General features: G+C 70.8%; 65 protein-coding genes, 3 tRNA genes, 3 pseudogenes and 1 riboswitch (1 of these 72 only partly in view). Of the genes and pseudogenes, 67 read left to right on the forward strand and 4 right to left on the reverse strand.

The features are described 5' to 3' along the window. A pseudogene (locus ACTMS2_RS12185) lies at positions 1–79 on the reverse strand (endonuclease/exonuclease/phosphatase family protein); the annotation flags it as partial. A 463-nt stretch (positions 80–542) separates the two neighbouring features. Here ACTMS2_RS12185 and ACTMS2_RS12190 point away from each other — a divergent pair. The 59 genes and pseudogenes from ACTMS2_RS12190 (at position 543) to ACTMS2_RS12480 (ending at position 45124) form a co-directional block, all read left to right on the forward strand. After that, a complete protein-coding gene (locus ACTMS2_RS12190) occupies positions 543–668 on the forward strand; it encodes a hypothetical protein (RefSeq protein WP_357972642.1) in 126 nt (41 codons plus the stop codon). Between the two features lie 51 nt (positions 669–719). Then, a complete protein-coding gene (locus ACTMS2_RS12195; protein WP_441175498.1) occupies positions 720–3248 on the forward strand; it encodes a putative bifunctional diguanylate cyclase/phosphodiesterase in 2529 nt (842 codons plus the stop codon). Between the two features lie 96 nt (positions 3249–3344). Beyond that, positions 3345–3417, forward strand: a tRNA-Thr gene (locus ACTMS2_RS12200). A 25-nt stretch (positions 3418–3442) separates the two neighbouring features. Continuing rightward, positions 3443–3515 (forward strand) — tRNA-Met (locus tag ACTMS2_RS12205). Between the two features lie 132 nt (positions 3516–3647). Beyond that, a complete protein-coding gene (gene rpmG, locus ACTMS2_RS12210) occupies positions 3648–3815 on the forward strand; it encodes a 50S ribosomal protein L33 (protein WP_013288652.1) in 168 nt (55 codons plus the stop codon). 127 nt (positions 3816–3942) lie between these two features. Further along, positions 3943–4389 (forward strand): MaoC family dehydratase N-terminal domain-containing protein, encoded by a 447-nt coding sequence (locus tag ACTMS2_RS12215; RefSeq protein WP_101412807.1) that lies wholly within the window; start codon positions 3943–3945, stop codon positions 4387–4389. A gap of 1 nt (position 4390) precedes the next feature. Then, the gene (locus ACTMS2_RS12220) at positions 4391–4783 is read left to right on the forward strand and encodes a MaoC family dehydratase (protein WP_088998336.1); all 393 of its coding nucleotides are present in this window, start codon (positions 4391–4393) and stop codon (positions 4781–4783) included. A gap of 128 nt (positions 4784–4911) precedes the next feature. Beyond that, positions 4912–4984 (forward strand) — tRNA-Trp (locus ACTMS2_RS12225). A 214-nt stretch (positions 4985–5198) separates the two neighbouring features. Next, a complete protein-coding gene (gene secE / locus ACTMS2_RS12230) occupies positions 5199–5591 on the forward strand; it encodes a preprotein translocase subunit SecE (protein ID WP_441175499.1) in 393 nt (130 codons plus the stop codon). A gap of 38 nt (positions 5592–5629) precedes the next feature. Beyond that, positions 5630–6352 (forward strand): transcription termination/antitermination protein NusG, encoded by a 723-nt coding sequence (gene nusG / locus ACTMS2_RS12235; protein WP_088998338.1) that lies wholly within the window; start codon positions 5630–5632, stop codon positions 6350–6352. A gap of 184 nt (positions 6353–6536) precedes the next feature. After that, positions 6537–6968: a 50S ribosomal protein L11 gene (rplK, locus tag ACTMS2_RS12240; protein WP_088998339.1), complete on the forward strand. Its 432-nt coding sequence runs from the start codon at positions 6537–6539 to the stop codon at positions 6966–6968. An 80-nt stretch (positions 6969–7048) separates the two neighbouring features. Continuing rightward, positions 7049–7765: a 50S ribosomal protein L1 gene (rplA, locus tag ACTMS2_RS12245; protein ID WP_088998340.1), complete on the forward strand. Its 717-nt coding sequence runs from the start codon at positions 7049–7051 to the stop codon at positions 7763–7765. 77 nt (positions 7766–7842) lie between these two features. After that, on the forward strand, positions 7843–8664 hold the full coding sequence (locus tag ACTMS2_RS12250; RefSeq protein WP_441175500.1) for an ATP-binding cassette domain-containing protein: 822 nt from the start codon (positions 7843–7845) through the stop codon (positions 8662–8664). Continuing rightward, positions 8661–9350: a hypothetical protein gene (locus tag ACTMS2_RS12255; protein WP_441175501.1), complete on the forward strand. Its 690-nt coding sequence runs from the start codon at positions 8661–8663 to the stop codon at positions 9348–9350. Before ACTMS2_RS12250 ends, ACTMS2_RS12255 begins: the two co-directional genes overlap by 4 nt. A 2-nt stretch (positions 9351–9352) precedes the next feature. Then, positions 9353–9490: a hypothetical protein gene (locus tag ACTMS2_RS12260; protein WP_441175502.1), complete on the forward strand. Its 138-nt coding sequence runs from the start codon at positions 9353–9355 to the stop codon at positions 9488–9490. A 369-nt stretch (positions 9491–9859) separates the two neighbouring features. Further along, positions 9860–10405, forward strand: coding sequence for a 50S ribosomal protein L10 (gene rplJ, locus ACTMS2_RS12265; protein WP_088998343.1), 546 nt, complete (start codon positions 9860–9862; stop codon positions 10403–10405). 54 nt (positions 10406–10459) lie between these two features. Further along, positions 10460–10843, forward strand: a complete 384-nt coding sequence (gene rplL / locus ACTMS2_RS12270) for a 50S ribosomal protein L7/L12 (RefSeq protein ID WP_132230897.1) — start codon at positions 10460–10462, stop codon at positions 10841–10843. A 571-nt stretch (positions 10844–11414) separates the two neighbouring features. Continuing rightward, positions 11415–14846, forward strand: coding sequence for a DNA-directed RNA polymerase subunit beta (gene rpoB / locus ACTMS2_RS12275; RefSeq protein WP_088998345.1), 3432 nt, complete (start codon positions 11415–11417; stop codon positions 14844–14846). Positions 14847–14926: 80 nt separating this feature from the next. Then, positions 14927–18814: a DNA-directed RNA polymerase subunit beta' gene (locus tag ACTMS2_RS12280; protein WP_151453324.1), complete on the forward strand. Its 3888-nt coding sequence runs from the start codon at positions 14927–14929 to the stop codon at positions 18812–18814. Between the two features lie 109 nt (positions 18815–18923). Then, the gene (locus ACTMS2_RS12285; RefSeq protein WP_101412802.1) at positions 18924–19295 is read left to right on the forward strand and encodes a hypothetical protein; all 372 of its coding nucleotides are present in this window, start codon (positions 18924–18926) and stop codon (positions 19293–19295) included. 530 nt (positions 19296–19825) lie between these two features. After that, entirely contained in the window at positions 19826–20173 is a 348-nt protein-coding gene (locus ACTMS2_RS12290) for a hypothetical protein (RefSeq protein WP_441175774.1), read from the forward strand. A 492-nt stretch (positions 20174–20665) separates the two neighbouring features. Next, a complete protein-coding gene (locus ACTMS2_RS12295; protein ID WP_441175503.1) occupies positions 20666–20854 on the forward strand; it encodes a hypothetical protein in 189 nt (62 codons plus the stop codon). 1 nt (position 20855) lies between these two features. After that, the gene (gene rpsG / locus ACTMS2_RS12300; RefSeq protein ID WP_077938296.1) at positions 20856–21326 is read left to right on the forward strand and encodes a 30S ribosomal protein S7; all 471 of its coding nucleotides are present in this window, start codon (positions 20856–20858) and stop codon (positions 21324–21326) included. A 74-nt stretch (positions 21327–21400) separates the two neighbouring features. Beyond that, entirely contained in the window at positions 21401–23497 is a 2097-nt protein-coding gene (gene fusA / locus ACTMS2_RS12305) for an elongation factor G (RefSeq protein ID WP_088998348.1), read from the forward strand. A gap of 219 nt (positions 23498–23716) precedes the next feature. After that, a complete protein-coding gene (tuf, locus tag ACTMS2_RS12310; RefSeq protein WP_088998349.1) occupies positions 23717–24910 on the forward strand; it encodes an elongation factor Tu in 1194 nt (397 codons plus the stop codon). A 350-nt stretch (positions 24911–25260) separates the two neighbouring features. Continuing rightward, positions 25261–25569 carry a 30S ribosomal protein S10 gene (gene rpsJ, locus ACTMS2_RS12315; RefSeq protein WP_007073037.1) on the forward strand — a complete coding sequence of 103 codons (309 nt, stop codon included), beginning with the start codon at positions 25261–25263 and terminating at the stop codon, positions 25567–25569. Positions 25570–25580: 11 nt separating this feature from the next. Further along, entirely contained in the window at positions 25581–26246 is a 666-nt protein-coding gene (gene rplC / locus ACTMS2_RS12320) for a 50S ribosomal protein L3 (RefSeq protein ID WP_441175504.1), read from the forward strand. Then, positions 26243–26893, forward strand: a complete 651-nt coding sequence (gene rplD / locus ACTMS2_RS12325; protein ID WP_101412800.1) for a 50S ribosomal protein L4 — start codon at positions 26243–26245, stop codon at positions 26891–26893. The genes rplC and rplD overlap by 4 nt, the downstream gene beginning before the upstream one ends. After that, positions 26890–27192: a 50S ribosomal protein L23 gene (gene rplW / locus ACTMS2_RS12330; RefSeq protein ID WP_357562406.1), complete on the forward strand. Its 303-nt coding sequence runs from the start codon at positions 26890–26892 to the stop codon at positions 27190–27192. The genes rplD and rplW overlap by 4 nt, the downstream gene beginning before the upstream one ends. Before the next feature lie 12 nt (positions 27193–27204). Further along, positions 27205–28044 (forward strand): 50S ribosomal protein L2, encoded by an 840-nt coding sequence (gene rplB / locus ACTMS2_RS12335; RefSeq protein WP_088998353.1) that lies wholly within the window; start codon positions 27205–27207, stop codon positions 28042–28044. Between the two features lie 12 nt (positions 28045–28056). Next, positions 28057–28338, forward strand: a complete 282-nt coding sequence (gene rpsS / locus ACTMS2_RS12340) for a 30S ribosomal protein S19 (RefSeq protein WP_013735950.1) — start codon at positions 28057–28059, stop codon at positions 28336–28338. 40 nt (positions 28339–28378) lie between these two features. Then, the gene (gene rplV / locus ACTMS2_RS12345; RefSeq protein WP_088998354.1) at positions 28379–28846 is read left to right on the forward strand and encodes a 50S ribosomal protein L22; all 468 of its coding nucleotides are present in this window, start codon (positions 28379–28381) and stop codon (positions 28844–28846) included. Continuing rightward, complete coding sequence (rpsC, locus tag ACTMS2_RS12350; RefSeq protein ID WP_088998355.1) at positions 28846–29703, forward strand: 30S ribosomal protein S3; 858 nt, start codon at positions 28846–28848, stop codon at positions 29701–29703. The genes rplV and rpsC overlap by 1 nt, the downstream gene beginning before the upstream one ends. 3 nt (positions 29704–29706) lie before the next feature. After that, on the forward strand, positions 29707–30132 hold the full coding sequence (rplP, locus tag ACTMS2_RS12355) for a 50S ribosomal protein L16 (protein WP_007465292.1): 426 nt from the start codon (positions 29707–29709) through the stop codon (positions 30130–30132). After that, on the forward strand, positions 30132–30368 hold the full coding sequence (gene rpmC / locus ACTMS2_RS12360; protein WP_007073028.1) for a 50S ribosomal protein L29: 237 nt from the start codon (positions 30132–30134) through the stop codon (positions 30366–30368). Before rplP ends, rpmC begins: the two co-directional genes overlap by 1 nt. Then, complete coding sequence (gene rpsQ / locus ACTMS2_RS12365) at positions 30365–30643, forward strand: 30S ribosomal protein S17 (RefSeq protein ID WP_210832540.1); 279 nt, start codon at positions 30365–30367, stop codon at positions 30641–30643. Before rpmC ends, rpsQ begins: the two co-directional genes overlap by 4 nt. Before the next feature lie 97 nt (positions 30644–30740). Next, positions 30741–31109, forward strand: a complete 369-nt coding sequence (gene rplN / locus ACTMS2_RS12370) for a 50S ribosomal protein L14 (RefSeq protein ID WP_007465279.1) — start codon at positions 30741–30743, stop codon at positions 31107–31109. Continuing rightward, complete coding sequence (gene rplX, locus ACTMS2_RS12375) at positions 31106–31426, forward strand: 50S ribosomal protein L24 (RefSeq protein ID WP_007465276.1); 321 nt, start codon at positions 31106–31108, stop codon at positions 31424–31426. The genes rplN and rplX overlap by 4 nt, the downstream gene beginning before the upstream one ends. Then, positions 31426–31995, forward strand: a complete 570-nt coding sequence (rplE, locus tag ACTMS2_RS12380) for a 50S ribosomal protein L5 (RefSeq protein ID WP_132230905.1) — start codon at positions 31426–31428, stop codon at positions 31993–31995. Before rplX ends, rplE begins: the two co-directional genes overlap by 1 nt. Before the next feature lies 1 nt (position 31996). Next, positions 31997–32182, forward strand: a complete 186-nt coding sequence (locus ACTMS2_RS12385; RefSeq protein WP_007465272.1) for a type Z 30S ribosomal protein S14 — start codon at positions 31997–31999, stop codon at positions 32180–32182. Between the two features lie 117 nt (positions 32183–32299). After that, a complete protein-coding gene (rpsH, locus tag ACTMS2_RS12390; RefSeq protein ID WP_013288624.1) occupies positions 32300–32707 on the forward strand; it encodes a 30S ribosomal protein S8 in 408 nt (135 codons plus the stop codon). Between the two features lie 16 nt (positions 32708–32723). After that, entirely contained in the window at positions 32724–33266 is a 543-nt protein-coding gene (gene rplF / locus ACTMS2_RS12395; RefSeq protein WP_101412799.1) for a 50S ribosomal protein L6, read from the forward strand. Continuing rightward, a complete protein-coding gene (rplR, locus tag ACTMS2_RS12400) occupies positions 33263–33652 on the forward strand; it encodes a 50S ribosomal protein L18 (protein WP_088998360.1) in 390 nt (129 codons plus the stop codon). Before rplF ends, rplR begins: the two co-directional genes overlap by 4 nt. A gap of 33 nt (positions 33653–33685) precedes the next feature. Next, the gene (gene rpsE / locus ACTMS2_RS12405) at positions 33686–34300 is read left to right on the forward strand and encodes a 30S ribosomal protein S5 (protein WP_007073019.1); all 615 of its coding nucleotides are present in this window, start codon (positions 33686–33688) and stop codon (positions 34298–34300) included. Further along, a complete protein-coding gene (gene rpmD, locus ACTMS2_RS12410; RefSeq protein WP_012015110.1) occupies positions 34300–34482 on the forward strand; it encodes a 50S ribosomal protein L30 in 183 nt (60 codons plus the stop codon). The genes rpsE and rpmD overlap by 1 nt, the downstream gene beginning before the upstream one ends. Next, positions 34482–34925, forward strand: coding sequence for a 50S ribosomal protein L15 (gene rplO, locus ACTMS2_RS12415; protein WP_101412798.1), 444 nt, complete (start codon positions 34482–34484; stop codon positions 34923–34925). Before rpmD ends, rplO begins: the two co-directional genes overlap by 1 nt. Positions 34926–35159: 234 nt before the next feature. After that, entirely contained in the window at positions 35160–36488 is a 1329-nt protein-coding gene (secY, locus tag ACTMS2_RS12420) for a preprotein translocase subunit SecY (RefSeq protein ID WP_441175505.1), read from the forward strand. Then, entirely contained in the window at positions 36489–37142 is a 654-nt protein-coding gene (locus tag ACTMS2_RS12425; RefSeq protein ID WP_441175506.1) for an adenylate kinase, read from the forward strand. It begins immediately after the preceding gene. 93 nt (positions 37143–37235) lie between these two features. Then, positions 37236–38087 carry a type I methionyl aminopeptidase gene (map, locus tag ACTMS2_RS12430; RefSeq protein WP_101412797.1) on the forward strand — a complete coding sequence of 284 codons (852 nt, stop codon included), beginning with the start codon at positions 37236–37238 and terminating at the stop codon, positions 38085–38087. 114 nt (positions 38088–38201) lie between these two features. Continuing rightward, a pseudogene (locus ACTMS2_RS12435) lies at positions 38202–38771 on the forward strand (DUF1707 SHOCT-like domain-containing protein); the annotation flags it as partial. A gap of 439 nt (positions 38772–39210) precedes the next feature. Next, positions 39211–39432: a translation initiation factor IF-1 gene (gene infA / locus ACTMS2_RS12440; protein ID WP_007073013.1), complete on the forward strand. Its 222-nt coding sequence runs from the start codon at positions 39211–39213 to the stop codon at positions 39430–39432. Positions 39433–39525: 93 nt separating this feature from the next. Beyond that, positions 39526–39639, forward strand: a complete 114-nt coding sequence (rpmJ, locus tag ACTMS2_RS12445) for a 50S ribosomal protein L36 (RefSeq protein ID WP_012184307.1) — start codon at positions 39526–39528, stop codon at positions 39637–39639. A 263-nt stretch (positions 39640–39902) separates the two neighbouring features. Then, a complete protein-coding gene (gene rpsM / locus ACTMS2_RS12450; protein ID WP_088998365.1) occupies positions 39903–40283 on the forward strand; it encodes a 30S ribosomal protein S13 in 381 nt (126 codons plus the stop codon). Positions 40284–40300: 17 nt separating this feature from the next. Further along, complete coding sequence (gene rpsK, locus ACTMS2_RS12455; RefSeq protein ID WP_014440747.1) at positions 40301–40708, forward strand: 30S ribosomal protein S11; 408 nt, start codon at positions 40301–40303, stop codon at positions 40706–40708. A 13-nt stretch (positions 40709–40721) separates the two neighbouring features. Further along, positions 40722–41348, forward strand: coding sequence for a 30S ribosomal protein S4 (rpsD, locus tag ACTMS2_RS12460; RefSeq protein WP_088998366.1), 627 nt, complete (start codon positions 40722–40724; stop codon positions 41346–41348). 98 nt (positions 41349–41446) lie between these two features. Beyond that, positions 41447–42469: a DNA-directed RNA polymerase subunit alpha gene (locus ACTMS2_RS12465; RefSeq protein ID WP_013735931.1), complete on the forward strand. Its 1023-nt coding sequence runs from the start codon at positions 41447–41449 to the stop codon at positions 42467–42469. Between the two features lie 34 nt (positions 42470–42503). Further along, positions 42504–43064, forward strand: coding sequence for a 50S ribosomal protein L17 (gene rplQ / locus ACTMS2_RS12470; protein ID WP_441175507.1), 561 nt, complete (start codon positions 42504–42506; stop codon positions 43062–43064). A gap of 70 nt (positions 43065–43134) precedes the next feature. Further along, on the forward strand, positions 43135–43965 hold the full coding sequence (gene truA / locus ACTMS2_RS12475; protein ID WP_441175508.1) for a tRNA pseudouridine(38-40) synthase TruA: 831 nt from the start codon (positions 43135–43137) through the stop codon (positions 43963–43965). A gap of 106 nt (positions 43966–44071) precedes the next feature. Beyond that, positions 44072–45124, forward strand: a complete 1053-nt coding sequence (locus ACTMS2_RS12480) for a P1 family peptidase (RefSeq protein ID WP_441175509.1) — start codon at positions 44072–44074, stop codon at positions 45122–45124. Between the two features lie 100 nt (positions 45125–45224). On the opposite strand, the gene ACTMS2_RS12485 is transcribed toward ACTMS2_RS12480, so the two are convergent. Further along, on the reverse strand, positions 45225–46313 hold the full coding sequence (locus ACTMS2_RS12485) for a hypothetical protein (RefSeq protein WP_441175510.1): 1089 nt from the start codon (positions 46311–46313) through the stop codon (positions 45225–45227). A gap of 160 nt (positions 46314–46473) precedes the next feature. Here ACTMS2_RS12485 and ACTMS2_RS12490 point away from each other — a divergent pair, with 160 nt between their 5' ends. The 3 genes from ACTMS2_RS12490 (at position 46474) to ACTMS2_RS12500 (ending at position 49902) form a co-directional block, all read left to right on the forward strand. Further along, entirely contained in the window at positions 46474–47079 is a 606-nt protein-coding gene (locus ACTMS2_RS12490; protein WP_441175511.1) for a class I SAM-dependent methyltransferase, read from the forward strand. A 41-nt stretch (positions 47080–47120) separates the two neighbouring features. Beyond that, positions 47121–48800, forward strand: a complete 1680-nt coding sequence (locus ACTMS2_RS12495) for an ABC-F family ATP-binding cassette domain-containing protein (protein ID WP_441175512.1) — start codon at positions 47121–47123, stop codon at positions 48798–48800. A 139-nt stretch (positions 48801–48939) separates the two neighbouring features. Next, complete coding sequence (locus ACTMS2_RS12500; protein WP_441175513.1) at positions 48940–49902, forward strand: aldo/keto reductase; 963 nt, start codon at positions 48940–48942, stop codon at positions 49900–49902. Positions 49903–50175: 273 nt separating this feature from the next. Here the strand turns inward: ACTMS2_RS12500 and ACTMS2_RS12505 are convergent, their stop codons facing one another. Continuing rightward, complete coding sequence (locus tag ACTMS2_RS12505) at positions 50176–50547, reverse strand: endonuclease domain-containing protein (RefSeq protein ID WP_441175514.1); 372 nt, start codon at positions 50545–50547, stop codon at positions 50176–50178. Next, a complete protein-coding gene (locus tag ACTMS2_RS12510) occupies positions 50456–50788 on the reverse strand; it encodes a hypothetical protein (RefSeq protein WP_441175796.1) in 333 nt (110 codons plus the stop codon). Before ACTMS2_RS12510 ends, ACTMS2_RS12505 begins: the two co-directional genes overlap by 92 nt. Positions 50789–50910: 122 nt before the next feature. After that, positions 50911–51019, forward strand: a riboswitch (TPP riboswitch). On the opposite strand from ACTMS2_RS12510, the gene thiE reads away from it, so the two are divergent. The 5 genes and pseudogenes from thiE to ACTMS2_RS12535 form a co-directional block, all read left to right on the forward strand. Beyond that, complete coding sequence (gene thiE, locus ACTMS2_RS12515) at positions 51014–51640, forward strand: thiamine phosphate synthase (RefSeq protein WP_441175515.1); 627 nt, start codon at positions 51014–51016, stop codon at positions 51638–51640. (Overlaps the previous riboswitch by 6 nt.) Next, on the forward strand, positions 51634–52869 hold the full coding sequence (gene thiO / locus ACTMS2_RS12520) for a glycine oxidase ThiO (RefSeq protein ID WP_441175516.1): 1236 nt from the start codon (positions 51634–51636) through the stop codon (positions 52867–52869). Before thiE ends, thiO begins: the two co-directional genes overlap by 7 nt. After that, positions 52860–53060, forward strand: a complete 201-nt coding sequence (gene thiS / locus ACTMS2_RS12525; protein ID WP_441175517.1) for a sulfur carrier protein ThiS — start codon at positions 52860–52862, stop codon at positions 53058–53060. Before thiO ends, thiS begins: the two co-directional genes overlap by 10 nt. Positions 53061–53064: 4 nt before the next feature. Next, positions 53065–53835 (forward strand): thiazole synthase, encoded by a 771-nt coding sequence (locus ACTMS2_RS12530; protein ID WP_088998377.1) that lies wholly within the window; start codon positions 53065–53067, stop codon positions 53833–53835. A 71-nt stretch (positions 53836–53906) separates the two neighbouring features. After that, a pseudogene (locus ACTMS2_RS12535) lies at positions 53907–54408 on the forward strand (thiamine phosphate synthase) (its annotated part continues 92 nt past the right edge of the window); the annotation flags it as partial.

Consider the following 54408-nt stretch of genomic DNA (forward strand, 5'->3'; position numbering starts at 1 on the left):
TCGCCACGGCGGCGTCGGTCAGCCCGCGCGCCACGGTCGCCCAGGCCGGCCCGTCCGGGCCCTCGTTCAGGTCGGCGACGGCGCCACCGGGGCGGCCTGCGGCGATGCCCGCGACGCGATCGACAGCACCGTGCACACCGGCTCCCGCGGCCAGGCCGGGCGGCCGGTGCCTGTCCCGTCCGCGCACGAGGTCTGTCGGGCCGCCGGCAGAAGCTGTGGCATGCTGGCGCAGAACGAGTATGGTGGTCGATGTCCGGTCAAGTTTCCCTCGGCGGGGGGTCGCCGACGGTGGTGGTGGGTACGTCTGGACTCCCGGGCCTTCCCCCAATTGCGTGGAAGGTCGCAATCCGCAATGTGCGAAGTGCACGGTGGCCGCTCAGCCCCGTGATCAGGGCTCGGTCGGGGCGGCCCGGTGGCCGAACGGCGCAACGTCGTCGACGCTCGGTCCGGCGGTACGCGCACCGCTTTTCTGGGTACCTGCCTTGTGGCACGATCGTGGAACCTCCACCATCCCCGTGAGACTTCCCCCGACAGGAGCAAACATGTCTGGTCGAAGGCTGGGCCGGCTGCTTGGCTCGCTTTTCGCACTCGCCGCCCTCGCGAGCGGCGTGATGATTGGTGACTTCCAGACCGCCGACATCATCTGGAACATGCCCGCACCTCGCTGAGCAACCACCGCTCGATGACGTGAGACCGGCGGGCCGGTAAGGGGGCACGGGATGGCGGGTCGTGGCCCCACCGGCCCCCGCTCGACTGAATACGCGTGGCTGATCACCGGGCCGTTGGCCCTGATCGCCATCGTCTGCACGACGGCGGTCGGCCTCGTGGCACCGCAGCCGTTCGGCGGGTGGTCGCTCGCGCTGCCACTCCTCGTGGCCATGGTGGCCGCCGGGCTTCCGGTGCTGAACTTCACCGTCCGGCGGCAGTCCCTCGGCGTGACTCTGACCGAGATCCCGCTGGTCCTCGCGTTCTACCTCGTCGAACCGCTGACGGTCGTCGTGATCTACACGGTCGCGTCGGCGGCGACCCACCTGCGGCACCGGTTCGGCGCGACGAAGTTCTGGTTCAACGTGGGCCGGGCGGCCGCGGGTTCGTCGCTGGCCGTCCTCGTGCTCGAGGCGTTGCCGCCCGTCGAGGGCGTCGGCCCGGCAACCTGGCTCAAGCTGTCCCTCGCGGCCAGCATGGTCAACCTGTTGAGCCTCGCCTCGGTCGCCGGCGTGCACACGCTGTTGCAGGGCTGGCAGGCGGGTCGGGGCACGCTCCGGCAGTCGCCGCCCGCGCTCCTGGCCGCGATGATCAACATTGCCAGCGGCATGATCGTCGTCATCCTCATCGCGGCCACCTGGTGGTCGCTGCTGCTGCTCGGGGCCCTCCTCGTCGCGCTGGCCCTCGTCTACCGGGCGTACGCGCAGTTCTTCCGGCAGCACCGCACCCTCACCGACATGTACGAGCTGAGCCGCGCGGTCAGCGAGAGCGGCGAGTACGGCACCCTGCCCGACGCCCTCCTGGGCCGCGTGCGCGCGCTGATGCAGGCGGAGTACGCGACGCTCTGGCTACCCGCTCAGGGCAGGCACCCCGAGGTGCTGCTGACCGCCCGCAACGACGCCCCCGGTCTGCTCGACTTCGCCAAGACCCCGGTCGTCCTGCGGGAGCGGGCCCGGGACGCGGGCCGCACCGTGGCCGTCGGCCGGGGGCTCACGACCGACGGCGACCTGCGCGCCCCGCTGTCGGCGCACCGGGTCAAGGACGTCATCGTCCTTCCCCTGCGCTCCGGTCAGGCCGTCATCGGGACGCTGGAGGTGGCCAACCGGCTGGGGGACAGCAACTACTTCGTCCGCACCGACGTGCCGCTCTTCGAGACGGTGGCGGCGCACGCGGCGGTGGCACTGGAGAATTCGCGGCTGGTCGACCGGCTCCGGCACGACGCCAGCCACGACACGCTCACCCGGCTGCCCAACCGGCGGCGGATCACGGGCGCGCTGGAGGAGGCCGTCAAGATCCGGGCACCCGGCGAGGTCGTGGCCCTGCTGCTGTTCGACGTCGACCGGCTGCGCCAGGTCAACGAGTCGCTCGGGCACGCCGCCGGCGACAAGGTCCTGGTGGAGGTCGCCAACCGGCTGCGTGCCTGCGTACCCTCGTCGGCCCTGGTCGGACGGGCCGGCGGGGACGAGTTCCTGGTCACGCTGCGGCTGGAGAGCGCGGAGGCGGCGGTGGAGTTGGCCGCGCAGCTGCGCGAGCAGATCCGCGACGAGATGGTCTTCGACGCGCTCACCCTCGACGTGGACACGGCCGTCGGTGTCGCCGTGCATCCCGACCACGGCAGCGACGCGGCGTCCCTCCTGCAACGGGTGGACCTGGCGGCGACGGCGGCCAAGTCCGTGCCGGGCAGCGTGCAGCTGTTCAGCCCGGCGCTGGAGTCGCGGTCGCTGCGGCGGCTCGGCCTCGCCGGCGACCTGCGGCGGGCCCTGGACGACGGCGAGCTGGAGGTCTACTTCCAGCCCAAGGTGACGCTGCGCGACCGTCGGCTGGTCGGCGTGGAGTGCCTCGCCCGCTGGGAGCACCCGGCGCACGGCACGGTCGCGCCGGAGGACTTCGTGGCGGTGGCCGAGCACACCGGCCAGCTCGGCCGGTTCACCGAGCTCGTGCTCCGGGAGGGGCTGCGGCGCAGCCGGGACTGGACGCACGCCGGCCAGCCGCTCGCCGTCGCGGTCAACCTCTCCGCCCGTACGCTCACCGACCAGCACTTCCCGGCCCGCGTCAAGGAGCTGCTCGACGAGTACGGCGTGCCGCCGCAGCTGCTCACGCTGGAGATCAAGGAGGCCGGGGTGCTGGACGGCACCGACCGGCCCATCCCGACCCTGCGGCGGCTGCGGGACCTCGGCGTACGGCTGTCGGTGGACGACTTCGGCACCGGCGACTCGTCCCTGGCCCACCTGCGCCGGCTGCCGGTGCACGAGGTGAAGGTCGACCGCTCGTTCGTGCAGGGCATGGCGACGGACCCGGGCGACCTGGCGATCGTCAACGCGGTGGTCACGCTATCCCAGCAGTTCGGCCTGGCCGTGGTCGCCGAGGGCGTGGAGAGCGAGCTGACGCTGGAACTGCTCCAGGACATCGGCTGCGAGATCGGCCAGGGATTCCTGTTCAGCCGCCCGCTGCCGTACGAGCGGCTGGAGGCCTGGTTCGGCGCCCAGGTGGACCCGGAGACGATCTCACCGGGGGAGCTGCCCCGGCTGCGGGCCGTGCCCTGATCTGCGGAAACGCCCTGGTAGGGGATCCGATTTCATCTCCGCCGCGCGGCCGTGTAATGTATCCCCTGCGCGTCACCCCCCGGGGAGATCGCGCAGGCCCCCTTAGCTCAGTCGGCAGAGCGTCTCCATGGTAAGGAGAAGGTCTACGGTTCGATTCCGTAAGGGGGCTCAGAGGGTCCGGCTGGACCCGCCACGGCGGTGTAGCTCAGATGGCAGAGCAAGCGGCTCATAATCGCTGTGTCGCCGGTTCAAGTCCGGCCACCGCTACTCTCGTCCACCGGGCCAGCTCCCGGCGGTCGGTGGGATGGGCGCCACAGGCGCCCACTTTGCATGTCCGCGCCGTCAGCGCGTAGGCTGATGCGCCGTAGTTGTTACCCGTAGCGAGGAAGGCACTCCGCCGTGGCGAAGGCGACCGATGTCCGGCCGAAGATCACTTTGGCGTGTGTGGAGTGCAAGGAGCGCAACTACATCACGCGCAAGAACCGTCGTAACGACCCCGACCGCATCGAGCTGAAGAAGTTCTGCCCGCGGGACGGCAAGCACACGGTCCACCGCGAGACCCGCTGACCCACGGCCGGCTCCGCCGGCCCGGTCCTCAGGCACTTCCCGATCGCCGGTCCGTAGGGACGGCGCGGCTCTGGCCGCCGCCGACCGTACGGACCGGCGATCGGCGTATGCGTGTAGGTTCGCGGGCATGTCCCTGGACCCGTCCTTCGTCGGCCGGACGTATCCGCCGACCGCCCCCTACCAGGTGGGCAGAGAAAAGATCCGCGAGTTCGCCACGGCGATCGGCGCCGCCGATCCGGCCCACCACGACCCGGCGGCCGCCCGTGCGCTGGGCCACCCGGACGTGGTCGCCCCGCCGACCTTCCCCATCGTGTTGACCCTGGCGGCCAACCAGCAGATCATCGACGACCCGGATCTCGGCGTCGACTACAGCCGTGTCGTCCACGGCGACCAGCGCTTCGCCTACACCCGTCCCGTGGTGGCGGGCGACGAGCTGGTCTGCGTCAGCGTCATCGACGACGTCAGCAGCCGTGGCGGGCACGGCTTCCTGACCACCCGCACCGAGGTCGCCACCGCGGCCGGTGAGCCGGTGGTCACGGTCTGGTCGAAGCTCGTCGTACGTGGGGAGGGCTGAGATGGAGCTGCCAACCAGGACGTTCCGGGTGACGCGCGCGGACCTGGTCCGCTACGCCGGCGCCTCCGGGGACTTCAACCCGATCCACTGGAGCGACCGGACCGCGACGAAGGTGGGTCTGCCGGGGGTGATCGCCCACGGCATGTTCACCATGGCGCTGGTGGGCCGCGCGGTGGCGGAGTGGGCCGGGGCGCCCGACGCGATCGTCGACTACAACGTGCGTTTCACCCGGCCGGTGGTCGTCCCCGACGACGACGAGGGCACCGAGATCGAGGTCTCGGCAAAGGTCCGGGAGGTCACCGAGGACGGCCTGACCAGGCTCGACGTGACCGCCGTGTGCGGTGGCGAGAAGGTGCTGTCGCAGGCGCGGGCGACCGTCCGGACGGCCCGCTGACCAGGCTCCCGACGCGCGAGGGGCAGACCGGTTGGGAAAGTCGTGCCGCTACCCGTACACTGGTCCGCCGTGGGGCAAGTAACCCCTGCACGGTCGTGCGTGACCGGGTGGGGAGAGCATTGCCGCACAGGGGTGTAGCTCAATTGGCAGAGCAGCGGTCTCCAAAACCGCAGGCTGCAGGTTCAAGTCCTGTCACCCCTGCGCCTCAGGCCTGACCGTTCCCGTGGGTCGCGCCGCCGTTTGGCGGCGTCCGGCCCGTGGTGGTGGCATCGGCGGGGTGGCTCCGAGGCATTCGGGCCCTCCCGGCTGATCCGCCGGCCGCGGCCCGTCGCGGGACGGTTGGTCCGGCCGGCGTGACCAAGCGCCGCGCACGCCCGACAGCGTGCGACCCCGACATCCCGCGACGGAGGGCGAAGTGGCCGACAAGAAGCGGCGCGGCGAGGACGCCGGCGACGACCGTCTGCACGACGAGGTCGTCGACGACGTGGCCGACGACGACGCCACCGACGCGGAGGAGCCGGTTTCCCGCGGCGGCACCGTGACGCGGTCGCGGGCGAAGGCGGATTCGGCGGACAGCAAGCCGAAGACCAAGGCGGAAACCGACCGGGTCGGTCTGTTCGGCCGCATCGCCCGATTCATCCGCGAGGTCGTGGCGGAACTGCGTAAGGTCATCTGGCCGACCCGCAAGGAGCTGCTGACCTACACGGCCGTGGTGGTCGCCTTCGTCGCGGTGATGCTGACGATCGTGGCCGGCCTTGACTTCGCCTTCGCGAAGGGCGTGCTGTGGGTCTTCGGCAACCCCAGCTGACCGGCCGACTGAGCCGATAGTGACGGAAGTGAGCGAGCGTGCCTGAGTACGACGAGACCGCCGAGACCACGGACGAGCAGTCCACGGTGGCGACGGCGGCTGGTGACGAGTCGGTCGAGGCCGCCAGCGAGCCGGAGTTCCCCACCACCGAGCCCGCGCCGGACGAGGACTACGACCCGGTCGCCGAGCTGCGGCAGAAGCTGCGCTACGCGCCGGGCGACTGGTACGTGGTGCACTCGTACGCCGGCTACGAGAACAAGGTCAAGACCAACCTCGAGACCCGGATCACGAGCCTCGACATGGAGGACTACATCTACCAGGTCGAGGTGCCGACCCGGGAAGAGGTGGAGGTCAAGAACGGGAAGCGGTCGCAGATCCAGGCCAAGGTCTTCCCGGGCTACATCCTCGTCCGGATGGAGCTGACCGCCGAGTCCTACTCCTGCGTTCGCAACACGCCGGGCGTCACCGGCTTCGTGGGCGCCACGGACCGGGCCGACCGGCCGGCCCCGCTCTCCCTCGACGAGGTGCTGAAGTGGCTGGCGCCGGCGGTCGAGACCGAGCAGAAGAAGGCCAAGCCCGAGATCAAGGTCCTCGACTTCGAGGTCGGCGACTCGGTCACCGTCACCGACGGCGCCTTCGCCTCGCTGCCGGCGACGATCAGTGAGATCAACGCCGACCAGCAGAAGCTCAAGGTGCTGGTGTCGATCTTCGGCCGCGAGACGCCGGTGGAGCTGAACTTCAACCAGGTCGCCAAGATCTGACGTCCGGAGCGCCGGCGGTGGGCAGCGGCCCGCCGCCGGCGCACCCGTTCCGCCCTCCCGCCCGACCTCGGCGCAGGCGACGGCGGGACGCTGCGCTACTCTAGAACGTCGCCGCTGTCGCATCGCGCTGACCGTGCGCGCCCGCGGCCGGCACCTTTCCCAGTTTCAAGCCCCAGGAAGAGACATGCCTCCGAAGAAGAAGCTCGTCAAGACGTTCACGCTTCAGCTGCCGGCGGGCCAGGCCACTCCGGCGCCGCCGGTCGGCCCCGCGCTCGGCCAGCACGGCGTGAACATCATGGAGTTCTGCAAGTCCTACAACGCGCAGACCGAGTCCCAGCGGGGCGACATCGTCCCCGCCGAGATCAGCGTCTACGAGGACCGCAGCTTCACCTTCGTGCTGAAGACCCCGCCCGCCGCCCGGCTGCTGATCAAGGCCGCCGGTGTGCAGAAGGGCTCGGGCGTCCCGCACAAGGAGAAGGTCGGCTCGGTCAGCCGCGCCCAGCTGCGTGAGATCGCCGAGAAGAAGATGGCCGACCTCAACGCCAACGACATCGACCAGGCTGAGAAGATCATCGCCGGCACCGCCCGGTCGATGGGCCTCAACGTCACCGACTGACCTCGGTAACCACCAGATCCAGTTCGTGGGAGGGCGCGCGGACCCCGCGGCCCGCCATAGACCACAGGAGTACGCAGAAAATGCAGCGCAGCAAGAGCTACCGCAAGGCCGCCGAGGTCATCGACCGGTCGAAGCTCTACACCCCCGCCGAGGCCGTGAAGCTGGCCAAGGACACCACCACCGCCAAGTTCGACGCCACGGTCGAGGTCGCCATGCGCCTCGGCGTCGACCCCCGCAAGGCGGACCAGATGGTCCGTGGCGTGGTCAACCTGCCGCACGGCACCGGTAAGACCGCCCGCGTGATCGTCTTCGCCGCCGGCGCGAAGGCCGAGGAGGCCGTCGCCGCCGGTGCGGACGAGGTGGGCACCGACGAGTTGGTCGCCCGCATCCAGGGCGGTTGGCTCGACTTCGACGCGGCGATCGCCACGCCGGACCAGATGGCCAAGATCGGTCGGATCGCGCGGATCCTGGGCCCGCGCGGTCTCATGCCGAACCCGAAGACCGGCACGGTGACCATGGACGTCACCAAGGCCGTCTCGGACATCAAGGGCGGTAAGATCACCTTCCGGGTGGACAAGCACTCCAACCTGCACCTGATCATCGGCAAGGCCTCGTTCTCCGAGTCCCAGCTGATCGACAACTACGCGGCGGTCCTCGACGAGGTCCTGCGGGCCAAGCCGTCCGCCGCGAAGGGCAAGTACCTCAAGAAGGTCACCCTCACCACCACCATGGGCCCGGGCGTCCCGGTCGACCCCAACGTGGTGAAGAACCTGCAGGAGGCCTCGGCCGAGGGCTGATCCTCAAGCACCCGTGACGGGGCGTCGCCACATCGTGGCGGCGCCCCGTTCCGTGTCCGTTGTGGCATGCTCGGCCGGTGCGCCTGGAGAACGTCTGGCTGCGCTACCGGCGGCGGGGACCGTGGGTGCTGCGGGAAGCCGCGGTGCGGGTCGGCCCCGGTGAGGTCGTGGTCGTGCTCGGTCGCAACGGCGTGGGCAAGTCGACCCTGCTCCAGGTGGCGGCCGGGGTGCTGCGGCCGAGCCGGGGGCGGGTGACCGGTCGACCCCGGCAGGTCGGGTGGGTGCCGGAGCGCTTCCCGGCCGACCAGCCGTTCACCGTCGCGCACTACCTGACCGCCATGGGCCGGGTCGCCGGCCTCGACCCGGCCGCCACCGCCCACGCGGTCGACCACTGGACGTCCCGGCTGGGCCTGGCCGGGTTCCACCGCGTCCGGCTGCCGGAGCTGTCCAAGGGCACCGCCCAGAAGGTCGGCCTGGCCCAGGCGATGCTGCGTACGCCCGGCCTGCTGGTGCTCGACGAACCGTGGGAGGGCCTCGACGCCGCGACCCGGGACCTGGTCCCCGCGCTGATCGACGAGGTGGCCACGGCGGGCGGTTCGGTGCTGGTCAGCGACCACCGTGGCGAGATCGCCCGGCTGCCCGGCGCCCGCCGCTGGACGGTGGCGGACGGCACGGTCACCGAGGCCGCGCCGTCGGCGGACGCGCCGCTCGCTGTGGTCGAGGTCGCGGTCCCGGCCGCGCGGGTCGAGGGCACCGTCGCCCGGTTGCGCGCCGAGGGCCACCGGATCGTCGGCGTACGCCGGCCCGCCGCGCCCGCCCCCGACGGGCCGTTGCCGGGGGCCGTGGACGCCGTGGGGGCCCCGGAGGCCACGGGCGGGACCACCGGAGGGTCGTCGTGACCGCGCTGCTCCGGCTGCGGCTGGCGGGCTTCCTGCGTACGGGACGCGCGTTGGCCCCGGTGCTGGCCGGCCTGGTGGCGCTCGGCGTCCTCTACGGCGGCGGGCGGGCACAGCCGGGGGAGGCGTACGGCGTCTCGGCGGTGGTGCTCTTCCCGGTGCTCGCGTGGCAGACCAAGGTGCTGCTGGACGTCGAGCCGGACGTGCAGCGCCGGCTGGCCCAGGCACTCGTCGGGGTACGCCGGGAGCGGCTGGCGGGGCTGCTGGCGGCCGGCGTGGCCGGGCTCGGCACGGTGGCCGTCGCGCTGGTCTTCCCGTGGCTCGTCGGCGGGGTCGCCGGCCCGGTCGAGCCGGGCGACCGGTCGGTGCCGGTGGGCGTCGCCGTCGGGCTGTGGGCGCACCTGCTGGCCGTACCCGCGGCGGTGGCGCTCGGGGCGCTGGCCAGCCGCGCGTCGACGGGCAGCGCCGGCTACGGCGTCGCGGTGCTCGCGCTCGGCGGGGTCGGCGCGGTCGTGCTCGGCCTGGGCGGGTCCGTGGCGCCGTGGCTGGCGCCGCCGGTGATGGCGACCGCGCGGGCCGCCGCCGACGGGCTGGCCGCGTCGACCGTGGTGCTGCACACCGCCTGGGCGGCGGCCTGGAGCGCGGCGGCCGGCGCCGCCTACCTGTGGCGGCGGCGCTTCCGGCCCTGACGGTGCCGGCCCTGACGGTGCCGGCCCTGACGGTGCCGGCCCTGACGGTGCCGGCCCTGACGGTGCCGGCCCTGACCGTGCCGGCCCTGACACCGATGCCGGCCCTGACCGAGGCCGGCGCGTCCGGTTCGTGGGCGTGACCGGCGTGGGCCCGCCGCCGCTCGGGGAAGCCGGGGTGGCCGCTCCGGGGCGGGTCGGGTGACCAGGGCCACGTCGGGGGCGATTTGGTGGTCGTGGGGGTCCTCGCGTAACCTGGGCCGCGAAGTTCCACCCAGAGACCGCTGGTCACCGTGCCCCGGCACGGTCGAAGGTCCCGCGACTACGGGCGACCCGCGCAGGGCGGTAAGCGAAAATCGGTGCTGAGCATGGTCCGCCGACCGTGTCCTTGTGCCGGCCCTCGCCCCGTGCGCCCTGCGCCGGGGCTTTTCTCGTTGTCGTGGCGCCTGCGCCCCCGTCGAAAGCTCCGGCCGACGACGGTGACCGGCCTCGAGTAACGAGAGAGGAGGGACATGGCGGACAAGCCGATCCGGGCCGACAAGGCCACGGCCGTCGCTGAGCTGACCGAGAGCTTCCGCAACGCGGGTGCCACGGTGCTGACCGAGTACCGCGGTCTGACGGTTTCCCAGCTCACGCAGCTGCGGCGCTCGTTGGGTCAGGAGACCAGCTACACGGTCGCGAAGAACACGCTCGCGAAGCGTGCCGCGACTGACGCTGGCATTTCCGGCCTCGACGAGATGTTCACCGGTCCTACCGCGCTGACTTTCGTTTCGGGCGACGTCGTCGAGGCGGCGAAGGGGCTTCGCGACTTCGCGAAGGCCAACCCGAAGCTCGTCATCAAGGGCGGTGTCTTCGAGGGCAGGGCCATCACCGCGGCCGAGGTCACGAAGCTCGCCGACCTGGAGTCCCGCGAGGTGCTGCTGGCCAAGCTGGCCGGCGCGATGAAGGGCAACCTGAGCAAGGCCGCGGCCCTGTTCCAGGCCCCGCTGTCGAAGACCGCCCGCCTGGCGGCCGCCCTGCAGGACAAGCGCGAGAAGGAGGGCGCCGAGGCGGCCTGAGGCCCCGCGGCGCACCCAGTTCTTACCTAACAGATTCAGGAAAGGACGCCAGACATGGCGAAGCTCAGCACCGACGAGCTGCTCGACGCGTTCAAGGAGATGACGCTGATCGAGCTCTCCGAGTTCGTGAAGCAGTTCGAGGAGACCTTCGAGGTCACCGCCGCGGCTCCGGTCGCCGTCGCCGGCCCGGCCGGCCCGGCCGCCGCCGCCCCGGTCGAGGAGGAGAAGGACGAGTTCGACGTCATCCTCGAGGCCGACGGTGGCAAGAAGATCCAGGTCATCAAGGTCGTGCGCGAGCTGACCGGCCTGGGCCTCAAGGAGGCCAAGGACCTGGTCGAGGCCGCTCCGAAGGCCGTCCTGGAGAAGGCCAACAAGGAGACCGCCGAGAAGGCGAAGACCAAGCTCGAGGGCGAGGGCGCCAAGGTCACCCTCAAGTGACCTGACGCACCACCAGGCGCGCGTCCGGCTCGGGTGAGCCGGGGCACACGCGTCACGGCGGGCGGTGATCCGACACTGGATCGCCGCCCGCCGTCTTGGTGGATCCGGCGGCAGGCGCGGTGAGCAGGGCGTGGGCACTCCGAAGCGGTCGGTTGCCGCGCCCCGGCGGTAGCCCGTGGGTGGGAAAGAAGCAGCGACCCGGATGCCGGGCCTTGACGCGGCCCCGGGCTGACAGGCACGCTGACACAGCAAGACCTTCCGCGCTTGCAACGGCCACCACTTGGGTAATGGCAGCGGCGACACCGTCGGCTGCGACACCTGAGCGGCCCGGCAGGAACGTCGCGTTCCGAGCGGCCCGGTGAGACCCTGTTCGAGGGGTCCCGAGGCACGTTCCGCGACGACCTGCGGGGTGGGCTGGACAGCGGTTAGCCTCTCGGCTACACTGCTAGTTTGCGCTGCCTTCCGACTTGACCCCTGCTCGGAAATGTCCGTTTACGGATATTTCTGGTGGGGTCATTGGAGTGCACGCGTACCAGCCGTTATGCAGCACCGGTCCTCGGAAGGACGCATCTTGGCAGCTTCCCGCCCTGCGAAGACCAGTCGTACGTCGAGCGCATTCGCTCCCCGCCGAGTTTCATTCGGCAGGATCACCGAACACCTCGAGGTCCCCAACCTCCTCGCCATTCAGAACGAGTCCTTCGACTGGCTCGTCGGCAACGAGGCTTGGCAGGGCCGGTCGGCGGACGACCCGCACGCACGCTCGGGTCTCGCGGAGATCCTCGACGAGATCAGTCCCATTGAGGACTTCTCCGGCACCATGTCGCTCTCCTTCTCGGCTCCGCGCTTCGACGAGGTCAAGGCCTCGATCGAGGAGTGCAAGGAGAAGGACCTGACCTACTGCGCCCCGCTGTTCGTGACCGCGGAGTTCACCAACAACACCACCGGCGAGATCAAGAGCCAGACGGTGTTCATGGGTGACTTCCCGATGATGACGCCGAAGGGCACCTTCATCATCAACGGCACCGAGCGCGTCGTGGTCAGCCAGCTCGTCCGTTCGCCGGGCGTCTACTTCGACAAGCAGCCGGACAAGACCTCCGACCGCGACCTCACCAGCGTCAAGGTCATCCCCAGCCGGGGTGCCTGGCTCGAGTTCGACATCGACAAGCGCGACACGGTCGGCGTCCGCATCGACCGCAAGCGCCGGCAGGCCGTCACGGTCCTGCTCAAGGCCGTCGGTTGGTCGGCCGAGCGGATCCGCGAGCGGTTCGGCTGGTCCGAGCTGATGATGACCACGCTCGAGAAGGACCACATCGCCGGCGCGGACGAGGCGTTGCTCGACATCTACCGGAAGCTCCGCCCTGGCGAGCCGCCGACGCGCGAGAACGCCCAGACCCTGCTCGACAACCTCTTCTTCAACCCGAAGCGGTACGACGTCGCCAAGGTCGGTCGTTACAAGTTCAACAAGAAGCTCGAGCTGGAGGTGCCGATCACGACCGGCACCCTGACCGAGGACGACATCGTCGCCACCGTGGAGTACCTCTGCCGGCTGCACGCCGGTGAGGACGGCTACGAGGCCGACGACATCGACCACTTCGGCAACCGGCGCCTGCGTACCGTGGGCGAGCTGATCCAGAACCAGGTCCGGGTCGGTCTGTCCCGGATGGAGCGCGTCGTCCGCGAGCGGATGACGACCCAGGACGTCGAGGCGATCACGCCGCAGACCCTGATCAACATCCGTCCCGTGGTGGCGGCGATCAAGGAGTTCTTCGGCACGTCGCAGCTGTCCCAGTTCATGGACCAGACCAACCCGCTGGCGGGTCTGACCCACCGGCGCCGGCTGAGCGCGCTCGGCCCGGGTGGTCTGTCCCGGGAGCGGGCCGGCTTCGAGGTCCGCGACGTACACCCGTCCCACTACGGCCGGATGTGCCCGATCGAGACGCCCGAAGGCCCGAACATCGGTCTGATCGGCGCGCTGTCCACCTTCGCCCGGGTCAACCCGTTCGGCTTCATCGAGACGCCGTACCGGAAGGTCGTCGACGGTCGGGTCACCGACCAGATCGACTACCTGACCGCGGACGAGGAGGACCGGTTCGTCAAGGCGCAGGCGAACGCGCCGCTGAAGGCGGACGGCACGTTCGCCGAGGACCGCGTCCTGGTGCGTCGTAAGGGCGGCGAGACCGAGGACGTCGCGCCGTCGGCCGTGGACTACATGGACGTCTCGCCGCGGCAGATGACCTCGGTCGCGACCGCGATGATCCCGTTCCTCGAGCACGACGACGCCAACCGCGCGCTGATGGGCGCGAACATGCAGCGCCAGGCGGTGCCGCTGGTCAAGGCCGAGTCCCCGCTCGTCGGCACCGGCATGGAATACCGTGCCGCGGTCGACGCCGGTGACGTGGTCGTCGCCGAGGTCGGTGGCGTCATCGAGGACCTCTGCGCCGACTACATCACGATCCACCAGGACGACGGCCACCGCCGCACGTACCTGCTGCACAAGTTCCGCCGCTCCAACGCCGGCTCCTGCGTCAACCAGAAGCCGGTCGTCTTCGAGGGCGACCGCGTCGAGGCCGGCCAGGTCATCGCCGACGGTCCCTGCACCGACGAGGGCGAGATGGCGCTCGGGCGCAACCTGCTCGTGGCGTTCATGTGCTGGGAGGGCCACAACTACGAGGACGCGATCATCCTGTCGCAGCGCCTCGTGCAGCAGGACGTCCTCACCTCGATCCACATCGAGGAGCACGAGGTCGACGCGCGGGACACCAAGCTCGGCCCGGAGGAGATCACCCGCGACATCCCGAACGTCAGCGAGGAGATGCTCGCCGACCTCGACGAGCGAGGCATCATCCGGATCGGCGCCGAGGTCGTCCCCGGCGACATCCTGGTCGGCAAGGTCACGCCCAAGGGTGAGACCGAGCTGACCCCGGAGGAGCGGCTGCTCCGCGCGATCTTCGGTGAGAAGGCGCGCGAGGTCCGGGACACCTCGCTGAAGGTGCCGCACGGCGAGACCGGCACGGTCATCGGTGTGCGTACCTTCTCCCGCGAGGACGGCGACGAGCTGCCCCCGGGCGTCAACGAGCTGGTCCGGGTCTACGTCGCCCAGAAGCGGAAGATCCAGGACGGCGACAAGCTCGCCGGCCGGCACGGCAACAAGGGCGTCATCTCCAAGATCCTGCCGATCGAGGACATGCCGTTCCTGGAGGACGGCACCCCCGTCGACATCGTGCTCAACCCGCTGGGTGTGCCGTCCCGGATGAACATCGGCCAGGTGCTGGAGACGCACCTCGGCTGGGTGGCGAAGACGGGCTGGAGCGTCGACGGCGACGACGCCGAGTGGAAGCGCCAGCTGCGCTCCATCGAGGCGCACGAGTCCGAGCCGGACACCAACGTGGCCACGCCGGTCTTCGACGGTGCCCGCGAGGAGGAGATCTCCGGCCTGCTGTCGTCGACCCTGCCCAACCGGGACGGCAAGCAGCTGATCGGTTCCACCGGCAAGGCGCAGCTGTTCGACGGCCGCTCCGGCGAGCCGCTGCCGGACCCGATCGCGGTCGGCTACATCTACATCCTGAAGCTCAACCACCTGGTCGACGACAAGATCCACGCCCGGTCGACCGGTCCGTACTCGATGATCACGCAGCAGCCGCTGGGTGGTAAGGCGCAGTTCGGTGGCCAGCGCTTCGGCGAGATGGAGTGCTGGGCGATGCAGGCGTACGGCGCCGCCTACGCCCTGCAGGAGCTGTTGACGATCAAGTCCGACGACGTCCTCGGCCGGGTGAAGGTCTACGAGGCCATCGTCAAGGGCGAGAACATCCCGGAGCCGGGCATCCCGGAGTCGTTCAAGGTGCTGCTCAAGGAGCTCCAGTCGCTGTGCCTCAACGTCGAGGTGCTCTCCAGCGACGGTGTGGCCCTGGAGATGCGCGAGACCGACGACGAGGTGTTCCGCGCTGCGGAGGAGCTGGGCATCGACCTGTCCCGGCGCGAGCCGAGCTCGGTCGAAGAGGTCTGAGGTGGTGGTTCGGGGCAGGGTCACCCTGCCCCGGACCCCGCCGGTTAGCTAGCAGTACAGACGACGACATAGGGGACATAGTGCTCGACGTCAACTTCTTCGACGAGCTGCGCATCGGCCTCGCCACCGCTGACGACATCCGTCAGTGGTCGCACGGTGAGGTCAAGAAGCCTGAGACGATCAACTACCGCACCCTGAAGCCGGAAAAGGACGGGCTCTTCTGCGAGAAGATCTTCGGTCCGCAGCGGGACTGGGAGTGCTACTGCGGTAAGTACAAGCGGGTCCGGTTCAAGGGCATCATCTGCGAGCGCTGCGGCGTCGAGGTGACCCGGTCGAAGGTCCGCCGTGAGCGGATGGGGCACATCGAGCTCGCCGCTCCGGTGACCCACATCTGGTACTTCAAGGGCGTGCCGAGCCGGCTGGGCTACCTGCTGGACCTCGCCCCCAAGGACCTCGAAAAGATCATCTACTTCGCCTCGTACGTCGTGACGAGCGTGGACGCCGAGTCGCGTCACCGTGACCTCTCGACGATCGAGAACGAGATCCTGGCCGAGAAGCGGCAGGCCGAGAACAGCCGCGACTCGGAGATCGAGAAGCGGGCCACCAAGCTCGAGGCCGACCTGGCCGAGCTGGAGGCCGAGGGTGCCAAGGCGGACGTCCGGCGCAAGGTCAAGGAGGGCGGAGAGCGCGAGATGCGCCAGATCCGCGACCGGGCCCAGCGCGAGATCGACCGCCTCGACGAGGTGCTGGACACCTTCCGCAAGCTGGAGCCGAAGCAGCTCGTCACCGACGAGCTGCTCTACCGCGAGCTGCGCGACCGCTTCGGCGAGTACTTCACCGGCGGCATGGGCGCCGAGGCCATCAAGGCGCTGGTCCAGAACATGGACCTCGACGCCGAGGCCGAGAACCTGCGCGAGACCATCCGCTCCGGCAAGGGGCAGCGGAAGATCCGGGCGCTCAAGCGGCTCAAGGTCGTCGCGGCGTTCCTGAACACCCGCAACTCGCCGCTCGGCATGGTGCTCGACTGCGTGCCGGTCATCCCGCCGGACCTGCGCCCGATGGTGCAGCTCGACGGTGGCCGCTTCGCGACCTCCGACCTGAACGACCTGTACCGCCGAGTGATCAACCGGAACAACCGCCTCAAGCGGCTGATCGACCTCGGCGCGCCCGAGATCATCGTCAACAACGAGAAGCGGATGCTCCAGGAGGCCGTCGACGCGCTGTTCGACAACGGCCGCCGCGGCCGGCCGGTCACCGGGCCGGGCAACCGCCCGCTGAAGTCGCTCTCCGACATGCTCAAGGGCAAGCAGGGCCGGTTCCGGCAGAACCTGCTCGGCAAGCGCGTCGACTACTCCGGCCGTTCCGTCATCGTCGTCGGCCCGAAGCTCAAGCTGCACCAGTGCGGCCTGCCCAAGCAGATGGCGCTGGAGCTGTTCAAGCCGTTCGTGATGAAGCGGCTGGTCGACCTCAACCACGCGCAGAACATCAAGTCCGCCAAGCGGATGGTCGAGCGGCAGCGTCCGGTCGTGTGGGACGTGCTGGAAGAGGTCATCGGCGAGCACCCGGTGCTGCTGAACCGGGCGCCGACCCTGCACCGCCTGGGCATCCAGGCCTTCGAGCCGCAGCTCGTCGAGGGCAAGGCCATCCAGATCCACCCGCTGGTCTGCACCGCGTTCAACGCCGACTTCGACGGTGACCAGATGGCGGTGCACGTGCCGCTGTCCGCCGAGGCCCAGGCCGAGGCGCGGATCCTGATGCTGTCGTCGAACAACATCCTCAAGCCGGCCGACGGCAAGCCCGTCACCATGCCCACCCAGGACATGGTCATCGGCCTCTACCACCTCACCCACCTCACCGCGGGCGAGAAGGGCGAGGGCCGGGCGTTCAGCTCGGACGCCGAGGCGCGGATGGCGTACGACAACGGCGAGCTGCACCTCCAGGCCCCGGTGAAGATCCGCCTGCGGGGCGTGGTCGGGGTCGACAACGGTGCCGGCGCCGAGGCGTGGACCGCCCCGGAGGGCTGGGTCGAGGGCGAGCCGCTGACCGTGGAGACGACCCTCGGTCGGGTGCTGTTCAACGAGACGCTGCCGCAGGGCTACCGCTTCGTGAACTACGAGATCCGCAAGGGTCAGCTCTCCGCGATCGTCAACGACCTCGCCGAGCGCTTCCCCAAGGTGGCGCTGGCCGCCACCCTGGACGGGCTCAAGGAGGCCGGCTTCCACTGGGCCACCTGGTCCGGCGTGACGATCGGCATGGAGGATGTCATCGCCCCGCCGCGCAAGCGGGAGATCCTGGAGCGGTACGAGAAGGAAGCCGACCAGATCGACAAGCAGTACCAGCGCGGTCTGATGACCCCGGAGGAGCGTCGCGGCGAGCTCATCCAGATCTGGACCAAGGCGACCAACGAGGTCGCCAAGGAGATGGACACCGCCCTGCCGCAGGAGAACCCGCTGTGGAAGATGATCAACTCGGGCGCCCGCGGTAACCTCCTCCAGCTCCGGCAGATCGCGGCGATCCGTGGTCTGGTGGCCAACCCGAAGGGCGAGATCATCCCGCGGCCGATCAAGGCCAGCTACCGGGAGGGTCTGTCCGTGCTGGAGTACTTCATCTCCACGCACGGTGCCCGCAAGGGTCTCGCGGACACCGCCCTGCGTACCGCCGACTCGGGTTACCTGACCCGTCGTCTGGTGGACGTCTCGCAGGACGTCATCATCCGCGAGGAGGACTGCGGCACCGACCGCGCCATCCCGATGCAGATCGGCGAGCGGATCGACGGCAAGCTGGTCGTGCACGAGCACGCCGAGACCAGCGTGCACGCCCGGACGCTGGCCGACGACATCAAGGGGCCGGACGGCGTCGTCGTCGCCGAGCGGGGTCAGGACATCAACTCGATCCTGGTCGACAAGATCGTCGCCGCCGGGACGGAGACGGTCCGGGTGCGCAGCGTGCTCACCTGCGAGTCGAAGCTGGGCGTCTGCGGTGCGTGCTACGGCCGCTCGCTGCCGACCGGCAAGACCGTGGACGTCGGCGAGGCGGTCGGCATCATCGCCGCCCAGTCGATCGGTGAGCCGGGTACGCAGCTGACGATGCGTACCTTCCACACCGGTGGTGTCGCGGGTGAGGACATCACCCAGGGTCTGCCCCGTGTGCAGGAGATCTTCGAGGCCCGGGTCCCGAAGGGTAAGGCGCCCATCGCCGACACCCCGGGTCGGATCCGGATCGAGGACGGCGAGCGTTCGCGGAAGATCATCGTGGTGCCGGACGACGGCAGCGACGAGATCGTCTACGACAAGATCTCCAAGCGGGTCCGCCTGCGTACCCACGACGGCGGTCACGTCGCGGTCGGCGAGAAGCTGACCGAGGGCACCATCGACCCGCACGAGCTTCTGCGGATCATGGGTCCGCGGGCGGTCCAGGTCCACCTGACCAGTGAGGTCCAGGAGGTCTACCGCTCGCAGGGTGTGCTCATCCACGACAAGCACATCGAGATCATCATCCGCCAGATGCTCAAGCGGGTGACGGTCATCGACTCCGGCTCGACCGAGTTCCTGCCGGGCGTGCTGGTCGACCGGGCGCTGTTCGAGTCGGAGAACCGCCGACTCGTCTCCGAGGGCGGCGAGCCCGCCGCCGGCCGTCCGGTGCTGATGGGTATCACCAAGGCCTCGCTGGCCACCGACTCCTGGCTCTCGGCGGCCTCCTTCCAGGAGACCACCCGGGTGCTGACCGACGCGGCGATCAACTCGCGTAGCGACTCGCTCGTCGGCCTCAAGGAGAACGTGATCATCGGTAAGCTCATCCCGGCCGGTACGGGCATCAGCAAGTACCGCAACGTCCGGGTCGAGCCGACCGAGGAGGCGAAGGCCAAGGTCTACTCGATGACCGGCTACCCCGAGACCGACTACGGCTTCGGCCCGGCCAGCGGCCAGGCCGTTCCGCTGGACGACTTCGACTTCGGGTCGTACCGCTAGGCAGCATGATCGACGAGGCCCCCGGCACGCGCCGGGGGCCTCGTCGTGTCCGGGCCCGGGGTGGCCCGTGCGGGCGTCGCGGCGCGGCGGACCGGGGCATGATGGGGGCATGACGACCGCACCCGGGCAGGCGCCCGTCGCCCAGCCGGGGCCGCCCCGCCATCCGCTCGATCCGGACCCGGTCCGGGCCACGAAGGCGCGCGCGGTCTTCGCACTGGGCCTGATCGGCGCGTTGACCGGCCTGTTCATCGGCGGCATCGTGCCGGCCACGGTGGCGCTCCAGCTCGCGCGCCAGGCGCGCCGGGAGGCGTACGCCTCGGGGGGTTTCCTGACCGGCGCGGCCTGGCTGCGTCGGGGGGAGCGGCTGGCCTGGGCGGGCCTGGTGCTGGCCGCCGTCAGCGTGGTGGCCGCGGTGGTCCTCGGGGTGGTCCGGCTCGCCGACACGCCCTACGGGCAGGACTTCGCACCGAACGTGGACTAGCCCGACCGTCGGGGACGTGTCCGCGCCGGGCGCGGGCCGTCGGCCGGCGGCGGTAGCCTGGCCCGGGTGTCCGTCGCGCGGCGGTGGACGCCGACACGTCGACAGGAGGACCCGTGACGGAACCGGCGCGCCACCCCGGCGATCCCGTGGCGCCCCCCGCCGCGAATCCCGACGCCCCGCCCGGCGGGCAGTGGGCGCGGCCCGACACGGCCCAGAGCGGCCCGTCCGCGCCGGGCTACCCGCCGCCGGTGTCGCCCTGGGGTGCTCCGCCGGCTGCGGGGGAGCCGGGTCGGCTGTCCGTGTCGCCCTGGAGTGCCCCGCCGGCCGCGGGGGAGTCGGGTCCGTCGCCGGTGTCGCCCTGGGGCGCGGGGGAGTCGGGCCCGCCGTCCGTGTCGCCCGGGAGCACCTCGGCCGCGGTTCCGTCGCCGGCTCCGGGCTGGGGCCCGGGCCCGGCCGCCCCGCCCCCGCCCCCGCGCGAGGCCGCCCGGCCGCCGAAGCGGGTCGACCCGGTCGCGGGTACGCCGTTCGGCGTGGTGCACCTGGACGTGCCGCCGGTCACCTCCGGCCTGGCCGTGGGTTCGCTGGTTGCCGGCATCGTGTCGACCCTGGTCTCGCTGCTGGTGATCTGCGTCGGCGCGGTCGGCGGCGTGGGCGGCGCGTGGGCGGCCGGCGCGTTCACGGTGCTGGGCGTCCTGGCCGGCGCGGGCGCCGTCGTGGCCGGCCTGCTGGGGATGCGGCAGATCCGGCGCCCCGCGCCCCCGCCGGCGGTCCGGTTCACCGGGCGGGGCCTGGCGGTGGCCGGGGTCTGCTGTGGCGGCGCGGGGCTGGTGCTCAGCCTGCTCGGCCTGGGGCTGGCGTTGCTGCTGGGGCTCGGGTGACGGCCGTGCCCGCCCGGGGGGCCTGACCACCGCCGAGACGGGGTCGACGGGCCGCTCCACGGGGAAGCCGGTACACTGGGATCCGTAGGTGCCCACCACGGGCGGGTAGGCGCGACGGACTGGATCGGGCGGGCGGTGGACGCTCCGCCAGCCGCTCCGTTTTGACCTGTGCGGTTGTGGTAGGTACTCTTTCCCCTTGTGCCCGGGCAAGCCCGGGCAACTCGTGCGTGCGCTGGATCCGGTGAGCCGGAGATCGCGTGGGAGCACGACAAAGCCACAGAACCGGCGCGCGGCCTGCCGTGTGCCAGTGCAAGACCCGGTCGACACGCGCGAGCGTCGGCACCGGGACCGTGAGCTGGGCGACACGCCCGACCGCGGGTGCCGGGCCATCGCGAGGTGGCCCTGGTCGGAATGTAGGAGAGTCGGCCATCAGGTCGGCTACGGCAGACGGTGCGGCCGCCACCAGGCGGTCGAAGGGAGCGGAGAAACCCGGTGCCCACGATCCAGCAGCTGGTCCGAAAGGGCCGCCAGGCGAAGACGAGTAAGACCAAGACCCCGGCGCTGAAGGGTTCCCCTCAGCGGCGCGGCGTGAAGATCGTCCGCGGTTCGCTGGACACCCAGGGCGTCCGCAACCGTAAGCAGGCGCGCAGCCGTTACGGCGCGAAGAAGGAGAAGAGCTGACATGCCGCGCAAGGGACCCGCTCCGCGGAAGCCGCTGGTCGCTGACCCGGTGTACAACTCGCCGTTGGTCACCCAGCTGGTGAACAAGATCCTCCTGCGCGGTAAGCGTCAGCTCGCTGAGCGCATCGTCTACGCCGCCCTCGAGGGCTGCCGTGAGAAGTCCGGCACCGACCCGGTCGTCACCCTCAAGCGGGCGATGGACAACGTCAAGCCGACCCTCGAGGTGCGCAGCCGCCGCGTCGGTGGCGCCACCTACCAGGTTCCGGTCGAGGTGCGCCCCGCCCGGGCGACCACCCTGGGCCTGCGCTGGCTGGTCACCTACTCCCGCGCCCGTCGCGAGAAGACGATGATCGAGCGCCTGATGAACGAGCTGCTGGACGCGAGCAACGGCCTCGGTGCCGCCGTCAAGCGGCGCGAGGACACGCACAAGATGGCCGAGTCCAACAAGGCCTTCGCGCACTACCGCTGGTAACACCCTGGTTCCGGCGCCCTCGGGCGCCGGAACCGCCACCAGTTGTGTCGAGACGACGATAAGTAGGGATTGAAGTGGCCGCCGCAGACGCGCTCGCCAACGTACGCAACATCGGCATCATGGCCCACATCGATGCCGGTAAGACCACCACCACCGAGCGGATCCTGTTCTACACCGGCATCACGTACAAGATCGGTGAGGTCCACGAGGGCGGTGCCGTCATGGACTGGATGGAGCAGGAGCAGGAGCGTGGTATCACCATCACCTCCGCTGCTACCAAGTGTGAGTGGAAGGGCCACACGATCCAGATCATCGACACGCCCGGCCACGTCGACTTCACGGTCGAGGTCGAGCGTTCGCTGCGGGTGCTGGACGGCGCGGTCGCGGTCTACGACGGTGTCGCCGGCGTGGAGCCGCAGACGGAGAACGTCTGGCGGCAGGCGGACAAGTACAACGTCCCCCGGATGTGCTTCGTCAACAAGCTCGACCGGACCGGTGCCGACTTCTTCCGCTGCGTGCAGATGATGATCGACCGGCTGAACGCCACCCCGCTGGTGCTCCAGATCCCGATCGGCGCCGAGTCCGACTTCATCGGCGTCGTCGACCTGGTCGAGATGCGCGCCCTCACCTGGCGCGGCGAGACCCAGAAGGGTGAGGACTACGCGGTCGAGGAGATCCCGGCCGACCTCGCCGACTCCGCCGCCGAGTGGCGCGAGAAGCTGGTGGAGACCCTGGCCGACGTCGACGACGCGGTGATGGAGAAGTACCTGGAGGGCGAGGAGATCTCCGTCGAGGAGATCAAGGCCGCCATCCGCCGGGCCACCATCGGCGGCAAGGCCAACCCGGTCCTCACCGGCACCGCCTTCAAGAACAAGGGCATCCAGCCGATGCTCGACGCGGTCGTCGCGTACCTGCCGTCGCCGCTGGACATCCCGGCGATCGAGGGTACGGCCACCGACGGCGAGACCCCGATGCAGCGCAAGCCGTCGAAGTCGGAGCCCTTCTCGGGCCTCGCCTTCAAGATCCAGACGGACAAGCACCTCGGCAAGCTCACCTACGTCCGGATCTACTCCGGCACGCTCGAGTCCGGCTCCCAGGTGGTCAACTCCACCAAGGACCGCAAGGAGCGGATCGGCAAGATCTACCAGATGCACGCCAACAAGCGGGAAGAGCGCAGCTCGGCCCAGGCTGGCGACATCATCGCGGTGCAGGGTCTGAAGCAGACCACCACCGGTGACACGCTGTGCGACCCGGCGAACCCGGTCATCCTGGAGTCGATGACCTTCCCGGAGCCGGTCATCGAGGTCGCCATCGAGCCGAAGACCAAGGCCGACCAGGAGAAGCTCAGCACCGCCATCCAGCGGCTGGCCGAGGAGGACCCGACCTTCCGCGTCAAGCTGGACGACCAGACCGGTCAGACGGTCATCTCCGGCATGGGCGAGCTGCACCTGGACATCCTGGTCGACCGGATGCGCCGCGAGTTCAACGTCGAGGCCAACATCGGCAAGCCGCAGGTGGCCTACCGCGAGACCATCCGCCGCAAGGTGGAGAAGGTCGAGTACACCCACAAGAAGCAGACCGGTGGTTCCGGCCAGTACGCCCGGGTGATCATCAGCCTGGAGCCGCTGCCGCTGGGCAACGACGCACCGACCTACGAGTTCGCCAACGCGGTGACCGGTGGCCGTATCCCCCGGGAGTTCATCCCGTCGGTGGACGCGGGCGCCCAGGACGCCATGCAGTACGGCATCCTCGCCGGCTTCCCCCTGGTGGGCGTCAAGCTCACCCTGGTGGACGGCCAGTACCACGAGGTCGACTCGTCGGAAATGGCGTTCAAGATCGCCGGCTCGATGGCGATGAAGGAGGCGGCCCGCAAGGCCGACCCCGCACTCCTCGAGCCGATGATGGCCGTTGAGGTCACCACTCCTGAGGAGAACATGGGTGACGTCATCGGCGACCTCAACTCCCGCCGCGGCATCATCCAGGCGATGGAGGAGCGCAGCGGCGCCCGCGTCGTCAAGGCTCTGGTGCCGTTGTCGGAGATGTTCGGCTACGTCGGCGACCTGCGGTCGAAGACCCAGGGCCGGGCTAGCTACAGCATGCAGTTCGACTCCTACGCCGAGGTTCCGTCCTCGGTCGCGAAGGAGATCATCGCCAAGGCGACGGGTGAGTGATCCTCACCTGACGTGATCGATGATCCGGGGCGGTCGCGGGAGGGTGCTCCCCGCCCGCGACCACCTCGGTCGGGATGCGTGAGACCGGGCCTGTAGGCTTCATCGCCGCAGAACCCACCAAAGCTCTCCGGCCGTCAGGCCGGAAAGGCTGTCGACAGAGTCCTAAGCGCCGACCGGCGCGCCGGGGCGAACGAACCAAGAAGTCCACAGGAGGACCCAGTGGCGAAGGCGAAGTTCGAGCGGACTAAGCCGCACGTCAACATCGGCACCATTGGTCACATCGACCACGGTAAGACGACGCTGACGGCGGCCATCACCAAGGTCCTGCACGACCAGTACCCGGACCTGAACCCGTACACGCCGTTCGACGAGATCGACAAGGCGCCGGAGGAGAAGGCCCGCGGCATCACGATCTCCATCGCGCACGTCGAGTACCAGACCGAGGCGCGGCACTACGCGCACGTCGACTGCCCCGGTCACGCCGACTACATCAAGAACATGATCACCGGTGCCGCGCAGATGGACGGCGCGATCCTGGTGGTTGCGGCGACCGACGGCCCGATGCCGCAGACCCGCGAGCACGTGCTGCTGGCCCGCCAGGTCGGCGTGCCGTACATCGTCGTGGCGCTCAACAAGAGCGACATGGTCGACGACGAGGAGCTCCTGGAGCTCGTCGAGCTCGAGGTCCGTGAGCTGCTGTCGAACCAGGACTACCCGGGCGACGACCTGCCGGTCGTGCGGGTCTCGGCGCTGAAGGCCCTCGAGGGTGACCCCGAGTGGACCGGCAAGCTGCTGGACCTGATGACCGCGGTCGACACCGCGATCCCGCAGCCGGAGCGCGAGACCGAGAAGCCGTTCCTCATGCCCATCGAGGACGTCTTCACGATCACCGGTCGTGGCACGGTCGTCACCGGCCGCGCCGAGCGTGGCGTGCTCAAGCCGAACGAGGAGGTGGAGATCGTCGGCATCCGCGAGAAGTCGATGAAGACCACCTGCACCGGCATCGAGATGTTCCGCAAGCTGCTCGACGAGGCCCGCGCGGGCGAGAACGTCGGTCTGCTGCTGCGTGGCATCAAGCGCGAGGACGTCGAGCGCGGCATGGTCGTCATCAAGCCGGGCACCACGACCCCGCACACGGAGTTCGAGGCGACGGTCTACATCCTCTCCAAGGAGGAGGGTGGCCGCCACACCCCGTTCTTCCAGAACTACCGTCCGCAGTTCTACTTCCGGACCACGGACGTCACCGGTGTCGTCACCCTCCCCGAGGGCACCGAGATGGTCATGCCGGGTGACAACACCACCATGACGGTGAAGCTGATCCAGCCCATCGCCATGGAGGAGAACCTCAAGTTCGCGATCCGCGAGGGTGGCCGCACCGTCGGCGCCGGGTTCGTCACCAAGATCATCAAGTGAGCTAGGTAACCCCGATTAGACCCGCCGCCGGTCGTGCGGCATACTAGTCAGGTTGCGTAACGACAGTTCGCTGCCTGTGTTCGGCTTTCGCTGAACCTCCGGGTGGCAGAGCAGTCGAGCGTAGGGTGGTTGGCGGCCAGTCCGCCAACCACCCTCGCGCGGCGTTCAGGTCGCGGTAGTGCGATCGGCGCCTTGACCCACCGCGCGGTCAGAGTCGCTCCGGAGTCCCGGGGCGGAGCCTGGCCCGAGGGCGCGACACGCCCGACCGCGGGGGTCGGCGAAGTGGGCCTGTGCCAGCCGGTACAGGCGCCCGCAACACAGCGGCATCGAGAGAAGGAACAGAAGCCACCATGGCGGGACAGAAGATCCGCATCCGGCTCAAGGCCTATGACCACGAGGTCGTCGACTCCTCGGCTCGGAAGATCGTCGAGACGGTGACGCGTACCGGGGCGCAGGTCGCGGGCCCGGTGCCGCTGCCCACGGAGATCAACCGTTTCTGCGTTATCCGCTCGCCGCACAAGTACAAGGACTCGCGCGAGCACTTCGAGATGCGCACGCACAAGCGGCTGATCGACATCATCGACCCGACCCCGAAGACGGTCGACTCGCTCATGCGCCTCGACCTGCCGGCTGGCGTCGACATCGAGATCAAGCTGTAGGGACCGGACAAATGGACAGGCAAGTCAAGGGGATCCTGGGCGCAAAGCTCGGCATGACCCAGGTCTGGGACAACAACCGTGTTGTCCCGGTGACCGTGGTCGAGGCCGGCCCGTGCGTCATCAGCCAGGTTCGTAGCGCCGACAAGGACGGTTACTCCGCGGTCCAGCTGGCGTACGGCACGATCGACCCGCGCAAGGTCAAGAAGCCGATCAGCGGGCACTACGCGAAGGCCGACGTCGCGCCGCGGCGCCACATCGTCGAGCTGCGCACGAGCGACGCCACCGACTACTCGCTGGGCCAGGAGGTCACGGTCGAGGAGTTCCCGGCGGGGATGTCGATCGACGTGACCGGCAAGACCAAGGGCAAGGGCTACGCCGGCCCGATGAAGCGGCACGGCTTCCACGGTCTGCGCGCCAGCCACGGTGTCGAGCGCAAGCACCGCTCGCCCGGCTCCATCGGCGCCTGCGCCACCCCGGGTCGTGTCTTCAAGGGCACCCGGATGGCCGGCCGGATGGGTGGCGTGCGCTACACCGTCCAGAACCTGACCGTCCAGGCGGTCGACACCGAGAACAACCTCCTGCTCGTCCGTGGCGCCATTCCCGGCCCCAAGGGCGCGCTGGTCCTGGTCCGTACCGCGGCCAAGACCAAGGCGAAGAAGGGCGGTGCGGCCAAGTGACCACCGTTGACGTCCTCACCGTCGAAGGCTCCAAGAGCGGCTCCGTCGAGCTGCCCGCCGACATCTTCGACGTCCAGGCGAACGTCGCGCTGATGCACCAGGTCGTGGTGGCTCAGCTCGCGGCTGCCCGGCAGGGCACGCACAAGGTCAAGACCCGCGGCGAGGTCGCCGGCGGCGGCAAGAAGCCGTACAAGCAGAAGGGCACCGGTCGCGCCCGGCAGGGCTCGATCCGCGCGCCGCAGTTCGCCGGCGGTGGCGTCGTGCACGGCCCCGTGCCGCGCGACTACAGCCAGCGGACCCCGAAGAAGATGAAGGCCGCCGCCCTGCGTGGCGCCCTCTCCGACCGGGCCCGCGCCGGACAGGTGCACGTCGTCGAGGCGTTCGTCTCGGGCGAGAAGCCGTCGACGAAGGCCGCTCTGGCCACGCTGGCGAAGCTGACCGAGGCCCGTCGGGTCCTGGTCGTGCTGAGCAGCACCGACGAGCTGAACTGGGTGTCGCTGCGCAACGAGCCGCGGGTGCACCTGATCGAGGCCGGCCAGCTCAACACGTACGACGTGCTGGTGGCCGACGACGTGGTCTTCACCAAGGACGCCCTGGACGAGTTCCTGGGTGTTCCCGCCGAGACCACCGAGGAGGGTGGCAAGTGAGCACGATCGCCGACCCGCGCGACATCATCGTGGCGCCGGTCGTCTCGGAGAAGAGCTACAGCGAGCTGAACCGCAACTGGTACACCTTCCTGGTGCACCCGGACGCGAACAAGACCGAGATCAAGATCGCGATCCAGCAGATCTTCGGCGTCCGCGTCCTGACGGTCAACACGCTCAACCGCCAGGGCAAGCGCAAGCGGACCAAGACCGGTTTCGGGCAGCGTAAGGCCACCAAGCGGGCGATCGTGAAGCTGGCTGACGGTGACCGTATCGAGGCCTTCGGCGGCCCGGTCAGCTGAGGGGTGTAGACAATGGCTATCCGTAAGTACAAGCCGACGACGCCGGGCCGGCGTGGCTCCAGCGTCGCCGACTTCGCTGAGATCACCCGGTCGACGCCCGAGAAGTCGCTGCTGGCTCCGCTGCCGAAGAAGGGCGGGCGTAACGCCCACGGCCGGATCACCACGCGGCACCACGGTGGCGGTCACAAGCGCCAGTACCGTCTGATCGACTTCAAGCGGGTCGACAAGGACGGCGTGCCGGCGAAGGTCGCCCACATCGAGTACGACCCGAACCGCACCGCGCGCATCGCGCTGCTGCACTACGCCGACGGCGAGAAGCGCTACATCATCGCGCCGAAGGACCTGAAGCAGGGCGACCGCGTCGAGTCCGGCCCGGGCGCCGACATCAAGCCCGGCAACAACCTGCCGCTGCGCAACATCCCGGTCGGTACCACCATCCACAACGTGGAGCTGCGTCCGGGTGGCGGCGCCAAGCTGGCCCGCTCGGCCGGCGTCGGCATCCAGCTGCTCGGCCGTGAGGGCGTGTACGCGACCCTGCGTATGCCGTCCGGCGAGATCCGGCGGGTCGACGTCCGCTGCCGCGCCAGCATCGGCGAGATCGGCAACGCCGACCAGTCGAACATCAACTGGGGCAAGGCCGGCCGCATGCGGTGGAAGGGCAAGCGCCCGACCGTCCGTGGTGTCGCGATGAACCCGGTCGACCACCCGCACGGTGGTGGTGAGGGTAAGACCTCCGGTGGTCGCCACCCGGTCAACCCGCAGGGTAAGCCCGAGGGCCGCACCCGTCGTAAGGGCCAGCCGAGTGACCGGCTGATCGTCCGCCGCCGCTACGCCACGCGTAAGCGCGGCTGAGGGAGATAAGACATGCCTCGCAGCCTGAAGAAGGGCCCGTTCATCGACGACCACCTGCTCAAGAAGGTGGAGACGCAGAACGAGAAGGGCTCGAAGAACGTCATCAAGACCTGGTCGCGGCGCTCGACGATCATCCCGGAGATGCTGGGCCACACGATCGCCGTGCACGACGGACGCAAGCACGTCCCCGTGTTCGTGACTGAGGCGATGGTCGGGCACAAGCTCGGCGAGTTCGCGCTGACCCGCACGTTCAAGGGTCACGAGAAGGACGACCGGAAGAGCCGTCGGCGCTGACGCCGCGGGCATACGGATAGAGGAACAAGGGGTTACAGCGATGCCAGGAAAGGGCGACGCTCCGGTGCTTCCGGGCGCGCGGGCGGTTGCGCGGCACGTGCGCATCTCGCCGATGAAGGCGCGCCGGGTGGTCAACCTCGTCCGCGGCCTGCCCGCGAAGGAGGCGCTCACGGTGCTGCAGTTCGCGCCGCAGGCTGCGAGCGAGCAGGTGTACAAGGTGCTCGCTAGCGCGATCGCCAACGCGGAGAACAACGAGCGGCTGGACCCCGACGCGCTGCTCGTCAGCGAGGCGTACGTCGACGAGGGCCCGACCATGAAGCGGTTCCAGCCGCGGGCGCAGGGCCGGGCGTACCGGATCCGCAAGCGCACCTGCCACATCACCGTCGCGGTCGAGGCGGTGGCGCCGGCCGCGCCGAAGAAGGCGGCCGCGAAGAAGGCGGCCCCGGCGAAGCAGGCGGAGCCGGCCGAGACGGCCGAGACGCAGAGCAAGACGGAGGGCGCCGAGTAATGGGTCAGAAGGTTCACCCGCACGGGTTCCGGCTCGGCATCTCGACCGACTGGAAGTCCCGCTGGTTCGCGGACAAGCTCTACAAGGACTACATCGGCGAGGACGTCAAGATCCGCCGCATGATGTCCAAGGGCCTCGAGCGCGCCGGCATCTCCAAGGTCGACATCGAGCGCACCCGGGACCGGGTCCGCGTCGACATCCACACCGCCCGGCCGGGCATCGTCATCGGCCGTAAGGGTGCGGAGGCCGACCGGATCCGCGGCGAGCTCGAGAAGCTGACCGGCAAGCAGGTCCAGCTGAACATCATCGAGGTGAAGAACCCCGAGTCGGACGCGCAGCTCGTCGCACAGGGTGTGGCCGAGCAGCTCTCCAGCCGGGTCAGCTTCCGTCGGGCGATGCGCAAGGCCATGCAGTCCGCGATGAAGAACCCGGTCTGCAAGGGCATCCGGGTCCAGGTCTCGGGCCGGCTCGGCGGTGCCGAGATGAGCCGGACCGAGTTCTACCGCGAGGGCCGGGTCCCGCTGCACACGCTGCGGGCCAACATCGAGTACGGCTTCTTCGAGGCCCGTACGAGCTTCGGCCGGATCGGCGTGAAGGTCTGGATCTACAAGGGCGACGCGGTGCCGGGTCGGGAGACTCCGGCCGAGGCGCCGTCGCGTCCGCGCCGTGACCGTGGCGACCGCCCCGAGCGGCCGCGCCGTGGCCGGTCCGGCTCGTCCGGCACGACCGCCGGCGGTACCGAGGCCGGCCGGGCCGCCGCCGCGACGACCATCGCGCAGCAGGCCGAGACGCCGAGTGGGGACGCGGTGGATCCCGCCGCCGTCGCCGCCGCGGCAGAAACGCAGCAGGAGGGCTGACAGATGCTGATGCCGCGCAAGCCCCCGAAGGGCTTCCGCAAGCCGCACCACCCGGACCGCAGTGGCGCGTCCAAGGGTGGTAACCGGGTGGTGTTCGGCGAGTTCGGGATCCAGGCTCTCGAGCCGGCGTACGTGACGAACCGCCAGATCGAGTCGGCGCGTATCGCGATGACCCGCCACATCAAGCGTGGTGGCAAGGTCTGGATCACGATCTTCCCGGACCAGGCTCTCACCAAGAAGCCGGCGGAAACCCGGATGGGTTCCGGTAAGGGCTCGCCCGAGTGGTGGGTCGCCAACGTCAAGCCGGGGCGGGTTCTCTTCGAGATGTCCTTCCCCAACGAGCAGATCGCGCGAGAGGCGATGCGTCGCGCGATCCACAAGCTCCCGATGAAGTGCCGCATTGTTACGCGCGAAGTGGGTGAATCCTGATGGCAGCGGGCGTTAAGGCCTCCGAGCTGCGTGAGCTCTCCGAGGAGGAGCTGGTCACGAAGCTGCGCGAGGCCAAGGCGGAGCTGTTCAACCTCCGCGTGCAGGCCGCGACCGGCCAGCTGGACAACAACCGGCGGCTGCAGGTCATCCGTCGGGAGATCGCCCGGATCTACACGATCATGCGTGAGCGCGAGCTGGGTCTCTCGGCCGCGCCGACTGAGGTGACTGCATCATGAGCGAGAACACCACCACCGCCGCCGCGCGGGCCCGCCGCAAGGTGCGTGAGGGCCTCGTGGTCAGCGACAAGATGGAAAAGACCGTCGTCGTCGAGGTCGAGGACCGGGTCAAGCACGCGCTGTACGGCAAGATCATGCGCCGTACGCGCAAGTTGAAGGTGCACGACGAGCAGAACACCGCCGGCATCGGCGACCGGGTCATGATCATGGAAACCCGGCCGCTGTCCGCCACGAAGCGGTGGCGGCTCGTGGAGATCCTGGAAAAGGCCAAGTAGCGAAGGCTCGAGCTCGCCCGGCGTCAGTCGGGCGCGGGTTCCGCCAGGCTCCGGCCGCCGTGCGCGGCCGGAGAACCGGCAGACATAGGAGATAGACGTGATTCAGCAGGAGTCGCGACTGCGCGTCGCCGACAACACGGGTGCCCGGGAGATCCTGTGCATCCGGGTTCTCGGTGGCTCCGGTCGGCGCTACGCGAGTATCGGCGACGTCATCGTGGCCACCGTCAAGGACGCGATCCCGGGTGCCGGTGTGAAGAAGGGCGACGTCGTCAAGGCCGTCGTCGTTCGCACCGCCAAGGAGAGGCGGCGGCCGGACGGTTCGTACATCCGCTTCGACGAGAACGCCGCCGTCATCATCAAGGACGGCGGAGACCCGCGCGGTACCCGCATCTTCGGCCCGGTGGGCCGGGAACTGCGGGACAAGCGGTTCATGAAGATCATCTCTCTCGCGCCGGAGGTGTTGTGACCGTGAAGGTCAAGAAGGGCGACACGGTCGTCGTCATCGCCGGCAAGGACAAGGGTGCCAAGGGCAAGGTCATCGCGGCCTACCCGCGGCAGGACAAGGTCCTGGTCGAGGGCGTGAACCGGGTCAAGAAGCACACCCGCATCAGCACCACCCAGCGTGGCGCCAAGACCGGTGGCATCGTCACCCAGGAGGCCCCGATCCACGTCTCGAACGTGCAGGTCCTGGACTCCGACGGCAAGCCGACCCGCGTCGGTTACCGGATCGACGACAACGGCCAGAAGGTCCGCATCGCGCGTAGCACCGGTAAGGACCTGTGATGACCACGGCTACCGAAACCAAGACCATGCCGCGCCTCAAGGAGCGGTACCGCAACGAGATCGTGGCGCAGCTGCAGGAGCAGCACCAGTTCGGCAACCCGATGCAGGTGCCGCGGCTCGTCAAGATCGTCGTCAACATGGGTGTCGGCGAGGCTGCCCGGGACGCCAAGCTGATCGACGGCGCCGTCCGGGACCTGGCCACCATCACCGGCCAGAAGCCGCAGGTGCGGCGGGCGACCAAGTCCATCGCGCAGTTCAAGCTCCGCGAGGGCATGCCGATCGGTGCGAAGGTGACCCTTCGCGGCGACCGGATGTGGGAGTTCCTGGACCGGCTGCTGTCGATCGCGCTGCCGCGTATCCGTGACTTCCGCGGTCTGGACGGGCGCAAGCTCGACGGGCACGGCAACTACACGTTCGGTCTGACCGAGCAGTCGGTGTTCCACGAGATCGACCAGGACAAGATCGATCGGCAGCGGGGCATGGACATCACGGTGGTCACGACCGCCACGACCGACGACGAGGGCCGGGCGCTGCTCAAGCTCCTGGGCTTCCCGTTCAAGGAGAACTGAGATGGCCAAGAAGGCGCTGATCATCAAGGCGGCCGCGAAGCCGAAGTTCTCGGTTCGCGCGTACACCCGCTGCCAGCGGTGCGGGCGCCCCAAGGCGGTCTACCGCAAGTTCGGTCTCTGCCGGGTCTGCATCCGGGAGATGGCCCACCGCGGTGAGCTGCCGGGCGTGTCCAAGGCTTCCTGGTAAGGGCGACCGCGTCCCGGCCTTCGGGCCGGGACCCCTTGCACCGATCACGTATTGCTCTTCGCCGTAGGCCCGGGCGCATCGCCTCGGGAACCCCGGCGAGAAAGGCTGACGAAATCCATGACGATGACCGACCCGATCGCAGACATGCTCACGCGTCTGCGTAACGCCAACCAGGCGTACCACGACCGGGTGACGATGCCCTACTCGAAGATCAAGGCGAACATCGCCGAGGTCCTCAAGGCCGAGGGCTACATCGCCACCTGGTCGGTCGAGGAGCCCGAGGAGGGCGCCGTCGGCAAGCGACTGGTCGTCGAGCTGAAGTACGGCCAGAACCGGGAGCGGAGCCTGGCCGGCATCAAGCGCGTGTCCAAGCCCGGTCTGCGGGTTTACGCCAAGTCGGACGGGCTCCCGCGGGTGCTCGGCGGGCTGGGCGTGGCGATCATTTCGACGTCCCAGGGGCTGCTCACCGACCGGCAGGCCCGCAAGCGGAGCGTTGGCGGGGAAGTCCTCGCCTTCGTCTGGTAACGGGAGACAGGTAGAAATGTCGCGTATTGGACGTAAGTCGATCCCGGTGCCAGCCGGCGTCGACATCACGATCGACGGGCAGACCGTCAAGGTCAAGGGCCCGAAGGGCGAGCTCTCGCACACCCTGGCCGAGCCGATCACGATCGACCGGGCCGAGGACGGGCAGCTGAACGTCAACCGCCCGAACGACGAGCGCAAGGCCAAGGAACTGCACGGCCTCAGCCGTACCCTGGTCGCCAACATGATCGTCGGCGTCACCGAGGGCTACCGCAAGAGCCTGGAGATCGCCGGCACCGGTTACCGCGTGACCGCCAAGGGCAAGGACCTGGAGTTCGCGCTCGGGTTCTCGCACCCGGTGCACGTGCCGGCGCCGGACGGCATCACCTTCACGGTGGAGAAGCCGACGCTGTTCCACGTGGCCGGCATCGACAAGCAGCTCGTCGGTGAGGTTGCCGCCAACATCCGGAAGATCCGCCCGCCGGAGCCCTACAAGGGCAAGGGCGTGAAGTACCAGGGCGAGGTCATCCGCCGCAAGGCTGGAAAGGCAGGTAAGAAGTGAGCGCCACGCTGCTCAAGCGCCGCCGCGGCGTCGCCGCCAAGCGTGCCGTCGGGCGTGCGCGCCGGCACTTCCGGGTCCGCAAGAACGTCAGCGGCACCGCCGAGCGTCCCCGCCTCGTGGTCACCCGCTCCCTGCGGCACATCGTCGCCCAGATCGTGGACGACACCAAGGGGCACACCCTGGCGTCGGCCTCGACCCTGGACGCCTCGCTGCGCGGCACGGAGGGCGACAAGAGCGCCCTGGCCGGCAAGGTCGGCGCGCTGCTCGCCGAGCGCGCCAAGGCCGCCGGCGTCTCCAAGGTCGTCTTCGACCGCGGTGGCAACCGGTACGCGGGGCGGGTCGCCGCGCTTGCCGACGCCGCCCGCGAAGCCGGGCTCGAGTTCTAGAAACCCCGTCACGAGAGAGAAGGAAGGCTGCTGATGCCAGGTCAACAGCGCCGTGGCGGCGGGTCCGGTGGCAACGAGGGTGGTCGCCGCGACAACCGCCGTGAGGGCGGCCGCGGAAACGCGCCCGTCGAGAAGACCCCGCACCTCGAGCGGGTCGTCGCGATCAACCGCGTCGCCAAGGTCGTGAAGGGTGGTCGTCGCTTCAGCTTCACCGCCCTGGTGATCGTGGGCGACGGCGACGGCACCGTCGGTGTGGGCTACGGAAAGGCCAAGGAGGTGCCCGCGGCGATCGCCAAGGGCGTCGAGGAGGCCAAGAAGCACTTCTTCAAGGTGCCGCGCATCGCCTCCTCCATCCCGCACCCGGTGACGGGTGAGGCGGCGGCCGGCGTGGTGCTGCTCAAGCCGGCTTCCGCCGGTACGGGTGTCATCGCCGGTGGTCCGGTGCGCGCCGTGCTGGAGTGCGCGGGTATCCACGACGTGCTCTCCAAGAGCCTCGGTTCGTCGAACCCGATCAACATCGTGCACGCCACCGTGGCGGCGCTGAAGGGGCTCGAGTCCCCCGAGGCCGTCGCCGCCCGTCGTGGTCTGCCGGTCGAGGACGTCGCGCCGGCCGCCATGCTGGCGTCGCGGGCGGGGGTGGCTTCCTGATGGCTCGCCTGAAGGTCACCCAGGTCCGGTCCGAGATCGGGACCAAGCAGAACCAGCGTGACTCGCTGCGTTCGCTCGGTCTCAAGCGGATCAACGACGTGGTGGTCAAGGAGGACCGTCCGGAGATCCGCGGCATGATCTTCACGGTCAACCACCTCGTGAAGGTCGAGGAGGTCGAGTAATGACGATCAAGGTCCACCACCTGCGCCCGGCGCCCGGTGCCAAGACCGCGAAGACCCGCGTGGGTCGCGGTGAGGGCTCCAAGGGCAAGACCGCCGGTCGCGGTACCAAGGGCTCCAAGGCCCGCAAGAACATCTCGGCGGCGTTCGAGGGTGGGCAGATGCCCATCCACATGCGCCTGCCGAAGATGAAGGGCTTCAAGAACAAGTTCAAGGTGGTCTTCCAGGTGGTCAACCTGGACCGGCTCGCCGAACTGTTCCCGAACGGCGGCCAGGTCGGCCCCGTCGAGCTGGTCGAGGCCGGCGCGGTCCGCAAGGGCCACCCGGTCAAGGTCCTCGGCACCGGGGACCTGGGCGGGGTCGCTCTCCAGGTGTCGGCGCACGCGTTCAGCGCGTCGGCCAAGGAGAAGATCACCGCCGCCGGTGGCTCGGTCACCGAGCTGTAAGGGCTGTACGACCCGTGGCGCCCGCTCAGTTGTCGCAACTGGGCGGGCGCCATGGTCTGCCTGGCATGTGTGCGCCGGGTAACATCGGATTCGGTTTATGTAGCCGGGCACATCTGCCCGGACCGGGATCGGGCTGTTAGAGTCCCTTCCCAGCCATGGATATCGGGCACTCGCCCGGCACCCACCCGCCCCGCCAGGGATCACCGGCGGCCCGCCTCGCGCAGGAGGAAGAAGTTGCTGTCCGCCTTTCTCAGTGCGTTCCGTACGCCTGACCTGCGCAAGAAGCTGCTGTTCACAGTAGGCATCATCGCGGTCTACCGGCTCGGGGCGACGCTGCCCAGCCCGGGTGTCTCGTACGGCAACGTCCAGAAGTGCATCGACGCCATGGAGAACGGCTCCACCGGCGTGATGAACCTGCTCAACCTCTTCTCCGGCGGAGCGCTGCTGCAGCTCTCGGTCTTCGCGCTGGGCATCATGCCCTACATCACCGCGTCGATCATCCTGCAGCTGCTGACCGTGGTGATCCCCCGGCTGGAGCAGCTCCGCAAGGAGGGCCAGTCCGGCCAGGCGAAGATCACCCAGTACACCCGCTACCTGACCCTGGGTCTGGGTGTCCTCCAGGCGTCGGCGTTCGTGGCGCTGGCCCGCTCCGGGCAGCTCTTCAACAACCAGTGCGACCAGTTCCCGATCATCCCCGAGGGGACCGGGATCCCGGACTGGCTGACCCTCAGCCTCCTGGTCATGACGATGACCGCCGGCACCGGCGTGGTGATGTGGCTCGGCGAGCTGATCACCGACCGGGGCGTCGGCAACGGCATGTCCGTCCTGATCTTCACCTCGATCGCCGCCCGGCTTCCCAGCGAGGGCTGGCAGATCAAGCAGACGGGCGGCTGGGGCAAGTTCCTGCTCGTCATCGCGCTGGTCCTGGTGGTCATCACCGCGGTCACCTTCATCGAGCAGGCGCAGCGCCGCATCCCGGTGCAGTACGCCAAGCGCATGATCGGCCGGCGGATGTACGGCGGCACCTCGACCTACATCCCGCTGAAGGTCAACCAGGCGGGTGTCATCCCGGTCATCTTCGGCTCGTCGCTGCTCTACCTGCCCCAGCTGGCGCTGCAGTTCTTCGACCAGAACAACCCGGGCAAGACCCAGACGTGGATCCAGAACAACCTGGTCGACCCGACCAGCCCGATCTACATCGCGGTCTACTTCCTGCTGATCATCTTCTTCACCTACTTCTACGTCTCGATCACGTTCAACCCGACCGAGGTCGCGGACAACATGAAGAAGTACGGCGGCTTCGTGCCGGGCATCCGCCCCGGCAAGCCGACCGCCGACTACCTCGACTTCATCCTCAGCCGGATCACGCTGCCCGGCGCCCTCTACCTGGGCATCATCTCGATCCTGCCGAACTTCTTCTTCATATGGCTGGACAAGCAGCAGTACCTGAACTTCCCGTTCGGCGGCACCGCTGTGCTGATCATGGTCGGCGTCGGTCTGGAGACCACGAAGCAGATCGAGAGCCAACTCATGCAGCGGAACTACGAAGGGTTCCTGCGGTAGATGAGACTCGTTCTGGTTGGCCCGCCGGGTGCGGGCAAGGGCACGCAGGCCGAGTTCATCGCCGCGCACCTCTCGGTCCCGAAGATCTCGACCGGTGACATCTTCCGGTCGAACGTCTCGCAGGGCACGCCGCTCGGCGTCGAGGCGAAGCGCTACATGGACGCCGGTGAGCTGGTGCCCGACGAGGTCACCATCAACATGGTGCGGGACCGGCTCGCCGAGCCGGACGCCTCGGAGGGCTTCCTGCTCGACGGTTTCCCGCGGACCACGCCGCAGGCCGCCGCGCTGGACAAGCTCCTCGCCGACCTCGGCACCGCGCTGGACCTGGTGCTGGAGCTGGTCGTCGACGACGACGAGGTGATCCGGCGGCTCTCCGGCCGGCGTACCTGCCGGGGCTGCGGCAAGATCTGGCACGTCGAGTTCGACGCCACCACCCGTGAGGGCATCTGCGACCGGTGCGGCGCCGAGCTGTTCCAGCGCGACGACGACAAGCCGGAGACCATCGCCACCCGCCTGCGGGAGTACGCGGACAAGACCGCGCCGTTGGTCGACTACTACGGCGCCCAGGGCAAGCTGGTGGGCATCGACGCCACCGGCCCGGTGGAGGACGTCACGGTCCGCGCCATCGACGCCCTGCGGTCGTACGGCGGCTGACGTCCCGCCGGTCCCCGGCGGATAGAGTGCGAAGAGCGGGGTACGTGCGACGTGCCCCGCTCTTCGGCATCGGCAACGAAAGGTAACGGCTCCATGCGTCGTCCCCAGCTGGACATCCAGCTGAAGACCCCTGACCAGATCGAGAAGATGCGCGCCGCCGGGCTGGTGGTCGCCGAGGCGCTGCGTCGGATGCGGGAGGCGGTCGCCCCCGGGGTCAGCACCGCCGACCTGGACGCCATCGCCGAGTCGACCATCCGCGAGGCGGGTGCCGTCCCCTCGTTCAAGGGCTACCACGGCTTCCCCGCCTCGATCTGTTCGTCCGTCAACGAGCAGGTCGTGCACGCGATCCCGTCGGCGCAGCAGGTGCTCCGCGACGGCGACCTGATCTCCATCGACTGCGGTGCCGTGCTCGACGGCTGGCACGGCGACGCCGCCATCACCGCCGGCGTGGGCGAGGTCGATCCGGCGCTGCTGAAGATGGCGTCGGTGGCCGAGGACGCCATGTGGGCGGGCATCGCGGCGGCGGCCCGCGGCGCGGCCAGCGGCAAGGGCCGGCTCACCGACATCTCGCACGCCGTGGAGGACGCGGTCCGCAAGGGCGGGCGGTACGGCATCGTCGACGGCTACGGCGGGCACGGCATCGGCACCGAGATGCATCAGGACCCGCACGTGCTCAACCACGGGCGGCCTGGCAAGGGGCCCCGCCTGGTGCCGGGCATGGCGCTGGCCATCGAGCCGATGATCACGATGGGCTCGCCCCGGACGGTCGAACTCTCCGACGGCTGGACCGTGATCACCCGGGACCGGTCGATGGCGGTGCACGTCGAGCACACGATGGCGCTGCTTCCGGACGGCGTCTGGGTGCTGACCGCACCGGACGGCGGACGCGCCCGGCTGGGCGAGCTGGTCACCTCCCGCCAGCCGGCCGACTCGCCCGCGCGCTGAGCCCCCGACCCGCCGTCCGGGCCGGCACCCGAGCTGTCCGGGCCGGCACCCGGGCCGTCCGGAGCGGTCGGCGCGGCAGGCCCCGGGTGGAGGGGCGGTGGCATGCTTGCGGGCATGGAGGGACGCGACGGGATGCGGGCCGCCGACGCCGACCGCCAGGCCGTGGCGGAGCGGCTGCGGGTGGCCGTCGACGAGGGCCGGCTGGACCTGCACGAGTACGACGAGCGGTTGCAGCGGGCGTACGCCTCGCGTACGTACGGCGAGTTGGACGCGCTGGTGACCGACCTGCCGGCGCCGGCGGCCCCGGCGGCGTCGGAGCTCGCCACGAGGCCGGACGCCGTCCCCGCGCCGTCGGACGCCGTCCCCGCGCGGCCGGAAGGTGCCCGGTCGTCGTCGGTGACGGCCCGGTGGTTGGCCGAGGTCTGGCTGCCGTACCTACGGGTGATCGCGATCGTGGTGACGGTCTGGGCGGTGACGTCCGCGCTCGCCACGGATCTGCTCTACTTCTGGCCCGCCTGGGTGGCCGGGCCGTGGGGAGGGGTGCTCGTGGTGCGCACGGTCGCCGGGCTCGTCGGCGGGGAGCCGCAGCGGCAGGCCGAACAGCGGGATCGTCGGCGCGAGCGCCGGCGGGCGAAGCGGGCGCGCAAGCGGGAGCTGGCTGCCGCCGAGGGGAGCACCCGCGACCCGGAGCGGACCCTGCCGGCCGCCGAGGAGGAGCGCCGGGCCTCGGGCGGGGAACTGTCGGCCGCCGCCGAGGACGACCGCCGGGGTGCGGACCGGGAACTGCCGGCCGCCGCCGAGGAGCGCCAAGGGCCGGTGTCGGCCGCCTAGCGCCTGTTTCAGGAACCGTGACTGGATGCGCCGGACCTCGACGGCGGCCGGCGCCGAGGGGTGAATGGCCTGTTCTGTCCGATCCGACGCACCGATTCCTGGCCGGTTTGGCGACGGCCCGCAGGCGGGCGTACACTTTCTGATCGGCGCACAGCGTCCACTCCGGCATGCCCACCCTGCGCTTCGGTGGGAGTCGGAGCCGCGGCTGGCGCGGGCCATTCGATCTTGATCGGTGGTCCGTGTAAGACGTTGTGGGCCGTCCGGAGTAACCGACGTCAGGACAGCGGAGTACATGCCGAAAAAAGACGGAGCCATCGAGATCGAGGGTCGGGTCATCGAGCCCCTGCCGAACGCCATGTTCCGGGTGGAGCTCGCGAACGGCCACAAGGTGCTGGCTCACATCAGCGGCAAGATGCGGCAGCACTACATCCGTATCCTGCCGGAGGACCGGGTCGTCGTCGAACTCTCGCCGTACGACCTGACCCGCGGGCGCATCGTCTACCGCTACAAGTAAGCCTGACGACGGCCGGGACGTCCCCGTGTCCGTCTTCGACGTCCGGTGTCGCGCCTCGGCGCGTCGTCGGGCCAGATGGGAAGTAAGGCAACCGTGAAGGTCAAGCCGAGCGTCAAGAGGATCTGCAACAAGTGCCGGGTCATCCGCCGGCACGGCCGGGTCATGGTGATCTGCACCGACCCGCGCCACAAGCAGCGCCAGGGCTGAACCAGTTCCGGCCGACCGTGTGACAAGGGTCGGTCGACACCAGTCCAGGCCGCAGATCCAGACAACGAATCACATGCTCGTTCCAGCCGCGAGCGGTGCGCAGCGCGTACCTCTTCGTGGTTGACCCCCGGTCGGAGGCCGGGGCCCGCTCGGGCAGCGACCGTCCCCGGTCGCCGGCGCACGACGCCGGTGGCGGAACGGTCGGTAGCGGGGTGGGACGGGTCCACACCTCCGCCAGAACATCACGAGGAGTACGCCCGCACATGGCACGTCTAGTCGGCGTCGACCTCCCCCGCGAGAAGCGGATGGAGATCGCGCTCACCTACATCTTCGGCGTGGGTCGCACCCGGGCCCTGGAGACGCTCTCTGCCACCGGCATCTCGCCGGACAAGCGCGTCCGGGACCTCACGGACGAGGAGCTGGTCCAGCTCCGCAACCACATCGAGGGCAACTACAAGGTTGAAGGCGACCTGCGCCGCGAGGTCGCCGCTGACATCCGCCGCAAGGTCGAGATCGGCTGCTACGCCGGCATCCGGCACCGCCGGGGCCTGCCCGTGCGTGGCCAGCGGACCAAGACCAACGCCCGGACCCGGAAGGGCCCGAAGCGGACCGTCGCCGGCAAGAAGAAGCCCGGCAAGAAGTAATAGGAGCGCACAGACTTATGCCACCGAAGGCTCGTGCCGGAGCCGCCGTCAAGAAGGTCCGGCGCAAGGAACGCAAGAACGTCGCCCACGGGCAGGCGCACATCAAGAGCACCTTCAACAACACCATCGTGTCCATCACGGACCCGACCGGTGCGGTCATCTCCTGGGCCTCGTCCGGCCAGGTGGGCTTCAAGGGCTCCCGCAAGTCGACTCCGTTCGCCGCGCAGCTGGCCGCCGAGGCCGCCGCTCGTCGGGCCATGGAGCACGGCATGCGCAAGGTCGACGTGTTCGTCAAGGGCCCCGGCTCCGGCCGGGAGACCGCCATCCGTTCGCTGCAGGCCGCCGGGCTCGAGGTCGGACAGATCTCCGACGTCACCCCGCAGCCGCACAACGGGTGCCGTCCGCCCAAGCGTCGTCGGGTCTGAGAGGTAGAGAGAGATGGCTCGTTACACCGGTGCTGACTGCCGCCGTTGCCGGCGGGAGAAGATGAAGCTGTTCCTCAAGGGCAGCAAGTGCGATGGCCCGAAGTGCCCGTTCGAGTCCCGGCCGTTCCCGCCCGGGCAGCACGGCCGTGGCCGCACGAAGGAGACGGAGTACCTGCTCCAGCTCCGTGAGAAGCAGAAGGCCCGCCGCGTGTACGGCGTGCTGGAGAAGCAGTTCCGCGGCTACTACGAAGAGGCCGTGGGCAAGAAGGCCAAGACCGGTGAGGTTCTCCTCCAGATCCTCGAGTCGCGGCTGGACAACGTGGTCTACCGGGCCGGCTACGCCAAGTCCCGCGACATGGCCCGCCAGCTGGTCAAGCACGGCCACTTCACCGTGAACGGCAAGAAGGTCGACATCCCGTCGTACCGCGTCAAGGAGCACGACATCATCGAGGTCCGGGGCAAGAGCAAGGAGCTCACCCCGTTCATCGTGGCGCAGGCCGAGGCCGGCTCGAAGTCGGTTCCGGCGTGGCTGGAGGCTATCCCCAGCCAGATGAAGGTGCTCGTGCACTCGCTCCCGGCCCGCCAGGTCATCGACACGCAGGTCCAGGAGCAGTTGATCGTCGAGCTCTACTCCAAGTAGTCGGAGCTCGTTGCGGTGGCCCGCCCTTCCGGGGCGGGCCACCGGAACAGTTTGTCGTGGGCGTCATATGGCGGGCGCCCCGGAAGAGAAGAGAAGACATGCTCATCAGCCAGCGACCGACTCTCTCCGAGGAGTCGATCAACGAGACCCGGTCCCGGTTCACCATCGAGCCGCTGGAGCCGGGCTTCGGCTACACCCTGGGCAACTCGCTGCGGCGCACGCTGCTGTCGTCGATCCCGGGTGCGGCGGTCACCTCGATCAAGATCGACGGCGTGCTGCACGAGTTCACCACGATCCCCGGTGTCAAGGAGGACGTGGTCGAGCTCGTCATGAACATCAAGGAGCTCTGCGTCAGCTCCGAGCACGACGAGCCGGTCAGCATGTACCTGCGCAAGCAGGGCCCGGGCGACGTGACGGCGGGCGACATCCAGCCGCCGGCCGGCGTCTCGGTGCACAACCCGGACCTGAAGCTCGCCACCCTCAACGGCAAGGGCCGGCTCGACATGGAGCTGACCGTCGAGCGGGGTCGCGGCTACGTCACGGCTGCCCAGAACAAGCAGGCCGGCGCCGAGATCGGCCGGATCCCGGTCGACTCGATCTACTCGCCGGTGCTGAAGGTGACGTACCGCGTCGAGGCGACCCGTGTCGAGCAGCGGACCGACTTCGACCGGCTGATCATCGACGTCGAGACCAAGCCGTCGATGGGCCCGCGTACCGCGCTGGCCTCCGCCGGCTCGACGCTGGTGGAGCTGTTCGGCCTGGCCCGGGAGCTGGACGAGACCGCCGAGGGCATCGACATCGGGCCGTCCCCGCAGGACGCCCAGCTCGCGGCCGATCTGGCGCTGCCGATCGAGGAGCTGGACCTGACCGTCCGCTCCTACAACTGCCTCAAGCGCGAGGGCATCAACTCCGTTGGTGAGCTCATCGGGCGTACCGAGGCCGACCTCCTCGACATCCGCAACTTCGGTCAGAAGTCGATCGACGAGGTCAAGATGAAGCTCGCCGGGATGGGTCTGGGGCTGAAGGACTCGGCCCCGAACTTCGACCCGGCGCACGTCGTGGACGCCTTTGGCGAGGCCGACTACGACACCGACGACTATCGCGAGACCGAGCAGCTCTAGTCCGCGCTGCCGCCACACCTGAGGAGCACCAAGCATGCCCACGCCCACCAAGGGCCCCCGCCTCGGCGGCAGCCCCGCGCACGAGCGGCTGATGCTGGCCAACCTGGCCACCGCGCTGTTCCAGCACGGCAAGATCCAGACCACCGAGACGAAGGCCCGGCGGCTGCGTCCGCTGGCCGAGCAGCTCATCACCAAGGCCAAGCGCGGCGACCTGGCGTCCCGCCGGCGGGTGCTGGGCGTCGTCAAGGACAAGGACGTGGTCTACGCCCTGTTCGACCAGATCGCTCCCCGGTTCGCCAACCGCAACGGTGGCTACACCCGGATCGTGAAGACCGGTCCGCGCAAGGGTGACGCCGCCCCGATGGCGATCATCGAGCTGGTCGAGGAGCTTCAGGTCGCCGAGCCGAAGGCGAACAAGAAGACCGCCGCCCGCAAGGCCGCGCAGCAGGACAAGGTCGAGGCGCTCGCCCCGGCCGAGGACGCCCCGAAGTCGAACTCGGGCGACCAGGACGCCGAGCCGCCCGTGTCGGCGTCCGGCGACACCGCCGCCGCCCGCGAGGACAGCGACGAGGCCGGCGAGAACGACAAGGCCTGATCCAGGCCACCGTCGGGCCCGGCACCCCCACGTGGGGTGCCGGGCCCGACCCCGTGAGGCGGAGGTACGAGTGGACGAGCGCACCCGGCTGCGGCTGGACGTCGCGTACGACGGGTCGGGCTTCTCCGGCTGGGCCGCCCAGCCGACGCGGCGTACGGTCGCCGGGGTGCTCGTGGAGACCCTCGACCTGGTGCTCGGCGTGGGCACGGCGACCGGGCTGACCGTGGCGGGCCGCACCGACGCCGGGGTGCACGCCACGGGGCAGGTCTGTCACGTCGACCTGCCGAGCGCCGTGTGGCGTGAGCAGGACGGGCGGCTGCTGCGCCGACTGGCCCGACTGCTCCCCACCGACGTGCGGGTACGCGCGATGACCGAGGTGCCGGCGGACTTCGACGCCCGGTTCTCGGCCACCTTCCGCCGCTACGAGTACCGGGTCACCGACGCCCCCTGGGGCGCCGAGCCGCTGCGCCGGCACGAGGTGCTGGCCTGGCCGAAGCCGCTGGACCTGACCGCGTTGAACGCCGCCGCCGCCGGGCTGGTGGGGGAGCACGACTTCGCCGCGTACTGCCGGCGCAAGGAGCACGCCACCACGCTGCGGGAGGTGACCCGGCTGGACTGGCGGCGGGACCCCGACGGCATCCTCGTGGCCACCGTGCAGGCCGACGCGTTCTGCCAGGCGATGGTGCGCAGCCTCGTCGGCGCCATGCTGGTCGCCGGGGACGGGCGCCGGCCGGTCGAGTGGCCGGGCAGCCTCCTGGCCCGCCGGGAACGCTCCAGCGAGGTGACCGTGGCGCCGGCGCACGGGCTGACGCTGGTCGCCGTCGGCTACCCCGAGGACCCGGCCGAGTACGCCCGCCGCGCCGAGGCGACCCGCCGGCTGCGCGTACCCGTGGAAGGCTGACCGCCCGGGGCTCGCCTCCCGGCCGCCGGGTCGTCGGGGCCGGGCCCGGCCGCACGGCCCGCGCGCCGGCCCGGCAGTGCATCGTCGACCTGAAGGAGTGGAAGCCGTGCAGGAACCCCGCCGTTGCCGGGAACTCGGCGTCGTCGTCGGAGCGATGCCGACGGGACCGCTGAACGCCGTGACCGACGTGCCCGGGGTCCGGGTGGGGCACACCACGCTGGTCGAGGGCGACAGCATCCGCAGCGGGGTGACGGCGATCGTCCCGGACCAGCTGACCGGCCGCCGGTCGCTGCCGGCGGGACTGTTCGTGGGCAACGGGCACGGCAAGATGGTCGGCGCGACCCAGGTGGCCGAGCTGGGCGAGATCGAGACCCCCGTGGTGCTGACGGCGACGCTGTCGACGTTCCGGGCCGCGGACGCGCTGCTCACCTACATGCTCGCGCAGCCGGGCCGGGAGACGGCCGGGTCGCTGAACCCGGTGGTGGCGGAGACCAACGACGGGTACCTGTCCGACATCCGGGCGCGGCCGGTGCGGGCGGAGCACGTCCTCGCCGCGCTGTCGGAGGCCCGCGGCGGGCTGCCCGCGGAGGGCGCCGTCGGCGCCGGTACGGGCACGGCCGCGCTCGGCTTCAAGGCGGGCATCGGCACGTCCTCGCGGCTCGCCGCGACCTCCCGCGGCACGGTCACCGTGGGTGTGCTGGTGCAGGCCAACTTCTCCGGCGTGCTACAGGTGGCCGGGGTGCCGGTCCGGCCGGAGCAGGTGGGGGTGCCGACCCTGGCGCGCCCCGGCCGGCCCGAGCACCCGGGCAACTCCTGCGTCATCGTGGTCGCCACGGACGGCCGCCTCGACGCGCGCCAGCTGGGTCGCGTCGCCCGCCGGGCCATCTTCGCCATGGCGCGCGTCGGCTCGGACTTCGCCGGCGGCAGTGGCGACTACGCCCTGGCGTTCTCCACCGCCGACACGCAGGCCCCGACGGCGCCGGAGTCCGACCTGGAACCGGTCTTCGCGGCGGTGCTGGAGGCCGTCGAGGAGGCGTTGCTGAACTCGCTGTTCATGGCGCGTACCACCGTCGGCGTCGAGGGGCGGGTCAAGTACGCCGTGCCGCACGACCGGATGCTCGACCTGCTCCGGGCGCACCGGGTCGAACTGCGGGCGTGACCGGGCTCGACGCGGGGGCGCGCGGCGACGGGAACCGGCGGCCGTACGCGCGAACGGGTGCGCGGCCGTGGGCCACGCACCCGTTCCCGTCGCGATCCGGTCAGTCTTCCCCGTCCTGGGTGCCGGTGTCGCCCGCGCCCCCGTCGGTCGGCTGGCCGGCCGTGCCGCCGGCGGCACGGCGCTCCAGCACGCCCCGGTTGAGGTGCAGCTCGATCATGTCGAAGAGGATCTCCCGGGCCTTCGTGTCGCCGGACCTGATCGTCTCGCCGTCGCTGCGGGCCACCACCGCGTACGCGAGGTAGTGGCCGCGCACCTGCCAGCCGACGCGGGCCGGCGCGGTGGCGATCGCCGCGCCGTCCTCGTTGGCCGCCATGCCCCGGAACCGGCCCTCCCGCTCGTCGAGCAGCAGGCGGATGCGGTCGCGGGCGCGTTCGGCGTTGGCCCGGTCGGTCAGGTTGAACAGCCCGGTGGTGACGAGGTGGTCGCCGTCGGACGTCCGCAGCGTGGCCCGGACCACCTGGGTGCAGCCGAGGCGGACCAGCAGGTCGGCGACCTCACCGGTGGCCGCCACCGCGCAGCTGGCGCTGGACTGCGTCTTCAACACCCGGTAGGCGGGCTCGCCGTCGGCGACGACGAGCTGCCTGCCGGGGAAGAGCTCCTTGGCGGTCAGCGGCGCCTGGTCGGTGTCCCGGGAGTCCAGGGCCTGCGGCTCGACCCCGGCGGACTCGGCCACCTCCGGCTGGGCCGTGGGCGTGGCCTGCGGGTTCTTGTCGCGCTCGGCCAGCAGGGCGGCGGCGCCGAGGCCGCAGAGCGCGAGCAGCGCGAGGACGGCCGCGCCGCCGACCACGACCTGCCACAGCCGACCGCCGCCGCCGCGCTGCCGACCTGCCGACGCGGGCGGCTCGGCAGGCCCGGCCGGTGCGAGCGGCGAGGCCGGCGGGGGCGGCTCGACCGGCGCCTGCGCCTGCACGTGGGCGGTCAGCGGCGGCGACACCTGCGCGGCGGCACGGACCGGCTCCTGCGCGGAGGGCAGCACGAGCCGGTTGGCGCGGGGCAGCGACGGCGTCGGGAAGCGGGAGGGGGAGGGCCCGGCCGGGGGAGGCGGACCGGCACCGAGCACCGACCGGTCGGACCCGGGCTCCGGGTACTCCATGAATGCGTCCTCATCGGACTCGTACCGATACACCATGCCGCCCAGAGTAGGAGGCATTGTCCCTTTAGGTGTGAATAATGGGAAATTGCGTACGGGGTCGTTTTGCGCCGTGCCGCCGTGGCCGCGCCTCCCCGGCGTGGACCCGGGCCGCCGGGCCCGCGCCGCCGGGCCGGGCGACGGTGCGAGAATTGCCGGCGTGACCGGCGAACACTACTTCACCGCTGAACCCACGACCGCCGCCAATCCGCGCGAGGTCGAGTTCTCCGTCGCCGGCCGCGACTACACCCTGGCCTCCTCCGCCGGCGTCTTCTCCGCCGCCCGCCTCGACCCCGGCACGGCGGTGCTGCTGCGCAAGGCCGAACTGCCGTCCGCCGAAACCACCGGCGCCCTGCTCGACCTCGGCTGCGGCTTCGGCCCGATCACCTGCGTGCTCGCCAGCTCCGCGCCGTCGGCGACCGTGTGGGCCGTCGACGTCAACGAACGGGCCCGCGAACTCACCGCGGCCAACGCGGCGCGGGTCGGCGCGGCCGACCGGGTGCGCGTCGCCACCCCGGACGACGTACCGGCCGACCTGACCTTGGCCGAGATCTGGTCCAACCCGCCGATCCACGTCGGCAAGGACGAACTGCACGGGATCCTGCTGCGCTGGCTGCCCCGGCTCGCCCCGGACGGCGTCGCCTGGCTGGTGGTGGCCCGCTACCTCGGCGGTGACTCGTTGCAGCGCTGGCTGGTCGAGCAGGGCTGGCAGGTGGGGCGGCACGCCAGCCAGAAGGGCTACCGGGTGCTGCGGGTCACCCGGTAAATGATTGGGCCGCCGGGCCCCTGCTCGGGCAGGATGCCGACGTGGGATACGTGGACGTGGCAGCGGTCGGGCACATCCTTCCCGACGGCCGGGAACTCTTCTCCGACGTGTCGTTCCGCGTCGGGGAGGGCGCCAAGGTGGCCCTGGTCGGGCCCAACGGCGCCGGCAAGACGACGCTGCTGCGGATGGTCGCCGGCGACCTGCCGGTGAAGACCGGCGCCATCGCGCGGGCCGGCGGGCTGGGCGTGATGCGCCAGTTCATCGGGATGATCGGTGACGACTCCACGCTGGCCGACCTGGCGCTGTCGCTGGCCCCGCCGGCGCTGCGCGACGCCGGCCGCCGCCTGGTCGAGACCGAGGCTGCCATGCGCGCGGCCGAGGTCCGCGGCAAGTACAGCACCGCCGCAGGCAAGGCCCAACTGGCGTACGCGGACGCGCTCGCGGCCTGGGGCGAGGCCGGCGGGTACGACGCCGAGGTGCTCTTCGACACGGTCGCCACCATCGTGCTCGGCCTGCCCTGGGACAGCGCCCGGGAACGGGGGGTCCGGACGCTCTCCGGCGGCCAGCAGAAGCGCTTCGCCCTCGAACTGCTGCTGCGCGGCCCTGACGAGGTGCTGCTCCTCGACGAGCCGGACAACTTCCTCGACGTGCCGGGCAAGCGCTGGCTGGAGGCACGGCTGCGCGAGTCCGGCAAGTCGGTGCTCTACGTCTCGCACGACCGGGAACTGCTCGCCCAGACCGCCGACCGGGTGGTCGCCGTGGAGGGCGGCAGCGCCTGGGTGCACCCGGGCGGCTTCGCCAGCTGGCACTCCGCGCGGGTGGCCCGGCACGCCCGCCTCGACGAGCTGCGCAAGCGGTGGGACGAGGAACACCAGAAGCTGCGCGAGCTGATGCTGATGTACAAGCAGAAGGCCGCGTACAACGACGGGATGGCGTCGCGCTACCAGGCCGCGCAGACCCGGCTGCGCAAGTTCGAGGAGGCCGGGCCGCCGCCCGTACCGCCGAAGGACCAGGACATCCGGATGCGGCTGACCGGCGGGCGGACCGGCAAGCGCGCGGTCATCTGCGAGCAGCTCGAGCTCGACGGCCTGACCTTCCCGTTCGACCTGGAGATCTGGTACGGCGACCGGGTCGCGGTGCTCGGCGCCAACGGCACGGGCAAGTCGCACTTCCTGCGGCTGCTGGCCCGCGGCGGCAGCGACCCCGACCCCGCCAACGGCCCCGTCGACGGCGCCGCCGCGCTCGCCCCGGTGGCCCACGACGGGGTGGCCCGGCTCGGCGCGCGGGTACGCCCGGGTCACTTCTCGCAGACCCACGACCGGCCGGAGCTGACGGCGAAGACCCTCGTCGAGATCCTCTGGCGCGGCGACGAGCACCGGGCCGGCATGGACCGGCACGCCGCGATGGCGGCGCTGAGCCGCTACGAGCTGGCCGGGCAGGGCGACCAGCGCTTCGGCACCCTCTCGGGCGGGCAGCAGGCCCGCTTCCTGGTGCTGCTGCTGGAACTGTCCGGCGCGACGCTGCTGCTGCTCGACGAGCCCACCGACAATCTCGACCTGGCCTCGGCGGAGGCGCTGGAGGCCGGGCTGACCGCGTTCGAGGGGACCGTGGTGGCGGTGACCCACGACCGCTGGTTCACCCGCACCTTCGACCGGTTCGTGCTGTTCCGGGGCGACAACGAGGTGGTGGAGACCCCGGAGCCGGTCTGGGACGTGGCCTGACCCCCGCCGACCGCCTCTTCGCGGTCGGCGGGGTCGTCGCCCGCCCCGTCGCCGTCGCCCTTGCCGTCGCCGTCGTGCGCGGCTGACCAGGGCGGGCCGGTTTCCAGCTCCTCGGCGTGCGGCTCGTGGCCGGCATAGGGTGGATCTCGTGACAGAGATGACCTACCGCCGGTTGGGCGACTCCGGGCTCGTGGTGTCCGTGGTCGGCGTCGGCTGCAACAACTTCGGCCGCAAGCTCGACCTCGACGGCACCCGGGCGGTGGTCGACGCCGCGCTCGACGCCGGGATCAACTTCTTCGACAGCGCCGACATCTACGGCGAACCGCAGGGCGGCTCGGAGGAACAGCTGGGCCAGGCGCTCAAGGGCCGGCGCGACGACGTGGTGGTGGCCACCAAGTTCGGCATGGACATGGAGGGCATGAACGGCCCCGACTTCGGCGCCCGGGGCGCGCGCCGCTACATCGCCCGGGCGGTGGAGGCGTCGCTGCGCCGGCTCGGCACCGACCACATCGACCTGTACCAGATGCACGAGCCCGACCCCGGCACCCCGATCGACGAGACGCTCGCCGCGCTCGACGACCTCGTGCGGGCCGGCAAGGTCCGCTACCTGGGCAACTCCAACTTCGCCGGCTGGCAGATCGCCGACGCCGACTGGGTGGCCTCGTCGAACGGCCGGTCCCGGTTCATCAGCGCGCAGAACCACTACAGCCTGCTGGAACGCGGCGTCGAGGCCGAGGTGGTACCGGCGTGCGAGCGGTTCGGCCTCGGGCTGCTGCCGTTCTTCCCGCTGGCCAACGGGCTGCTCACCGGCAAGTACAGGCGCAACGAGGCCCCGCCGGCCGGCAGCCGCCTCGCCGGTGGCGGCCGGTACGCGCAGCGTCTCGCCGCCGCCGACTGGGACACCATCGAGGCGATCGAGGCGTACGCCGCCGAGCGGGGGCTCTCGATGCTCCAGGTGGCCATCGGCGGGCTCGCCGCCCAGCCGGCGGTGACCTCGGTGATCGCCGGCGCCACCACGCCGGAGCAGGTACGCGCCAACGCGGAGGCGGGCACCTGGCAGCCCACCGACGAGGACCTCGACGCCCTGCGCGCGATCTTCTGACGGGACGCGCCGGCCCTGCCTCGTCCGGGAGCGGTGCGCCACCAGTCACCCGCAGACCCGCCCGCCCGCCGATGATGCTGATGCTGGCGCCAGGGGCGGGGGCGCAGCCGCTACCGCGTGCCTGTCAGTGGAACGTCATGGGTGTCAAGGAGTGGCGGAGGCACCCATGGTGTTCCACCGGGCCGGGCGACCGACCACCCCGGCCTACCGGCCGAGCACCGGTCCGGCTGGCTGGCCGATCGGCCGGCCGCCCCGTGGCGTGGCGTCGGTGGGTCAGGCGGAGGTGTGGCGCTCGCGGAGGGCCTGGCTCACCAGGGCGGCGGTGCGGGCCCGGTGTCGGAGCACGTCGTCGGCGGTGAAGCGGAGGACGATCCAGCCGGCCGCGCGCAGCGCGTCCAGCCGGGCGACGTCCTGACGGAAGTGGGCGCGCTCCCGGTGGTGGTCACCGTCGTACTCGACCGCGACGCGCAGGGTCGGCCACGCCAGGTCGACCCGGTGGTGACGGGCAGGCCGCCGAAGCGCGTACGGTCGGAATCCGGCACCACGGATCGGGTCACCCGGAGACGCGGGTGGAGGCGCATCCGTGCGGCGCGCGGCAGCAGGACGGTGACCGGCGCGTCCCGGGCCAGCAGGTCGACGCCCCACAGGTACGCGGCGCTGCGGCCGGCGATCGCCCGCCGATCGGCAGCGCCAGTGCGACCGCGTCGCACCACATGCGGTGGTCGTCGGCGCGGTAGCCGTCGCGGTGCACGTGAACGTCGGGGAGGAACCGCCGCCAGGACGGCCCGCGCAGCATCGTCCAGGTCAGAAGGCCGTCGGCGATCGCGGTGCTGGCCCGGAACGGCAGGACGGCCAGGCGGGGCGGTACCCGGGCGGCGGAGGGCATCCGGACAGCATCGCGTGACGGGACGGTCATGCGCCGCCCCGTCCCTCGGGTTCGGGCGGTCGGTGTGAAATCCGCAGCTCGACCTTGGCGGATCCGGCGATCCGTCGTACGGTGACACCCGCAAGTGACCCACGGGAGCCCGGTACACCGGGCTGAGAGGGGGGCTGTGAGCCCCCGACCGTCGAACCTGATCCGGGTAATGCCGGCGCAGGGAGGAGTGTTGCCGTGCCGTCCCTCGGACGACTGCATCTCATCACCGACACCCGCCCCGGGCGGGATCCGCTCGCCGTGCTGCGGGCCGCCCTTCCGGTGGCCCGCGCGGAACTGGTCGTGCAGGTCCGGGTGACCGACGACGCCACCGACCGGGAGGCGTACGACCTGGCCCGCCGGGTCGTCGCGCTCTGCGCCCGGTACGACGCCACCTGCCTGGTGAACGACCGGCTGCACGTGGCGCTGGCGGTGGGCGCCGCCGGTGGGCACGTCGGCGCGGACGACCTGCCGGTCGGGGCGGCCCGCCGGGTGCTCGGCGCGACGGCGGTGCTCGGCGCCACCGCCCGCGAGCCGGGTACGGCGGCCGAGGCGGTCGCCGCCGGAGCCAGCTACCTGGGCGTTGGCCCCTGCAACGCCACCAGCACCAAGGATGGGCTGCCGGCACCGATCGGCCCGGCCGGGGTACGCGCCGTCGCCGCCGCCGTGGACGTGCCGGTCGTCGCGATCGGCGGGGTGACCGCCGCCGACGTGCCCGCGCTGCTGACGGCCGGGGCGTACGGGGTGGCGGTGGTGGGGGCGCTCTCCGGGGCTGCCGATCCGGCCCGGGCGACGGCGGAACTGCTGGGAGCCCTGGGGTGCTGAACCGGCCGGACGTCGCCGTGCTGGGGGCGGGACCGGTCGGGCTGGCGATCGCCTGGCGCTGCGCGCAGCGCGGACTGCGGGTCGTCGTGCACGATCCCGCCCCGGGCTCCGGCGCGTCCCACGTCGCCGCCGGGATGCTCGCCCCGGTCGCGGAGGCGTACTTCGGCGAGCACGAGCTGACCGGGCTGCTGACCGCCTCCGCCGCCCGTTGGCCGGCGTTCGCCGCCGAGCTGACGGCCGCCACCGGCGTGGACGTCGGCTACCGCAGCGAGGGCACGCTGATGGTCGGGCTGACCGCCGACGACCTGGCCGAGGCGCGCCGGCTGTGGGCGTACCAGCAGGGGATCGGGCTGCCGGTGACGCCGCTGCGCCCGTCGGCGCTGCGGGACCGCGAGCCGGCGCTGGCCCCCCGGGTGCGCGGCGGGGCGTTCGCCGCCACCGACCACCAGGTCGACCCGCGCCGGCTGGTGCCGGCGCTGCGCGTGGCCGCCGAGCGGGCCGGCGCCGCGCTGGTGCCCGCCGCCGTGCGTGCCCTGTCCGACGTGGACGCCCGGGTCACGGTCGTCGCGGCCGGCTGCGGCGCGGCGGCCCTGACGGGACTGCCGGTGCGACCGGTGAAGGGCCAGATGGTCCGGCTTCGCGCGCCCGGTGGCGGCGCGCCGGGCTTCCGGCACGTCATCCGGGGGTACGCCGACGGCGAGCACGTCTATCTCGTCCCCCGCGTCGACGGGGAGGTGGTGGTGGGCGCGACCGTCGAGGAGCGCTCCGACACCGACGTCTCCGCCGGGGCGGTGCTGCGCCTGCTCCGCGCCGCTGTCGACCTGCTGCCCGAGCTGGCCGAGTACGACCTGGTGGAGACCCTCGCCGGCCTGCGCCCCGGCACCCCCGACAACGCCCCGATCCTCGGCCCGCTGCCCGGCCGGCCCGGCGTGCTCGCCGCGACCGGGCATCACCGGCACGGCATCGTGCTCACGCCGGTCACCGCCGACCTGATCGCCGACCTGGTCGTCACGGGCGTGGTGGACCCGCTGCTCGCCCCCTTCACCCCGGCCCGGTTCGCGCCGTCCGCTGCTGTCGCGGGGGGTGCCGCCGCACCGTCCGCACCCGTCGGGGCGGGTGCCGCCGCTGCGCCGTCCGCCGCCGGACCAACGGGATCCGCCGGGCCGGACGTCGCGGCGGCCGGGCGGGCCGGTCCCTTCGTACCCGAGGAGGAGCACACGTGGAACTGACGGTGAACGGTGCCGGGCGCAACCTGCCCGGCGGCTCGACGGTGGCGGACCTCGTCCGCGCGGTCACCGACCAGCAGCGCGGCCTCGCCGTCGCGGTCAACGGCGAGGTGGTGCCGCGTACGGGCTGGCCGGCGACCGTGCTGCGCGACGGCGACCGCGTCGAGGTGCTCAGCGCCGCGCAGGGCGGGTGACGGGGTGAGCTTCGACCTGGGTGGCGTGAGCTTCACGTCCCGGCTGATCCTCGGCACCGGCGGCGCGGCCAACCTGCGGGTGCTGGAGGACGCGATCCGCGCCTCCGGCACCGAACTGGTCACCCTGGCGCTGCGCCGGGTCGACACCGCCCCCGGCACCGCCGGCGGACTGCTGGACCTGCTGGACCGCTGCGGCGTGCGGCTGCTGCCGAACACCGCCGGCTGCTACACGGCGGGCGAGGCCGTCAAGGTGGCGCACCTGGCCCGGGAGGCGTTCGGCACGGACTGGGTGAAGCTGGAGGTGATCGGCGACGAACGCACGCTGCTGCCCGACGGGGTGGAGTTGCTGCGCGCCGCCGAGGAGCTCGTCGACGACGGGTTCGTGGTGCTGCCGTACACGTCGGACGATCCGATCCTGGCGCGCCGGCTGGCCGACGTCGGCTGTGCCGCGGTGATGCCGGCGGGCGCGCCGATCGGCTCCGGCCTGGGCGTGTCGAACCCGCACCACATCCGGCTGATCCGGCAGGGCGTCGACGTGCCGGTGATCCTGGACGCCGGCATCGGCACCGCCTCCGACGCCGCGCTCGCCATGGAGTTGGGCTGCGACGCCGTACTGCTCGCCAGCGCGGTCACCCGCGCCGCCGACCCGGTGGCGATGGCCACCGCGATGCGGTACGCGGTCGAGGCGGGCCGGCTCGCGTACGGGGCGGGCCGGATCGCCCGGCGCTTCCACGCGCTCGCCTCCACCCCCGACGAGGGACGGCCGGACCTGTGACCGCCGGCCCCGGTCCCGCTATTGCGGATCTTGGTACGGAGGGGCCCCTGGAGGGGCCGTCTCCTACCAAGATCTCGGGCGGGCCGGCCGGCGTCCTGCTGCTGACCGACCGGTGGCAGGCGCGGCGGCCGCTGGCCGAGGTCGTGGCGGGGGCGGTGGCCGGGGGAGTGCGGTGGGTGGTGCTGCGGGAGAAGGACCTGCCCCGGGCCGAGCGCGCCGCCCTCGCCGTCGACCTGCGCGCGATCCTCGCCGAGGCGGGCGGCACGCTGATCGTCGCCGGCCCCGACCCGCTCGACGGGGACGCTGTGCACCTGCCGTCGGCGGGACCGTACCCGCCGCCGCGCCTCGGCCTGGTGGGCCGCTCCTGCCACGACCGGGCGGAGCTGGCGCGCCTGACCACGGAGGACTACGCGACCCTCTCGCCCGTCTACCCGACCAGCACCAAGCCCGGCTACGGCCCACCGCTGCGCCCGGACGGGCTCGGCGCGCTGATCGCGGTCAGCCCCGTGCCGGTCCTGGCGCTCGGCGGAGTACGGAGCCCGGAGCAGGTGGCCGCCTGCGTCGAGGCGGGTG

The sequence above is a fragment of the Micromonospora sp. SD12 genome (assembly GCF_052068495.1).
Taxonomy (GTDB): domain Bacteria; phylum Actinomycetota; class Actinomycetes; order Mycobacteriales; family Micromonosporaceae; genus Micromonospora; species Micromonospora echinofusca.

Bases quoted from the DNA above. Each gene is read 5' to 3' on its own strand.
- rplJ (WP_088998343.1), top strand. From the start codon at position 9,860: ATGGCGGACAAGCCGATCCGGGCCGACAAGGCCACGGCCGTCGCTGAG.
- map (WP_101412797.1), top strand. From the start codon at position 37,236: ATGCGTCGTCCCCAGCTGGACATCCAGCTGAAGACCCCTGACCAGATC.
- rplO (WP_101412798.1), top strand. From the start codon at position 34,482: ATGACGATCAAGGTCCACCACCTGCGCCCGGCGCCCGGTGCCAAGACC.
- rplB (WP_088998353.1), top strand. From the start codon at position 27,205: ATGGCTATCCGTAAGTACAAGCCGACGACGCCGGGCCGGCGTGGCTCC.
- rplE (WP_132230905.1), top strand. From the start codon at position 31,426: ATGACCACGGCTACCGAAACCAAGACCATGCCGCGCCTCAAGGAGCGG.
- ACTMS2_RS12195 (WP_441175498.1), top strand. From the start codon at position 720: ATGGCGGGTCGTGGCCCCACCGGCCCCCGCTCGACTGAATACGCGTGG.
- rplK (WP_088998339.1), top strand. From the start codon at position 6,537: ATGCCTCCGAAGAAGAAGCTCGTCAAGACGTTCACGCTTCAGCTGCCG.
- rpsS (WP_013735950.1), top strand. From the start codon at position 28,057: ATGCCTCGCAGCCTGAAGAAGGGCCCGTTCATCGACGACCACCTGCTC.
- infA (WP_007073013.1), top strand. From the start codon at position 39,211: ATGCCGAAAAAAGACGGAGCCATCGAGATCGAGGGTCGGGTCATCGAG.
- rpsQ (WP_210832540.1), top strand. From the start codon at position 30,365: ATGAGCGAGAACACCACCACCGCCGCCGCGCGGGCCCGCCGCAAGGTG.
- rpmD (WP_012015110.1), top strand. From the start codon at position 34,300: ATGGCTCGCCTGAAGGTCACCCAGGTCCGGTCCGAGATCGGGACCAAG.
- rpmC (WP_007073028.1), top strand. From the start codon at position 30,132: ATGGCAGCGGGCGTTAAGGCCTCCGAGCTGCGTGAGCTCTCCGAGGAG.
- ACTMS2_RS12510 (WP_441175796.1), bottom strand. From the start codon at position 50,788: ATGCCCTCCGCCGCCCGGGTACCGCCCCGCCTGGCCGTCCTGCCGTTC.
- rpsK (WP_014440747.1), top strand. From the start codon at position 40,301: ATGCCACCGAAGGCTCGTGCCGGAGCCGCCGTCAAGAAGGTCCGGCGC.
- rplL (WP_132230897.1), top strand. From the start codon at position 10,460: ATGGCGAAGCTCAGCACCGACGAGCTGCTCGACGCGTTCAAGGAGATG.
- ACTMS2_RS12425 (WP_441175506.1), top strand. From the start codon at position 36,489: ATGAGACTCGTTCTGGTTGGCCCGCCGGGTGCGGGCAAGGGCACGCAG.
- ACTMS2_RS12285 (WP_101412802.1), top strand. From the start codon at position 18,924: ATGACGACCGCACCCGGGCAGGCGCCCGTCGCCCAGCCGGGGCCGCCC.
- rpsH (WP_013288624.1), top strand. From the start codon at position 32,300: ATGACGATGACCGACCCGATCGCAGACATGCTCACGCGTCTGCGTAAC.
- rplV (WP_088998354.1), top strand. From the start codon at position 28,379: ATGCCAGGAAAGGGCGACGCTCCGGTGCTTCCGGGCGCGCGGGCGGTT.
- rplP (WP_007465292.1), top strand. From the start codon at position 29,707: ATGCTGATGCCGCGCAAGCCCCCGAAGGGCTTCCGCAAGCCGCACCAC.
- ACTMS2_RS12215 (WP_101412807.1), top strand. From the start codon at position 3,943: ATGTCCCTGGACCCGTCCTTCGTCGGCCGGACGTATCCGCCGACCGCC.
- rpsC (WP_088998355.1), top strand. From the start codon at position 28,846: ATGGGTCAGAAGGTTCACCCGCACGGGTTCCGGCTCGGCATCTCGACC.
- rpsD (WP_088998366.1), top strand. From the start codon at position 40,722: ATGGCTCGTTACACCGGTGCTGACTGCCGCCGTTGCCGGCGGGAGAAG.
- ACTMS2_RS12385 (WP_007465272.1), top strand. From the start codon at position 31,997: ATGGCCAAGAAGGCGCTGATCATCAAGGCGGCCGCGAAGCCGAAGTTC.
- ACTMS2_RS12465 (WP_013735931.1), top strand. From the start codon at position 41,447: ATGCTCATCAGCCAGCGACCGACTCTCTCCGAGGAGTCGATCAACGAG.
- rplQ (WP_441175507.1), top strand. From the start codon at position 42,504: ATGCCCACGCCCACCAAGGGCCCCCGCCTCGGCGGCAGCCCCGCGCAC.
- ACTMS2_RS12190 (WP_357972642.1), top strand. From the start codon at position 543: ATGTCTGGTCGAAGGCTGGGCCGGCTGCTTGGCTCGCTTTTCGCACTC.
- rpsJ (WP_007073037.1), top strand. From the start codon at position 25,261: ATGGCGGGACAGAAGATCCGCATCCGGCTCAAGGCCTATGACCACGAG.
- rplA (WP_088998340.1), top strand. From the start codon at position 7,049: ATGCAGCGCAGCAAGAGCTACCGCAAGGCCGCCGAGGTCATCGACCGG.
- rpsE (WP_007073019.1), top strand. From the start codon at position 33,686: ATGCCAGGTCAACAGCGCCGTGGCGGCGGGTCCGGTGGCAACGAGGGT.
- rpsM (WP_088998365.1), top strand. From the start codon at position 39,903: ATGGCACGTCTAGTCGGCGTCGACCTCCCCCGCGAGAAGCGGATGGAG.
- rplF (WP_101412799.1), top strand. From the start codon at position 32,724: ATGTCGCGTATTGGACGTAAGTCGATCCCGGTGCCAGCCGGCGTCGAC.
- rpsG (WP_077938296.1), top strand. From the start codon at position 20,856: ATGCCGCGCAAGGGACCCGCTCCGCGGAAGCCGCTGGTCGCTGACCCG.
- ACTMS2_RS12485 (WP_441175510.1), bottom strand. From the start codon at position 46,313: ATGGTGTATCGGTACGAGTCCGATGAGGACGCATTCATGGAGTACCCG.
- rplC (WP_441175504.1), top strand. From the start codon at position 25,581: ATGGACAGGCAAGTCAAGGGGATCCTGGGCGCAAAGCTCGGCATGACC.
- ACTMS2_RS12220 (WP_088998336.1), top strand. From the start codon at position 4,391: ATGGAGCTGCCAACCAGGACGTTCCGGGTGACGCGCGCGGACCTGGTC.